We start from the raw sequence: 57,671 nt of genomic DNA on the forward strand, positions 1-57,671 counted from the left end.
ATTCACCTGCGGGCGTACGGCGGTACGGATCCGCTCCGCGAGTACCAGTTCGAGGGCTACGAGATGTTCCAGGAGATGATCCAGAACATCCAGGAGGAAGTCGCTACGTACATCATGAAAGCCCACGTAGAGACGAACCTCGTACGGGAAGCGGTCGTCGACGAGAACGAGATGGCGACCAACGGCGAACCGGCTGTGAACCGTCCGGCTCAGGCGAGCGAAGTCATCGGCCGCAACGGATCCGTGCCCTTGCGGCAGCGGCAAGAAGTACAAGGCGTGCCACGGCATTCTGAAGGCATAACGAACGTCAAGCGGCCTGGGGAGAGACCGGGCCGCAAGAAGCGGGAGGTCGGGGCGAGGCCCCGGTCTCCTTTTTCACTGAACAGGCATAAGGTAATCATAAAACTTTATAATGAGGTGCTGACCATGTTGGAAGCGGATGTAAAACGGGATATGCAAGAAACGGCCAAGCGATTGGCTGAGCTTAGGGGGTCTCTTTGACTTAGATCTGAAGCTGGAACAGATCGCAGATTACGAAGAGAAGATGTCGGCTCCGGACTTCTGGGACGACAATGAAAAGGCGCAGAAGCTCATTGCGGAGATGAACGCGATCAAGGGCAGCATCGACCAGCTGCAGGCGCTGACGGCGGAATATGAAGACCTTGAGCTCATGATGGAGCTCGTGCAGGAAGAGAACGATGAGAGCCTGGCATCCGAGCTCACTTCGGGGATCACCGCGCTGGTGAAGAAGCTGGAAGGCTTCGAGCTGCAGCTGCTGCTCAGTCAGCCGTACGACAAGCTGAACGCGATCCTGGAGCTGCATCCGGGGGCGGGCGGTACGGAGTCGCAGGACTGGGCGGAGATGCTGCTGCGGATGTACCGCCGCTGGGCGGAGAAGCGCGGTTTCAAGGTCGAGGTGCTTGACTACCTGCCGGGCGACGAGGCCGGGGTGAAGAGCGTTACGCTGCTCATCCAGGGCTATAACGCTTACGGCTATCTCAAGGCGGAGAAGGGCGTGCACCGGCTGGTACGGATCTCGCCGTTCGATTCCTCGGGCCGACGTCATACCTCGTTCGTATCGTGCGACATCATGCCGGAGATCGACGACGACGTAGAGATCGAGATCCGGACCGAGGATCTCAAGGTCGACACGTACCGCGCCTCCGGTGCCGGCGGACAGCACATCAACACAACCGATTCGGCCGTACGGATTACGCACATGCCTACGGGGGTGGTCGTCTCCTGCCAGACCGAGCGGTCGCAGATCAAGAACCGTGACCGTGCGATGAAGATGCTGCGTTCCAAGCTCTACGAGAAGAAGATCGAAGAGCAGCAGAAGCAGCTCGCGGAGATTCGCGGCGAAGTGGCCGATATTGCCTGGGGCAGCCAGATTCGCTCGTACGTCTTCCACCCGTACAGCATGGTGAAGGACCACCGGACCGGAGAAGAGACGGGCAACGTGGGAGCGGTCATGGACGGGGATCTCGATCCGTTCATCGACGCGTATCTCCGCGGCCGGATTAACAAGAAGGATCGGGAAGAGTAAGTTTTCCTGCCTCATGGACTGGAAGAAGCCGGTGATTGATAAAATAGGGTTGGCAAGCTCATCCTACATGGAAAAGGCGGCCGGCTTGGGGTGTGCAGTGCCGGGATATTCCGGAGGCGCTTCCGGCTGCTGCCGCACATGTGGGATTTTTTGTGAAATGAGGCGGGGGAACGTATGGCGGATCGGAGAAAAAAAACAGTGAGGAAGGCAGCGCCGAGGAAGGTCGGCGGCCGGCTGTCCCTGGAGGCGGCTCAGGATAAACGGGGAGACGGAGCGTCCCCGGCAAAGGTCGTTCACGAGGCGGGGTTGCGAGAGCGCACAGACGCCCACGCACCGGATGCCCGGTCAGGGGAATCGCCTCCGGCCTCCCAGGGGCTGGGTCCCCGCGGCGGCGTGCGTCCGGCCGAGGGCAGCCGCATGAACAAGCGCTCACGCAAGGGAGGGGGCGGCCGGCCGGGCTGGATGCAGCATATCCGGGAATACCTGCTGCTCCTTCTCGGGTCGCTGGTGGTGGCTGTCTCCTTCAACACCTTCCTCGGACCGAATCAGGTAGCGTCGGGCGGTGTAACGGGCATCAGCGTCATTGTGGAGAAGCTCTTCGGCATCGAGCCGGCCTTCACCCAGTGGGCGCTCAACATCCCGCTGTTCCTGCTCGGTACGCTGCTGCTCGGCCGGCAGTTCGGCGCGAAGACGCTCGTCGGCTCGATCGTGCTGCCGCTGTTCGTCCTGCTGACGAAGGACCTGCCGTCCATGACCGACAACGTGCTGCTCGCCTCCATCTACGGAGGCATCGGGATCGGGGCGGGCCTCGGACTTGTGTTCCGGGGACGGGCCTCCACGGGAGGGATGGATCTGGCTGCCCAGATGCTGCACCGGTATACCGGGATCTCGCTCGGTCTGTGCGTCGCGCTGCTCGACGGCCTGATCATTCTGACCGCGGGTGTCTTCCTCTCGCCTGAGAAGGCCATGTATGCGCTGATCGGTCTCTTCGTCACGACAAAGACGATCAACATTGTGCAGCTCGGCCTCAGCTACTCCAAGGTTGCGTTCATCATCTCGGAGGCCGAGGAAGAGATCCGGGAGGGCATCCTCTACGAGCTCGACCGGGGACTGACCAAGCTGCAGGCGACCGGAGGCTATACCGGCGAATCCAAGCGGGTGCTGATGGTGGTCGTCAGCCAGACCGAGGTCAGCCGGCTGAAGGAGCTCGTCCGGCGGATCGACCCGGGAGCCTTCGTCATCCTGAGCGACACCAACGAGGTGCTGGGCGAGGGCTTCAAGCTGACAGGCAGCAGTCTGAGTCCGTAATCAGCGGACGGTCGGTCAAGCCCGGGCGGACCCGGCCGTGGGCTGCACCCGTTCCGGATGCGAATACACGTTGAAGCTGCTTCCGCGGATGAAGCCGATCACCGTGATGCCCAGGTCGTCCGCCAGGTTCAGCGCCAAATCGGTCGGGGCCGACTTCGAGAGCAGGAGGCCGATGCCCATCTTGGCGGCTTTCAGAAGCACTTCCGACGAGACGCGTCCGCTGAAGGCGAGCAGCTTGTCGTGCAGCGGCAGCCCCTGCCGGAGGCTGTGTCCGAACAGCTTGTCGAGGGCGTTGTGCCGCCCGATATCGCTGCGGCGGACCAGCAGCGCGTCGGTGGAGCACAGTGCCGCATTGTGGACACCGCCCGTACTGCGGAAGACGTCGGAGCCCTCCTGCAGCAGCGCCATGAGCGCCAGGCATTGGTCCGGCGTCACCGTATGGCGGGAGAGGACGGTCCGGGCCGTCCGGGCATCGCTCTGGAAGTAGAACTGCCGGCTCTTGCCGCAGCAGGAGCCGATAAACCGTTTGGACTGATCCCGCTGCCGCGCCGGCAGCGGGTTTTGCAGTTCCACATAAGCAAAGCCCTTCCACGGATCGAGCTGAAGGGAGGTGATCTCGGAATGAAGCCGGAGTACACCTTCTGAGGCCAGGAAGCCGACGACGAAGTCCTCCAGGTCGCCGGGCGAGCAGACGACCGTGGCGAATTCTTCCCCGTTCACACGGACCGTCAGAGGCGTCTCCCGCACAATGGTGTCGCGGAGGGGCCGGAGGGCGCCCCCGTCGTATCTCCATATGGTTCTTGGTGTTACCGCCTCATCGTGCATCCCCGCTCACTCGCTCTCCAGTTCCAATTCTTCGATTCTCCGCTCCACGTACTTCGTATCCTTCATCGCATGATAAGTTTCCGCTTTCTCCACAATCACCGAGGTATTATATTCCGGTATTCCCGCATGAGGTTCGTATACACCGGTCGGCAGCAGCACATTGCCCTCCGGCCAGTGCACTTCGATATTGCCGGGCTTGACCGGCTCCCACTTGGCTCTTCCGTGCATGGCACCATACCGGTTATAGACGACGATGGCGTCATCTTCGCGAAGACCGAGCTTCCGGCCGTCCTCCGGATGCATCAGCACATGGTACCGGTCCGCCCCGTTGAAGGGGTCCGTCTCGCTGTAGATCATGGAATTGAACTGCTTGCCCCGCCTGGTGGTCACGAAGAAGTGTCCTTCAGGTTTCCGGAGCTCCGGAAGCTCGATCGGCAGCAGCCGCCCCCGGCCATCCGGGGTCGGGCAGATACCGCCTTCGCACAGCCAGGCGCCGCCCCACTGGAATACGTCGCCCCGCGACTTCAGGTGCTGGATGCCGTCGTAGTTCGGCGCCGCCTCGGCAATCTCCCGGCGGATGTCCGCTGCGGATTGGAGGCCCAGGCGCTTCGCCTCCTGCGGCTTCACCCTGGCGGCCAGCTCAGCGTAGATCTGCCATTCGGCCCGGGCTTCCGGCATGCGGGGGCCTTCGATCTCCGGTGAGAAGTAGACCATCCGCTCCGTGGAGGTTGACGTGCCGCCGCCAGGCTGCTCATAGCGGGTCATCGCCGGCAGCACGATCACCGTTTCCGCCGCGTCGACGAGGGTGGAGGTGTTCAGGATGATATCCTGATGTACCCGCAGCTCCACCCGCTCAAGGCACTGTCGGATAAATTCAGGATCCGGCATCGTCTCGAGGAAGTTGCCGCCCGAGGTATAGAACACCCGGAGCCGGCGCTCATGGTCCTCGGGGAGCATCGCGTTCTCGAGGGAGACCCCGACGATGTCCCCCTGCCAGTCGGGCAGCGGGAAGCCCCACAGCGCTTCAATGCGACGGCGGGCGGCTGCATCGCCGATCTCCCCGCCGGGCAGCGAGAATGGGTCTGCACCCATCTCGCCCGAGCCCTGCACCCCGCTGTGCCCGCGGATCGGCATCAGGCCGCAGTGCTCCCGGCCGAGGAAGCCGCGCAGCAGCGCCAGGTTGGCGACCTGCGAGATGTTGTCGGTACCGAAGCGGTGCTGGGTCAGGCCCATGCTCCAGACGAAGACGCCCGATTTGGCTTCGGCGAGCAGCACGGCAAATTCCTTCATTCGCTCACGGGAGAGGCCGGAAGACTGCTCCAGCAGCTCCCAGGGCTGCGCTTCCACGTGGGCACGCAGCTCCTCCAGCCCGTTCGTGTGGGCGGCCAGGAAGGCATGGTCGAGAGCAGAGCCGGGCTGTGCGCGCTCCATCTCGAACCAGACCTTCATGACGCCGTTCATGAAGGCGATGTCCCCTCCGATGTTCACCTGGTAGAAGTCGTCGGTGAGCTTCGTGCCGAACAGCGCCGACTCCGGCACGGATGGAATCCAGTACTGGTCCATCGACGGCTCATGGTATGGATTGATCACGATGATCCGGGTCCCCCGGCGCTTCGCCGCATACATATACTTGGTCGACACAGGCTGGTTGTTCGCCGCTACGCTGCCCCAGAAGACGAGGACATCTGTGCCGATCCAGTCCTTGTAGCTGCAGGAGGAGGCGCCGATGCCGACCGACCGCTTCAGGGCGGTCTTCGAGGGCGAATGGCAGATGCGGGACGCGTTGTCGATGTGGTTCGTCCCGAGGAACCGGGCTACCTTGGCAGCCGCGTAATACGACTCGTTCGTAATCCCGCGGGCCGTGAGGTAGAAGGCCAGCTGCTTGGGGTTGACAGCCGAGATTTTGGCGGCGATTGTGTCCAGCGCTTCGTCCCACGAGAGGCGGGTGAACCGGCGTTGGCCCTTCCGCCGGATCAGCGGATACGGCAGGCGGCCCAGCCCGCGCAGCGCGGTGCTGTCCATGCGGCGCAGTTCGTCGATATCGGCGTGCAGCACATCCCTGGGGATCGCAGGCATCGTATTCAGCCGCAGGACGTTCAGCCGGGTGGTGCACAGATGGGGGCCGGTCAGGGTTTGATCCTGCAGCCCCGCCACGCCCAGCGCGCAGCCGTCGCACACCCCTTGGGTCAGAATGCGGTAAGCATAGGGCAGCTGGTCGCGATTGTCCCATACGGCCTTGAACGTGTCGCGGATATGCCGGGGTTTGATCCGGTTCAGCCCGAACGGGACGCGGCTGGCCCAGAGGGACGGGTCGGGGAGGGAGGGCAGGGGGATTTGCCCGGAATGTTTGGTTTGGCCCATAGAGGAACGCTCCTTCAGTTTGGGAATAGGATAGGGAGGTGCACAAAAAACCGCAGCAGGCCCAGAGCCCGGGACGTACAGGAATAAAGCCTGCTCCGATGGGGGCTGAGTCTGCTGCGGCGGTTAGTCTTGAGCAGGATCGCTGCCAAGTGCCAACGGCACCTATGTAGTTAGGATAGGCGGGTTCACCGGTGAAGGCGGTCCGGAGGGTATCCGGCATGCCTGTCATGGCGAAGGGCCCGAAGAATCAGCGGCAAAGTCAGCCGGTCTTGTGCGGGATGTCCCGGTCAAAGACGAAGATGCTCATGCCGATGTCCTGGTCAAGATCAATGTCGACGAACAAGTCTACGAAGCGGGCGCCGAGCAGCTCTTCCATCTCGACGGGGCGGTGGGTCCGGTACATCTCCTTGACCATCTCGGTCCGGGCGGTACGCAGCGCCTGCTTGCCGTCGGTCGCCGTAGCGATGAACTTCTCGACGGGAGAGAGATGGCCTTCCATCTCGCAGATCGCCCAGTTCCTGCAGAACGTGGTGCGGATCTCCCGGGGGCCTTTGCCCATATGCTTCTTGCGAAACGCTTTCACCAAATTGCTGAATTCGGCTTCCAACTTTGTCATATCTACCATTCCCCGATTCATTACGCATAAAGGGCAACTCAAATTTTACCATGCGGGATACCCCAGTTCAAGAACATTCCCGATTCGTCAATGGAGCCGGATTGCCCCTCCGGCGGCTGGAACGGTGCGGGCCCCAGGGTGGAAACGGTGGATAAAAGGGACGGGCGATGGGGCGGATGGGATCGCCTTTCGGCTGGAAGAGAAAGGTTGCAGAGCCGGAAAAGCTGGGGTACGATGAGGAAGGTGGAAAAGGCCATCTGCCTCCATGGCAGCAAGGCGCCTGTTGAATACGGCCGGAGTTACCGGATCGAGGGATAAGGCAGAGGTTTCCATAGATATCATCAGTGCTGTTCATGAAAAAATGCGTTGAATTATTATACTTGCGAATGTATAATAATACATAGTTTGCATGTGGAGGGAACGGATTATGTCTCAAGTAAGAGCGGCCATTGTCGGAGCGACAGGATACGGCGGGGCGGAAACGATCCGGCTGCTGCTGGCTCATCCCCATGTGGCGATCACATCGGTGGTATCGTCCTCGAACGCCGGGGCTTCCATCGCGGAAGGCTTCCCGCACCTGAACGGAATTCTGACCGACAAGCTGGATGCGGTTGATGTGGACCTCTTGAAGGAGAAGGCGGATGTCGTCTTTCTGGCCACCCCGCACGGCATCAGCAGCGAGCTGTCGCCGAAGCTTCTGGATGCTGGACTCAAGGTGATCGATATCTCGGGCGACTTCCGGCTGAAGAACGGGGAAGATTACGAACAGTGGTACAAACATAAGCCGGCTGATCCGGCCTACATAGATAAAGCGGTATACGGACTTTCCGAAGTGTTCGGGGACGACGTCAAGGGAACGGATTTCGTCTCGAATCCGGGCTGCTACCCGACGGCTACGGCACTGGGGCTTGCTCCGCTGGCGGCTCACCGGTGGATCGATCCGAAGTCGATCATCGTCGATGCCAAGTCCGGCGTATCCGGTGCAGGGCGCGGTCTCAGCCTGACGGTGCACTACTCGGAGATGAACGAGAATTTCCTGGCCTACAAGGTCAACAAGCACCAGCATACGCCTGAGATCGAACAGACGATATCCCGTCTTGCAGGAGAAGAAGCCGTGATCACGTTCACGACGCATCTGGTGCCGATGACGCGGGGGATTCTGTCGACGATCTACGTGAATCTGAAAGAAGCCCGCAGCGAGGACGAGATCTTCGCCTTGTTCCGTTCTTATTATGAAGGACGGCGGTTCGTCCGGATCCTCGAGAAGGGCAAGTTTCCGGCGACCAAGCAGGTGCTCGGCTCCAATTACTGCGACATCGGCTTGTCCCTGGACTCCCGTACCGGCCGTCTTACGGTGATCTCGGTCATCGATAACGTGGTCAAAGGTGCGGCGGGACAGGCAATTCAGAACTTGAACCTCATGATGGGCTGGGACGAAGGCACCGGGCTGGCATTCAGTCCTGTGTACCCTTAAGTGGCCTTTCCATAACTGGGCAGAACGGGAGAGAAGAGCGATGACGGTAGGCAAAGCAGCGTTCGTGGTGGTGCCGGAGGGCTCCGTAACGACGCCGGCAGGATTCCGCGCAGGGGGACTGCACTGCGGACTGAAGAAGACGGAACGCCATGACCTTGGCGTGATTGTATGCGAGGTGCCGGCACAGGCGGCGGGTGTATATACGCTCAACCAGTTTCAGGCTGCGCCGCTCGGCGTGACGAAGGAGAGCATCGCCGAGGGCGGTACGCTGCAGGTGATGCTCGTGAATTCGGGCAACGCCAATGCGTGCACGGGCCAGCAGGGCGTGGACGATGCCCGCGCGATGCGTGCGGCCGGCGCCAAGGCGTTCGGTGTGGCCGAACACCTCGTCGGCGTAACCTCTACCGGCGTGATCGGGGAGCTGCTGCCGATGGGCAAGGTGCTCCCCGGCATCGAACGGCTGCCGGCAGGTGTGAGCGCGGACGGCGGAGACGACTTCTGCCAGGCGATCCTGACCACGGATCTCGTCAAGAAGGAGATCTGCGTGTCGCTGACGGTCGGGGGCACCACGGTGCATATCGCTGGGGCGGCTAAAGGCTCCGGCATGATTCACCCGAACATGGCCACGATGCTCGGCTTCATCACGACCGATGCCAACGTTGCAAGCGCCGACCTGCAGAAGCTGCTGAACGAGGTGACGGATTCCACGTTCAACATGATCACCGTAGACGGCGACACGAGCACGAACGACATGGTGGTCGTCATGGCCAGCGGTCTGGCCGGCGGCGAAGCGCTGACTCCGCAGCATGCGGATTGGGAGGCCTTCAAAGCCGCGTTCGCTTTCGTGGGCGAGCATCTCGCCAAGGCGATTGCGCGGGACGGTGAAGGGGCGACGAAGCTCGTAGAGGTGACCATTACCGGAGCGGACTCGAAGGAAGCGGCGCGCGCCATCGCCAAGACGGTCATCGGTTCTTCGCTCGTGAAGACGGCGGTCTACGGCGCTGACGCGAACTGGGGCCGGATTATTGCGGCCGTCGGCCGGGCCGGGTATAAGGTCGAGACGGAGAAGGTCGATGTGCGGCTCGGCGATATTACCGTACTGGAGCAGTCCCGTCCGGTGAAGTTCGACGAAGAGCGGGCTGCGGAGTACCTTAAGGGCGACTTCGTTCTCATCCATGTCGATCTGCATATGGGGGATGTATCGGCAACCGCCTGGGGCTGCGACCTCACATACGACTATGTGCGGATCAATGCCGCCTACCGAACGTAACGGGATGTCCCACGGCAAGGGTTGATGGGGCTAAGGATAAGGCCGCTTTCCGGAGGAGACGGGCTGCGGTCTGCAAGGGATATAGAGCAGAAGGGGATACGCGCGGATGAAAGACTGTTTTGTGATGAAATGCGGGGGCAGCACACTTGCGGCCCTGCCGGACGCTTTCTTTGAAGACCTCCGTATTCTGCAGGAGCAGGGGCTCATTCCGGTGATCGTTCACGGCGGCGGGCCGGCGATCTCGGATACGCTCGGCAAGCTCGGGATCGAGACCGAGTTCGTCAACGGTCTAAGGCGGACGGATGAGAGGGTGCTCGACGTGGTCGAGATGGTCCTCGCGGGCCAGATCAACAAAGAGATCGTGCGCAAGATCCAGTGCTCCGGAGCGAAGGCGATCGGCCTCTCCGGGGTCGACGGCCATCTGATCCAGGCGGAGCCGGTGAAGAACGCGCATGAAGTGGGGCTTGTCGGTGACGTGACGAACGTCAACGGGGAGCTGGTGCAGGGCATCGTGGCCATGGGCTATATGCCGGTCATCGCCCCTGTCGGCATCGGTGCCGACGGCGGCCAGCGCTATAACATCAATGCGGATACGGCGGCCGGCGCAGTCGCTTCACATATCGGCGTCGAGCGGATGATTGTGGTCACCGACGTTCCGGGCATCCTGAAGACGGTGGACGGGGAGAAGCGGGTGCTTCCTTCCGTTACGGTTCGGGAGATCGACGAGATGATCGAAAGCGGCGAAATTTATGGCGGCATGATTCCGAAAGTGCGGGCAGCCGTGCAGTGTATTCAGGGCAAGGTGCGGGAAGTCGTCATCGTGAACGGCTCCGAACCGGCCGTGCTCAGCCGGGTGCTCCGCGAAGGCGGCATCGGTACGCGCATCGTACGGAACTGAAGAACGGAATCCTACTTCGATTATATAAAGGAGTGAACGACATGGGAGAAGCTCAAAGCGCTTTGTTTCCGAACTACGCACGGTATCCTTTTGCATTTGTGAAGGGCGAAGGCAGCAGGCTGTGGGATGAGAACGGCAAGGAGTATCTGGACCTGATGTGCGGGATTGCGGTTACGAATCTGGGTCATGCGCCGAAGCGTGTGGGCGATCGGCTCAAGGAGCAGATCGATACGCTGTGGCATACAAGCAACCTGTACCGCATCCCGAACCAGGAGAAGCTGGCGGGACTGCTCGTACAGCACTCCTGCGCCGATGCGGTTTTCTTCAGCAACAGCGGCGCGGAAGCGAACGAGGCGGCTATCAAGCTCGCCCGCCGGTACTTCCAGAAGGTGCTGGGCCAGCCGGAGCGCTGCGAGATTATCACCTTCCACATGTCGTTCCACGGCCGCACGCTGGCTACGTTAACCGCAACAGGGCAGGATAAGGTCAAGGAAGGCTTTGCACCGCTGCCTCAAGGCTTCGTTTATGCGCCATTTAATGACGCCGAAGCCCTTGAGAAGCTTGTATCCTCCCGGACTTGTGCGATCATGCTGGAGATGGTGCAGGGCGAGGGAGGCGTGAACGCAGCGGACCCGTCCTTCGTTAAGCGTATCGTCGAGCTGTGCGAAGAACACGGACTGCTGCTCATCGTCGATGAGATCCAGACGGGCATGGGCCGTACAGGCAAGCTGTTCGCCTACGAGCACTACGGCATCGAGCCGGATATCTTCACACTGGCCAAAGGGCTTGGCAGCGGGATGCCGATCGGCGCCATGCTCGGCAAGGAAAAGCTCCGTGAAGCCTTCTCCGCCGGCAGCCACGGCTCGACCTTCGGCGGCAACTACCTTGCCACAGCGGCAGGGCTGGCGACCTTGGAAGTCATGCTGGAAGAGAAGCTGCCTGAGCGTGCAGCGGAACTGGGTGCTTATGCCGTCGGTGAACTGAAGAAACAGCTGGCCGGCAATCCGCTGGTGACGGAAGTGCGCGGGCTTGGCCTTCTGCTGGGCATCGGGTTGACCGTGCCGGCGGGCGAGATCATCGGCTCCCTGCTCGACCAAGGGGTTCTCGTGATTTCGGCGGGACCTAACGTGATCCGGCTGGCACCGAGCCTGCTGATCAGCAAGGAAGATCTGGACCGCGGCCTTGCGGCCATTACAGCGGAACTGGCGAAGAAAGCAGCCGCAGCAGCGGTTTAATATACAATGCGGCAGCGGCTTCCAGCCGGAGCGCTCCGGTTACGATCCGAGAGAAGGGCCTTGGGGCCGCTGCAAGAAAGAAGGGAGATGCATTCATGGCGGGAACGACAGAGCAGGATATCGAGATCAGCCTGAAAGGGCGCGATTTTATCGGTCTGGTGGATTATGCGCCGGAAGAGATTCAATATTTGATCGACCTGGCAATCAATCTCAAGAAGAAGAACCAGGCCGGGGAAGTGTTTCAACCGCTGAAGGGCAAGACCCTCGGCATGATTTTTGAAAAATCATCCACGCGTACGCGTGTTTCCTTTGAAGTAGGGATGTACCAGCTCGGCGGGCATGCGCTGTTCCTCAGCAAGAACGATCTGCAGCTCGGCCGCGGGGAGACCATTCATGATACCGCCCAGACGATGTCGCGCTATCTTGACGGCATCATGATTCGCACCTATGCGCACCGGACGGTGATCGAACTGGCCCGCGGGGCAACGGTACCGGTCATTAACGGTCTGACGGATCTGTCGCACCCGTGCCAGGCGCTGGCGGACTACCAGACGATCCAGGAGAAGAAGGGCCGTCTGCAGGGGCTTAAGATGGCTTACATCGGCGACGGCAACAACATGGTGCATTCGCTGATGATGGGCGCGGCGAAGCTCGGCATGAACTTTGCGGTGGCGACGCCGCAGGGCTACGAGCCGGACAGCGAAGTGCTCGAGCTGTCGAGAGAAGCGGCTTCCAAGGCCGGCAGCTCCATCTGGGTCGGCACCGATCCGGTGGAAGCCATCGCCGATGCGGATGTCGTCTATACGGACGTCTGGGCGAGCATGGGCTTCGAAGCGGAGCAGAAGGAGCGGGAGCTCGCGTTCAAGAATTTCCAGGTGAACGAAGCGCTTGTGAAGTACGCGAAGAAGGACTACCTCTTCATGCACTGTCTGCCTGCACACCGCGGCGAAGAAGTGTCCGAAGGGGTAATCGACGGGGCCAACTCCGTGATCTTCGATCAGGCGGAGAATCGTCTGCACGCGCAGAAAGCCGTTATGGCCGCCATTATGTAGAACGGACGAATGAACGGCAGTGCAGAGGCTTGGGATGGGGACCGCTTCCGGGCGGAGATGACGGGAACGGTCCCGGCCGGCCGCACGGCCGCAATGATAGAGCGAACACAAAGGAGAGCGGGAGAAGCATGGCAAAGCAGAAAATCGTACTGGCCTATTCGGGCGGATTGGATACATCCATCATTTTGAAATGGCTGAAGGAAACCTATGACGCCGAGATCATCGCGTTCACAGCGGATATCGGCCAGAAGGAAGAGCTCGACGGCCTGGAAGAAAAGGCGCTGAGCACCGGCGCTTCCAAGGTGTACATCGACGACCTGCGCGAAGAATTCGCGAAGGATTTCATCTATCCGATGTTCCAGGCGGGCGCCCTGTATGAGGGGCAGTATCTGCTCGGCACGAGCATTGCCCGTCCGCTGATCGCCAAGCGCATGGTTGAAATCGCGCTGGCAGAAGGCGCAACGGCGATCGCCCACGGCGCAACCGGCAAAGGCAACGACCAGGTTCGCTTCGAGCTTACGGCTGCCGCATTGACACCGGACATCGAAGTGATCGCGCCATGGCGTCTCGAGTCGTTCCGTGAGCAGTTCCCCGGCCGCGCCGAGATGATCGCTTACGCGGAGAAGCACGGCATTCCGGTCACGGCATCGGCGTCCAAGCCGTACTCCATGGACCGCAACCTGCTGCACATCTCCTACGAGAGCGGCGTGCTCGAAGATCCTTGGTTCGACGCCAGCGCTCCGGAGAACAAAGAGATGTTCCTGCTCTCCGCTGACCCGGAAGATGCGCCGGATCAAGCGGAATACATCGAGCTCGAGTTCGAGCAGGGCAACTGCGTAGCCATTAACGGCGAGCGGATGATCCCGCTGCACATCATGGAGAAGCTTAACGAGCTCGGCGGCAAGCACGGCGTAGGCCGCGTCGATATGGTCGAGAACCGCTTCGTCGGCATGAAGAGCCGCGGCGTATACGAGACACCGGGCGGCGCGATCCTCTTCACGGCTCACCGCAAGATCGAGTCGCTCACGATGGACCGCGAAGTAATGCACCTGCGCGACTCCCTCATCTCGAAGTACGCTTCGCTCGTCTACAACGGCTTCTGGTTCGCTCCCGAGCGTCTGGCCGTACAGGCCCTCGTCACCGAGAGCCAGAAGAACGTCAGCGGCACGGTCCGCCTAAAGCTCTACAAGGGCAACGTGATTGCAGCGGGTGTGAAGAGCCCGGTATCGCTCTACAACCCGAACATCGCCACGATGGAAGCCGATCCGACCAAGGCATACGATCAGGGCGATGCGACAGGCTTCATCCGCCTGAACGCGCTGCGTCTTCGCGTGGCCGCAGGGGTGAAGAAGAACGCCGATCAAGCGTAAGAAACCAAGCGCAGTGGTTTGTACTCCCTAGGGTTTCTCTCTTACGCGGCATCAGCCGCTGGGGGAGGGCCCTAGGCCTGTGTTATGTCGGTTTCTGCGCACCCGCACGTGGTGGCGAAGATCAGCTTGTTTTTTGGATAGATGATGATGGATGAACCGGAGAGGGGAGCAACCTAACGTGTCTAAGCTTTGGGGTGGACGGTTTACGAAGAAGACGGATCAGCTCGTGGAGGAATATACGGCCTCGATCCTGTTCGATAAGGAACTGGCGGAAGAAGATATTCAAGGGAGTCTCGCGCACGTGACGATGCTCGGCAAGTGCGGCATTCTTCCGCTGGACGATGTGGAGAAGATCAAGGACGGGCTGCACAAGGTCCAGAATATGATCCGCCGCGGCGAAATGGAATTCACGGTAAGCGACGAAGACATTCACATGAATATCGAGAAGGCGCTGATCGATGAAGTCGGCCCGGTAGGCGGCAAGCTCCATACCGGCCGCAGCCGCAACGACCAGGTGGCTACGGATATGCACCTGTGGCTCCGCAAACGGGTGGTGGAGTTCGTCGGCCTCCTGAACAAAATCCAGGAAGCGCTGATCGGTCAGGCAAAAGCGAACCTGGACACGATCGTTCCGGGGTATACGCATTTGCAGCGGGCGCAGCCGATCCTGTTCGCCCATCATCTGATGGCGTATGTCTCGATGTTCCAGCGGGACATTGAGCGTCTGCAGGACAGCTACAAGCGGATCAACGTGCTGCCTCTGGGCGCCGGTGCACTGGCGGGTACGACGTTCCCGATCGACCGTCACTTCGTGGCCCAGCAGCTCGGCTTCGATCGCGTATACGAGAACTCCCTGGACGCCGTATCTGATCGGGATTTCATCGTCGAATTCCTTGCCAATGCCTCGCTGATCATGACCCACCTCTCGCGTCTAAGCGAAGAGTTCGTGATGTGGTCGAGCACCGAGTTCCGCTTCATCGAGCTTGACGATGCGTTTTGTACGGGCAGCTCGATCATGCCGCAGAAGAAGAATCCGGACGTTCCCGAGCTCGTGCGCGGCAAGACCGGCCGGGTGTACGGCAACCTGATCGGCCTGCTGACGGTGCTCAAGTCGCTCCCGCTGGCCTATAACAAGGATATGCAGGAAGACAAGGAAGGCATGTTCGACACCGTCCGTACCCTGCAGGGTGCGCTGCAGCTCTATGCCCCGATGATTGCAACGATGAAGGTCAACAAGGACCGGATGCGTCAAGCGGTCAACCAGGACTTCTCCAACGCGACGGACATTGCCGATTATCTCGTGAACAAGGGCATGCCGTTCCGTCAGGCACATGAAGTCATCGGCAAAACGGTGCTGTATTGCATCCAGAACGGCAAATACCTGCTCGATCTGAAGCTCGAAGAATATCACCAGTTCTCCAAGCTGTTCGATCAGGATATCTTTCAGGTGCTTCAGCCGGAGAGCGTCGTGAATGCCCGCAACGTCTATGGCGGTACGGCCTCCGTACAGGTTAGCGGGGCGATCGAACGGGCCGAAGCGGTGCATGCCGCAGCTGCAGCCTGGTTCGACGAGTACTTCGCCAAGAGCCGGTAAGTTACGATATAGGCCCCGGCTGTAGGATAGTTTCCCTTGCCGGCCGCAAAAACATAACCCCCGCAAGCCTGCTAACCGTTCCCTGGATTACTCCCGGGGAAGGCGCCGGCTGCGGGGGTTCTTTGTGCTTGCCTGAAGGGGAGCGGGGCTATCGGGCCGAGCGGTAATTCGGTCCCTTGACGCCGTCTTCGATCATCGGTTCCCGGGGAGAAGCGCCGGGTGACGGCGAAGTGTGGTCCCGGGAAGCGGCGGATCCGTTCGAAGAGGCGATGACCGTAGGCTGGGCGCTGTACGTGTCGCGGGAGATTTTCTCCTCGGCCATCACCACCCCGTTCTTCAGCTTCCTGCGGTAAGTTTCGACGATATAACCGGGCTTGCCCTTGATCAGTGTTTCCTGCCTGCCTTTGCGCAGCGTCGGATTGTGCACGTATTTAACCGGCGCCGGGAGGGTCTCGACGGTTTTGGAAACAATATCGTAAGACCACTCCGGCGGCGTCTGTCCGAACAGCTTCACGGTCATGCTGCGGTCGGTGGCCGAGGTGCGGATAAGCAGGTAATGTCCGGTGCTGTTGCGGAACTTGAAGCCGATATGCCCGGAGGCAAACGTGGCATCCTGACCGAGCGGGACATAGCTTACCGGCAGGGAATGGTTGCGCCGCTCCACGATGGTCAGGCCGGCACGGAGCACGGCATTGTACAGCGTGGAGGATACCTGGCAGATGCCGCCGCCCACGCCCGGAACGAGCTTCCCATTGACGATGACGGGGGCTTCGCGGAAGCCGAAGCGCTTCTCGGTTTCGGCGATGTAAGGTGCATAGTCGAAGACCTCGCCGGGCTTCAGCAGCACGTCATGGATCACGGCCGCCGTCGAGCGGACGTTATGAACCCGGCCCTCCGGAGAAGCACTGCCGGGCGGGTAGCTGGTTGTGTACTCGATCAGCTTGCGCGAGATGCCCTGAGCCTGCAGCGCCTGCACGGTAACCCCCGGGGCTGCCGTCCTCATCGGCAGCTCCACATCCAGCGGAGGCGGAGCTGCCCCGCTCTCCGGCGCATCTTTGGAGAGGGGCGCGCCCGCCAGGGAGCCCCACGAAGGAAGCTTCGCGAGCAGCGCCTCGTGCAGCTTCGCTTCATCGATCAGCGACACGGCCTGCTCCGGCACGTAGCGGATCGTGTCGTCGGCTTCGATGATGCGCAGCGCGTCGGCGGGCTTGCGCGCGTAGACCTCGGCGAACGTAGCGGACAGCGCAGCGCGAAGCTTCTCTTCCGGCAGCTGCACGGCCAGCTGCCATGAGACGCCGCGCAGTCTCCAGCGAGCGAGGGCACGCTCCCACGGCGAGCCCTGCCGCAGCGGCTGCAGCTGGGCCTGCAGCTCCTCGCGGCGCAGCTCCAGGCCCAGTTCGCCGAGCGTGACGCTCTTGGTCAGCCGGGCTTCGCCCTCCTTGACGGCGAGCCGTACGGGCAGGGACAGCAGGGCCGCCTCTTTGGCCGCAAGCTGCTCCTCAAGCTCCGCCGGCGTGAGCCCCGCGATGGACCAGTCGCCGATCCGAGCTTCGGCCGGCAGGTGCGGGTGCAGCCCGTAGGCGGCCGTACCGAGCGATGAGGCCAGCAGCAGAAGGAGGCCGGCGGCCAGTCCGTAATGGAGTCGCTTGCTTGTAGTGATCGATGTCATAGGGCCTGCTCCTTTATTTGCGGTAAAATCGGATGGGGACCGTACAAGAGCTGCACACTTCATTGGTATGCGGACACGCCCCAAAACTTGCCTGCGAACCCGCGGATGCCCCTGCAGCTGCTGCGGATTTGGCGAAGCTTGACAGCATTAGGGGAGGCATGGCAGAGATCCGGGCGGCGGATGCTGCCTTCTGTGACAATGTGTAGAAAATCACTTGGCCATAAAGGAATTTAGAGCTTTATGTCGAAATTATAAAAGCTGGCACCGGTCTGGCTTTTTTTGGCTGTTGCGGCTGTGTTGTTTCGTTATCAAGCCGGGGGCTGTGCCTTGCGCGTTCTGCCCATCCCGGTATTCTTGCGATTCGACCGAAGGATAGTTTCATGCGGCTTCAGGTGAGCCTGCTGCACCTATAGAGAACCACCAAACTCGCAGATCTCAGGATGTGATACAGTGATTGAAATGCACGACGTGTGGAAAACGTACCCAAACGGCGGTCATGCCCTTAACGGCATCAGCGTGAAAGTGGATCAGAGCGAATTCGTCTACGTCGTGGGTCCGTCCGGGGCCGGTAAATCGACATTCATGAAATTGATCTATAGAGAAGAGCGTCCGACCAAGGGGACCATTTTCGTCAACGGATTCAACCTCGAGAAGCTGAAGCAGCGCAAGATTCCGTTCGTCCGCCCAACATCGGCGTGATCTTTCAGGACTTCCGTCTGCTCCCGAAGCTGACGGTGTTCGAGAACGTGGCGTTTGCCATGGAGGTCATCGAGGCTCCGAAGAAAATCATCAAGAAGCGCACGATGGAAGTACTCGAGCTTGTCAACCTGAAGGACAAGATCCAATCGCTTCCGACCCAGCTCTCCGGAGGGGAACAGCAGCGCGTGGCGATTGCCCGTGCCATTGTGAACAATCCGTCCGTCATTATCGCCGATGAACCTACAGGCAACCTCGATCCCGAGACCTCTTGGGGGATCATGAAGCTGATGGAAGAGATCAACTTCCGGGGTACGACCATCGTCATGGCGACCCACAACCGGGAGATTGTGAACTCGATGCGCAAGCGGGTGCTTGCCATTGAAGGCGGCAGGATCGTGCGCGACCAGCTGAGAGGAGATTACGGCTATGAGGATTAGCACGGTAGCCAGACATCTTCGGGAAGGCACCAAGAATGTGGCGCGCAACGGCTGGATGTCCTTTGCTTCCATCGCTTCCATCGCGATCTCCCTCCTGATTCTCGGCGTTTTTCTGCTGCTGACGCTCAATGTGAACTATTTGGCCCAGCAGATCGAGCGGCAGGTCGAGATCCGGGTGTACCTCGAGGTGAATACATCGCAGGAGAAGATCGATGAAGTGGCCGCGAAGATCAAGGAGATTCCGCAGGTGAAGACGGTGACGTTCGTCTCCAAGGAACAGGGGCTTGCCGATCTGCGGGAACGTCTTGGTGAGAACGGCAGGCAGCTGCTGGAGGGGCTGGAGGGCGAAGATGACAATCCCCTCAATGACTCGTTCACGGTGGAAGTAACGGAGCCGCGGGATGTGGCATCGGTTGCGGCCGCGATTGAGAAGCTGAACGCTCCGGAAGATCCGGTGAAGACGATTCATCGTGTGAACTACGGCAAGGGGACGGTCGAGACGATGTTTAAGGTCACCTCGGTGGTCCGCAACATCGGTCTGGTCATCGTAGCGGGACTGGCCCTGACGGCGATGTTCCTCATCGCCAATACGATCAAGCTGACGATTATCGCGCGGCGCCGGGAGATCTCGATTATGAAGCTTGTCGGCGCGACGAATGCGTTTATCCGGTGGCCTTTCTTCATTGAGGGGGCGCTGCTGGGACTGATCGGATCTCTGATTCCGATTGTGCTGCTGCTCTACGGGTATTGGCAGCTGATGCGGTGGGTGTCGCTCGATCTTAATCTGATGCTGATCCAGCTGCTGCCTTTCGAACAAGTGGGACCGAAGACCGGCGCGCTGCTGCTTGGCATCGGCGTGATTATCGGCGTGTGGGGAAGCACGATTTCGGTCCGCAAGTTTATGCGCGTTTGACCGGCAGGTTCCGGTCAGGGGAAAGACGCGTTTGGTATTTTGTCGTTACGCTGAATTTCGGCACGATATAGATTATGGTAACAGGGGAGGAACACGTGTTGTCGAACAAGCCTTTTGTGCCTTTTGTCGTCGCAGCCGGACTGGTGGGGATGCTGATCGCACCGCAGTCCGGAATCGCAGCATCGGAAACCCAGCGGATCCAAAATGAGCTGAACCAGCTCAGACAGCAGAAGAATGCTTACCAGAAGAAACAGGCGGAGACGGACAAGCAGATCGCTCAAGTCCAGAACGAGAAGGCGCGAACGGAGAGCGATCTCGATGCTCTGATGGGGCAGATCGACTCGACCAACACGAAGCTCAACCAGTTGAACGAACAGATTTATACTGTGAAAACCTCCCTCGAACAAAATGCCGTAGAGCTTGACGAAGCGGAAGTGCGGATTGAGACGCGCGACCAGCTGCTGAAGTCCAGACTCCGGCTGATGTATATGAACGGCGCGGTTTCTTACGCGGATGTGCTGTTGAGCTCCACAAGCTTCAGCGATTTCCTGGACCGTCTGCAGGCGCTGCAGTCCATCGTCTCGCAGGATAAGGATATCCTCGAGGCGAACAAGCGCGACCACAAGGTCATTGCCGACAAGCGGGTCGTGATTGAACAGAAGCTCGCGGAGGTAAAGACTTTATACGGACAGGTCTCGGAGATCAAGGCCGATCTTGTGGAGAAAGAAAAAGAGAAGGAAGTCCGGATTGCCAGCCTGAGCCAGCAGGAAGAGCAGCTCGAGCATATCAACGAGGAAATCGAACAGCAGGTGATGGCTGCTGCTGCGGCGGAGTCGAAGAAGCAGCAGGCCCTGTTCAAAGAACAGCAGCGGGTGGCTAGAGAAGCGGAAGCGGCAAGAAAGAAGAACAATACGTCGAACAAAGGCGTGATTGCCCCTCCTCAGGCTTATGCGGCTCCCGGGGGGAAGTTCGGTTATCCGCTTCGCAGCTATGTCAGCAAATCCTCCGATTTTGGCTCGCGCCGTGACCCGATCACAGGCCGTACCGCATCTCACAGCGGGGTTGACCTTCCGGCTCCAAACGGAACCGACATTCTCGCGGCGGAAGACGGCGTGGTGATCATGGCCCAATCGTGGAGCGGTTACGGCAATACGGTTATGATCGACCATGGAGGCGGAATTTGGACGCTGTACGGGCATATCCGCAACGGCGGGATTGCAGTGGAGAAGGGTGAGACGGTCAAGAAAGGCCAGAAGATCGCGGAAGTCGGTTCGACCGGTCGCTCCACCGGCAATCACCTTCACTTCGAGGTGCGGATCAACGGGAACCCGGTGAATCCGAACGGCTACATCGGCCAAAAATAAGCGGCATCTTTCATAATTAGGAAAGGCTTGTCATACACTACAGAGACAAGCGGCGTAAGTTCGTGGGAAGAGCAAAGGCGGTGTGGAGAGAGAAATGACGTTCAAGGGACGTACGGTGATCGCGTTTGTGCTGCTCGGCATGTTCGCCAGCAGTATCATGACGCTCACGATTGTGAATCCGTCTATCTTCGCAGCTGTCGGAAGGCCGGGGGCTGAAGGGGCGGAGGTCAAGTCGGGGCTGACGCAAAAAGATTATAACAAGATAGCAACGACGTATGGACTCATCGAGAACAAGTTCCTCACCGAAGTGGACCGCGAGAAAATCGTCAACGGGGCAATCAACGGCATGCTGGCAACGCTGGACGATCCGTTCACGGTCTATATGGACCAGAAGGAAGCCCAGCAGTTCGACGAGAACATCTCCTCCTCGTTCCAGGGTATCGGAGCGGAAGTGACGTCGGAGGACGGACGGATTATGATCGTGGCGCCAATCAAGGGATCTCCCGCGGAGAAGGCCGGTCTTCATGCCAATGACGTGATCCTGTCGGTGAACGGCGAATCCCTGGAAGGGCAGACGCTGAACCAGGCGATCATGAAGATCCGCGGGCCGAAAGGCACGCAGGCCAAGATCGAGATCGCGCGGCCCGGCTCGCCCGAGCCGATCCAGATTATCGTCGTCCGCGACGACATTGATGTGGAGACGGTGTACGCCGAGATGCTCGAAGGTCAGATCGGCAAGATCGAGATCCGTCAGTTCGCCAGCAATACGTCGAAGCGCTTCAAGGAAGAGTTGAAGCTCCTGGAGGATCAGGGCATGAAGGGACTCATCATCGATGTGCGCAACGATCCGGGCGGACTCCTGACGGCTGTGGTCGAGATTGTCGAACCGTTCATTCCGAAGGACAAAGCGATCGTGCAGATCGAGAACCGCAAGGGAGAGAAGGAAGTCACGCCTTCCAAAGGCAGCGGCAAGCCGTATCCGGTCTCGGTTCTGATCAACAAGGGCAGTGCCAGCGCTTCGGAGATTCTGGCCGGTGCGCTCCATGATTCGGTAGGCAGCAAGCTCATAGGGGAAACCACTTTCGGCAAGGGGACCGTGCAGGTAACCTTCGAAGAAGAGATGGGCGACGGAAGCAATATCAAGATGACCGTCTACAAGTGGCTCACGCCGAACGGCACCTGGATCCACAAGAAGGGCATTGCTCCGGACCTGGCGGTTGAGCAGCCGGCCTTCTTCAAAGCGGCTCCGCTCTCGAAGAAGGAGACGCTGAAGCCGGATACGAACAGCGAGGACGTCAAGAATCTCCAGATCATGCTGCAGGGGCTTGCCCTGAACCCGGACCGTACGGACGGCTACTACAGCCAGCAGACGGCTACGGCGGTGAAGGCGTTCCAGCGGTTGAACGATCTGCCGGTAACCGGGGAAGTGGACACGGAGACGGCGAACAAGCTGGAGAAAGCAGTGCTGGCGGCGATCCGTGAGCCGAAGAACGATCTGCAGCTCAAAGCGGCTCTGCAGTACATGCAGCAGACGGTCAAACCGTAACACATGACCCATAACCAGATGGCCGGTGCCTGTGATTTTCTGTGAAAGCAGGAAATGGGGCCCCTGCGTCGAACTCATGTAAGAAGGCAGTTCCCGAGCCCTTGGGAGCTGACCTTCTTCTTCTTTTTTATACAGCCCTTTTAATAAAATCATTTGCTATTTACAACACGTAAGGGAGTCAGCCATGGGGGGACTAATCGATTGGGGATTCCGGGGGCTGAAGGCCCTGACGGAACTGCTTTTGAATCCGTTTTACTATGTGGGTATTCTGTTCATCGTGCTTCAATACCGCCGGCAGATTCTGCTGGAACGCAAGCTCTTCTCCGTCAAGCTCCATTCCTTGATCTCCGAAACCTGGAGAACGGTGCTGTGGGGCTGGATCGGTGGTCTTGCCGCTTCGGCCGTGATGGCGGGCATCGGAGCGGTAGTGCAGCCGGAGGCGGTGGTACTGCTGTGGATCGTATCCCTGCTGCTGATCTGGGCTCGGGTACGCTTCTTGTGCTGGGCCTATGCGATCGGTGTGCTGGGTATACTCCAGGCGGTGTTGGTGAACTTCCCGGCGCTGCAGGAAGCCCTGTCCTGGCGCTGGGCTGTGGACTCGGTTCTGGCCCTGCATATGCCGTCGCTGTTCGCCCTTGTGGCGGTGCTTCATCTAATTGAGGCGCTGCTGGTAAGGCGGCAGGGCACACGCTTCGGTACGCCGGTCTTCGTGGAGAGCAAGCGGGGCAAGATCGTCGGCGGCTACCAGCTGCAGGGATTCTGGCCGGTGGCCCTCTTCCTGACCGTGCCGGTGCAGGGCGGGGCACCGCTGCCATGGACGCCCCTGCTCGGCGGAGACCTCTATGCCGGAGGCTGGGCCGTGCTGGCCCTGCCCGTCATGATCGGCTTCACCGATATGACGACTTCGCGGCTGCCGCGGGAGAAAGTGCAGCTGAGCTCCGGCCTGCTCGTGCTCTATGCCGCGCTGCTTCTGCTGCTCACGGCGCTTTCCGCCTGGTGGGCACCGTCGCTCTTGGCCGTATCGCTGCTGTGCATCCTGCTGCACGAAGCGATTGTATTCTACAGCCGCTGGGATGAATCAAGGCGCAGTCCGGTCTTCGTCCACGGGAACCGGGGGCTGAAGATCCTGGGCATCCTGCCGGGCAGCCCGGCTGCGGAGCTTGGTCTGCAGGTCGGCGAATCGCTGTACAAGGTGAACGGCATGATCGTCCGGACCCGGCAGGAGCTCCACCATGCCCTGTCCCAGAATGCGGCCTTCTGCCGGCTGGAGATCTTGAATCTGGCGGGCGAAAGCAAATTCGTCAAGCGGGCCATCTTCTCGGGGGAGCATCATCTGCTTGGCATTATCTTGGCCCCCGATGAGGATGTGCTCTACTATACCAAGGAGCGGCCTCTGCCCTTCTGGGCGTATCTGGGCCGCCGGGTCAGGGGGCTGTCGGACAACCGTCCGCGTCCTAAATCCATGTAAGCCGGGGATGGGGTGCCTGGCCGCCCGGCCAACCGAATCCTCGGCCGACAACAAAGAGCCGCCTGTGCTGCATGCACAAGCGGCTTTTTGGAGATAATGGCATCCAAGAATAGGAAATTTCAGCTTGCCGGCTCTTCCCACAGGACGACGATCTCCACCCGGCGGTTCTTGGCCCGGTTCTCCGCGGACGTATTCTCTGCGACCGGCCGGGTATGAGCATATGAGGCGGAGACGAATTTCTGCGGATCGAGCTGCGTATCGTAGAGGAAGTAGCGGAGCACGGAGAGCGAGCGTGCTCCCGACAGTCCCCAGTTGTCGACGTAGATGGAACCGGTGGCCAAGGGCAGATCGTCCGTGTGCCCTTCGATGCTGATCGTGGCGTCGATCTCGGCGAACAGGCTGGACAGCTTCTCAAGCACCGGCTTGGCCTCGGGCTTAAGCTCGGCCTTGCCGAGGTCGAACAGGAACAGATCGTTCATCGTGAAGGTCACGCCGCGGGTGGTGGTAGCCGCGTTCACCTGAGCCTGCAGGTTGTTCGCTTCAATGTAAGCCTGCATCTGGCCGACCATCTGCTGGAACTGGCGCTCCCGGTACAGCCGCTTTTCGCGCTCAAGCTGGAGCCTGGCATCGTCGGCCCCGAGCGGCGGATTGACGCCGCCGGTGATACCGTCCCCCCCATCGAGCACGGAATGGGAGCGGTTGAACTCGGAGCGGAGCGCATCGGAGATCTCATCATATTTATCGAGATCCACCTTGCTCATAGAGTACATCACCACGAAGAAAATCAGGAGCAGCGTGATCAGATCGGCGTAGGTGATCAGCCAGCGGTCATGGCCTCCGCCCGGAGCGTTTTCGCGCTTACGCCGGCGTGCCATCGTCTTCGACCTCCTCCGTGCGTCCGCTTTGGTCCTTGACCAGGAACGTCATCATCTTTTTCTTGATCAGATACGGATTCTCTCCTGCTTGAAGGGCCAGGATGCCTTCGAGCAGAAGCTCTTTTTCGGCGATGACTTCCTGCCCTCTTACTTTGATCTTATTTGCCAAGGGAAGATAGATGAGGTTCGCTGTGGCCACACCGTATAAGGTGGCCGTAAAAGCAACGGCGATGGCCGGCGCGAGATTGCCGGGTTCCGAGAGATTGCCTAGAACATGAATGAGTCCCATGACGGTGCCGATAATGCCCATGGTCGGGGCGTAGCCCCCGGCCGATTCCAGGACGCGTGCGCGGCTTTCATACTGCTGCTCGAGCGCGTCCATCTCCAGCTCCAGGATCTGTTTGGTGAGGGATGGATCGGTGCCGTCCACGACGAGGGTCAGTCCCTCGCGCAGGAACGGGTCGGGGTGCTGCTGCGCCCGCTGTTCCAGAGACAGCACGCCTTCGCGCCGGGCTACCGACGCCATCTCCATCATCTCGTCGATATGCCTTCGCGGATCGGCCAGGGGGATGCGGAAGGCCATCCGCAGCGCGCCCAGTGTACCTTTCAGATGGGACCAGGGGAACGATACGGCAACGGCCCCCAAGGTGCCTCCGATCACGATAAGAAGCGCGCTTGGCACGAAGAGGGACGACAGATCGCCCCCATCCCAGAGATATCCCCCGACCAGGGCGGCCAGGCCGGCCAGAATGCCAATAATTGTCGTCAAGTCCACGCTCTATTCACCTCTGATTTTGCTGTATTCAGCGCAGTTGCGCCTGTACTCCAAGTCGGCCCCAATCGCTGCTATCCGTTCTTCGCATATGCAAGGTAGTTTGTGTCATAAAGCCGGCTCCCATCCTTCAACCCCTGTGAAAAGTGGGTAAGTAAGGAGACGGTACGGTTTGCATGGGGGGGAGAAAACAAGTATAATGGATGGGAACAAATATTCCTATCCAAGGAATCGACCGGACCGCTTCCAAGCCGCATTCCGTTAAGGTATACTTCAACTAAAGTATGTTATCGGAAACGCAGCCGGAAAAGTTTAGCAAAACCTACCACTCTTTATAATGAACGGGTGATGAGATGACCATGCATAACGAAGTCGTCGTAAGCGACAAGAAATTTCAGCTTGTCTCTGACTTTACGCCCCAAGGCGACCAGCCTGCGGCGATCGAGAAGCTTGTTGAAGGATTTGAAGCCGGCGAGCGGTATCAGACGCTGCTCGGCGCTACGGGGACAGGGAAGACCTTCACCGCCGCCCATGTCATCGCCAAGCTGAACCGGCCGACGCTGCTCATGGCGCACAACAAGACGCTTGCTGCGCAGCTGTGCAGCGAGCTTAAGGAGTTTTTTCCGCACAATGCGGTCGAGTATTTCGTCAGCTACTACGATTACTACCAGCCGGAGGCGTACATTCCGTCGTCCGATACCTTCATAGAGAAAGACTCTTCCATCAACGACGAGATCGACAAGCTGCGCCACTCGGCGACCAGCGCCCTGTTCGAGCGGCGCGACGTCATCATTGTGGCGAGCGTATCGTGCATCTACGGCCTCGGTTCGCCGATGGAATACCGCAACATGGTCATGTCCCTGCGGGTGGGGATGGAACGCTCGCGCAATGACATTCTGCACCGGCTGATCGACATCCAGTACCAGCGCAACGACATGAACTTCGTGCGCGGAACGTTCCGCGTCCGCGGGGATGTCGTCGAGATTTTCCCTGCTTCGCACGGAGAGCATGCCGTCCGTGTCGAGCTTTTCGGCGATGAGATCGAACGGATCACCGAGATCGACGTCCTCACAGGCGAGATTCTCGGCGAACGCGACCATATCGCGATCTTCCCGGCGTCCCACTTCGTGACGGGGGAAGAGACGATGAAGCGGGCGCTGGTCAACATCGAGCGGGAGCTGGAGGAGCGCCTCGAGGAGCTGCGCGGACAGGGCAAGCTGCTTGAGGCCCAGCGTCTCGAGCAGCGCACGCGCTACGATATCGAGATGATGCAGGAGATGGGCTTCTGCTCCGGCATCGAGAACTATTCGGGGCCGCTGACGTTCCGGGAGCGCGGGGCGACGCCTTACACGCTGCTCGACTACTTCCCGGATGACTTCATCTGTATGATCGACGAATCGCACGTCACCCTGCCGCAGGTGCGCGCGATGTACAACGGGGACCGTGCGCGCAAGGAAGTGCTCGTGGATCACGGCTTCCGTCTGCCGTCGGCGATGGATAACCGGCCGCTGCGGTTCGAGGAGTTCGAGAAGAAGGTCGGCCAGCAGCTGTATATCTCGGCGACACCGGGGCCGTATGAGCTGGAGAAATGCCCGGAGATGGTGCAGCAGATCATCCGGCCTACCGGGCTGCTTGATCCGATCATCGAGGTGCGGCCGACGAAGGGCCAGATCGATGATCTTCTGGGCGAGATCAATGACCGCATCCGGAAAGACGAGCGCGTGCTGGTCACGACGCTGACCAAGAAGATGGCCGAAGACCTCACGGATTATCTCAAGGAGATCGGCATTAAGGTCCGCTACCTGCACTCCGACATCAAGACGCTCGAGCGGATGCAGATTCTCCGGGAGCTGCGGCTCGGCGTGTTTCATGTGCTCGTCGGCATCAACCTCCTGCGGGAGGGCCTCGACCTGCCGGAAGTATCGCTGGTTGCGATTCTCGACGCGGATAAGGAGGGCTTCCTCCGCGCGGAGCGCTCGCTGATTCAGACCATCGGCCGTGCCGCGCGGAATGCCGAAGGACGCGTCATCATGTACGGCGATAAGATCACCGACTCCATGGATAAGGCGATCAAGGAGACGGAACGCCGCCGCACCATCCAGATGGCCTATAACGAGAAGCACGGCATTACGCCGCAGACGATACAGAAGAAAGTGCGCGATGTGATCGAAGCGACGAAGGTAGCGGAGCAGAAGACCGAATACCTGGCGGACGTGAAGACGAAGATGTCGAAGAAAGACCGGATGAGCCTCATCGAACGGATGGAGCAGGAAATGAAGGAAGCAGCGAAGAACCTGCAGTTCGAGCGTGCCGCGGAGCTTCGCGATGCGGTGCTGGAGCTGAAGGCGGAGCTGTAGCGAAGGGAAGGTTGGATGGCTCGTGGCCAGAGACAACATTATCATTAAAGGCGCTAGGGCGCACAATTTGAAGAATATCGACGTGACGATCCCGCGGGATAAATTTGTCGTGCTGACGGGGCTCAGCGGATCCGGCAAATCGTCGCTGGCGTTCGATACGATCTATGCCGAAGGGCAGCGCAGGTATGTCGAGTCCCTGTCCGCGTACGCGCGGCAGTTCCTCGGCCAGATGGACAAGCCGGATGTGGATTCGATCGAAGGGTTGTCTCCGGCCATCTCCATCGACCAGAAGACGACGAGCCGCAACCCGCGTTCCACGGTAGGTACGGTTACGGAGATCTATGACTATCTCCGTCTCCTCTTCGCACGGATCGGGCGTCCGCACTGTCCGATCCACAAGATTGAGATCACGTCGCAGACCGTCGAGCAGATGGTCGACCGCATCATGGAATATCCGGAGCGTACCCGGTTGCAGATTCTGGCGCCGCTGATCTCCGGGCGCAAGGGCGAGCATTCCAAGCTGCTGGCGGATATCCAGAAGCAGGGGTTCGTCCGGGTACGGGTGAACGGAGAGATCCGTGAACTGTCGGAGAACATCGAGCTCGAGAAGAACAAGAAGCACAGCATCGAAGTGGTCGTCGACCGGATCGTCGTCAAGGAAGACGTGCAGACCCGTCTGGCCGATTCCCTCGAGACGGCGCTGAAGCTGGCCGATGGCCGGGTCATCGTCGACGTGATGGAGAAGGAAGAGCTTCTCTTCAGCCAGAACCTGGCCTGTCCGGAATGCGGCTTCAGCATCGAGGAGCTGGCCCCGCGGATGTTCTCGTTCAACTCGCCTTCGGGGCTTGCCCGGATTGCGACGGGCTCGGGCAGAAGATGATCGTGGATCCGGAGCTTCTTGTGCCGAACCCGAAGCTCTCCATCGAAGAGGGCGCCTTCGAGGCCTGGGCCGGCAGCACCTCCAACTACTATCCGCAGTTCCTGGCAGCTGTGTGCGCGCACTACGGCATTCCGATGGATAAGCCGGTCGCTGAGCTCACCAAGGAGCAGATGCAGAAGCTGCTTAACGGAACCGGCGGAGAGAAGGTGCGCTTCCGCTACGAGAACGACTTTGGACACAAGAAAGAAGCCATGGTTGCGTTCGAAGGCATTGTCCATAACCTGGAGCGGCGTTACCGGGATACGTTCTCGGAGGGCATTCGTGAGCATATCGAGACGTATATGAGTGCCAAGCCCTGCGGGAAGTGCAAGGGCGACCGGCTGAAGCCCGAATCCCTGGCGGTAACCATCAATGACCGCAACGTGGCGCACGTGACTTCCTTGTCGATCGGGGAGGCGCAGAACTGGTTCGATTCGCTTCACCTGACCGACCGGGAGATGCAGATCGCCCACCTGATACTCAAGGAGATTCGTTCACGGCTCGGCTTCCTTGTCAACGTGGGTCTCGACTATTTGACGCTGCATCGTGCTGCCGGTACGCTGTCCGGCGGGGAGGCGCAGCGGATCCGGCTTGCAACCCAGATCGGCTCATCCCTGATGGGCGTGCTGTACATCCTTGACGAGCCCAGCATCGGGCTGCACCAGCGGGACAATGACCGGCTGATCCAGACGCTGGAGCACATGCGCAATCTCGGCAATACGCTGATTGTCGTCGAGCATGACGAAGACACGATGATGGCCGCCGACTATATTATCGATATCGGGCCCGGTGCCGGAATTCACGGCGGGCGGTGGTGGCGCAGGGGACACCGAAGGAGATCATGGAGGATAAGAACTCCCTGACCGGTCAGTACCTCAGCGGGCGGAAGTTCATCCCTGTTGCCGCCGAACGTCGCAAGCCGAACGGCAAGTGGATTGAGATTCGCGGAGCGAAGGAGAACAATCTTCGCGGCGTCAACGTGAAGTTCCCGCTTGGGGTGTTCGCCTGCGTGACCGGGGTCTCCGGCTCCGGCAAAAGTACGCTCATTAACGAGATTCTGTACAAGAATCTCGCCAGGGAGCTCAACGGGGCGAAGGTACGCCCGGGTGATCACAAGGAGTTCCGCGGTTTGGAGCATCTCGACAAGGTCATTGACATCGACCAATCGCCGATCGGCCGGACACCGCGGTCCAACCCGGCAACCTATACGGGCGTCTTCGACGACATTCGTGACGTCTACTCCACCACCACGGAGGCGAAGGTGCGCGGCTACAAGAAAGGCCGGTTCTCCTTCAACGTGAAGGGCGGCCGCTGCGAAGCCTGCCGGGGCGACGGGATCATCAAGATCGAGATGCACTTCCTTCCGGACGTCTACGTGCCATGCGAAGTCTGCAAGGGCAAGCGATACAACCGGGAGACACTTGAGATTAAGTACAAGGGCAAGAGCATTGCCGAAGTGCTGGAGATGACGATTGAGGATGCCTGCGAGTTCTTCAAGAACATCCCGCGGATCCACCGCAAGCTGCAGACGCTCCTCGACGTGGGCTTGGGTTATATGAACCTGGGCCAGCCGGCTACCACGCTCTCCGGCGGGGAAGCCCAGCGGGTGAAGCTGGCTGCGGAGCTGTACCGGCGCAGCACGGGCAAGACGATCTACATTCTCGATGAACCGACGACCGGTCTGCACATTGACGATATCGATCGTCTGCTGAAGGTGCTGCACCGCCTGGTCGAGAATGGAGAAACGGTGCTGGTCATCGAGCATAACCTCGATGTGATCAAGACCGCGGATTACATTATCGACCTCGGGCCGGAAGGCGGCAGCCGGGGCGGAACGATCGTGGCGACGGGTACGCCGGAGGATGTCGTGAAGGTCGAAGGTTCGTACACCGGCCGATACCTCAAGCCGATCCTGGAACGCGACCGGGCCCGTTCGGAGGATTACCGCCAGCGGCTGAAGGAGATGGAGGATGCCGTGGTTTCGTAGAACCTGTGCATCGGCTTCTCCCTTCAAAAAGAAAGCTCTGTGAGTCTTAACCGACTCCAGAGTTTTTTTTGTGTGTTATAAGCTGAAGCGGGGAGGCGGGTAAGCAGGAGCAGGAAGCATAACTTTCGAGGGGAGATTAACGGGGATTGAGGAGGAATTTTCTAACCGCCCAAGGGTTGGAGTAAGGTGGTCTGGAACGGAGGTCAGGCACGGATACCGTTCCAGAAGATGCTCCAAGCCAGGCGCAGCCGGTGTTCGGCTTCGTGCGGAGGATAATAGAAGCGCTGGACGAAGCAGCCGTCAACCAGGCAGTAGTACGAAGCGAGGAGCTCGTCCGCAGGGATGGGACGTATCGCTCCCAGGTCAGCCGCTTCACGGAAGATGCGGCAGAGGGGTTCGGAGAGCAGGCGCTCCGATGCGAGGAAGCGAGCCTTAATTTCCTGCTCCAGGGCTGGAGGAGGGAACAGGGTCAGGCGTTTGAGGAAGAGCAGCTTCTCTTCACTAACGTCTTCCCCGTGGCAGAAGAGAACGAGAATCCGGAAGAGCATCTCATCAGGCGTGGATGCTTCGAGCTGACGGATAAGCCGGCAGACGGTTTCCACGCGTTCTTGAAGCACATCATCAAAGAGGTGGAGGAGCAGGCTTTCTTTGCTGCGGAAGTGGGCGTAGAACGAGGGCGTCTTGATCCCCACTTCTTTGGCTATATCGGACAATGGTGTGCCCTCATAGCCTTTATAGGCAAACTCGTGCAGGGCGGCAGCCCGGATCCGGTTGCGCGTCAAAGGTGACACCCGCTTTCGGGTAGAGTAGATGGTCATTAGGCCAAGCTGCGGGACAGAGGCCGCTGCCTGCGAAGCTGCCGCCGCAGCTGGGTCATCAGGCGGGAGAGACGGGGCAGACGATACGAGCGTGTCCGCAAGGAAGTTTGGGCAGCGGTGCGGTCGTTGGACAAGACAAAGCAGGGGGCCGACGATACCGGATACATGAAGCTTGCACCTCCTAAGATTCAACTTTCTTCAAGTATATGTTATATATAATGACATGTAAACTGCGTATTTTAATAGCAACCGCTTTCTTACACAGTTTTTTATCATTTGCGTAATTATAACTTACATTGATGAGTGGCAGAATCAAGTTCACAAAATCATACTCCGGCTTTTCGGGGCATAATCTGTCCCGTTGTGGGAGGGATGACGGATGTCTACAGCTGACCGGGATCGGTGAAGAGAAGACGCAGCGATAACTCATGAGATTCAGCTGCTTGGCACTCTTGCAAACTATGACATGTGTTGACGGGGTTACCGGCTATGATAAAGGGGAGAAAAGGAAGAGAAAGGATGGATACTCCCATGCTGCCATTACAAGGCAAAGTAGCTGTTGTTGCAGGAGCCACAAGAGGAGCCGGAAGGGCGATCGCCGTATCCTTAGGGGAAGCAGGTGCCATCGTCTATTGTACCGGGCGAAGTGTCAGGGGCCGCCTCTCGCCCATCGGACGGCAGGAGACGATCGATGAGACGGCAGAGCTGGTCACGGCCCGGGGAGGGCGGGGAATCCCTGTAAGGGTCGATCATACCGTAGAAGATGAGGTCCGGGGATTGTTCGCGCGGGTTCAGGAGGAGCAGGACGGTCGGCTCGATATCCAGGTCAACGATATTTGGGGCGGTGAGCACCTGACCGCCTGGGGCAAGCCGTTCTGGGAATCCTCATTGGAGGATGGGCTGCTGATGCAGAGACAGGCCGTACATTCCCATATGATCACTTCTTATTATGGAGCGCCGCTCATGACCGCGCGGGGGCAGGGACTCATTATCGAGGTGACGGACGGATTCGATTACCGGTACCGCGGGAATCTGTACTATTCCCTTGCCAAAATTTCGGCTATCCACCTTGCGGAAGCGATGGCCGCCGAGCTGAAGTCCACCGGCGTTACCGCGTTATCCGTAACGCCGGGCTTCCTGCGGTCCGAGCAGATGCTCGACCACTTCGGGGTGAGCGAAGAGAATTGGCGGGATGCGATCGCGCAGGAGCCGCACTATGCCGAATCGGAAACCCCTTACCTGCTCGGACGGGGCATCGCAGCACTGGCTGCCGATCCGAAGGTGGCGGACAAAGCGGGCCGCATTCTTACCTCCTGGGACCTGTCGGAGGAATACGGATATTCGGATATCGACGGCCGACGGCCGCACTGGGGCCGGTATGCGGCGAAGCACAGGCTGTACGATAATCCTCTCACTCCTTAAGAATAATTGAGCGCCAAAAAAGCCGGCTGGCGGGTGATCCCGTACGGCCGGCTTGTGCTTTGCAGATGAAGAAATACGTCCTTGGAAGGATAGTAAGATCCGAGACCTGCTTCCCTGTTCCTCTGTGCTGTCCGCGGTTATAAATACTCGAAGAAATGGATAATTTATAGGAGCGGCAAAGTGTAGAAAACAGGGGTAAATCTATTCTTATCGTAACACTTTTGCGAAAATCCGACAATCCTTTTGGCTTCTCTAGGCTGAAAACAAGGCTTATCCTGGTCAAAAGTTGACAAAGTTGTTACACTTGGGACATGCGGCTTGCACTCCCGTTCGTCTCAGGATAAGATAAGAGTTAAGCATTTTTGTATACTGAAGGAGGTCTCTCCATGTTTATGGCTGCTGAAGCAGGAGCGGCAACGGCCAGCTCGTTTACCGGGTTCGACCCGTTCGTGATCCTGTTCACGTTGGTTATTGCCATCGGCGTGATTCGCTTAATCGGCGCGAAGAAGAAGAATCCGTTTGCCATCGGCTTTGGGCTTGTGAGTTTGGCCGTATTCGGATTAATGACCGTAGTAATGGTAATGGGCTGGATGGGCCAGCTGTAACCGTTACCGGTGAATAGCATGTACTAATCCCGACAAAAACCTCGGACCCCGGCCAAGCCCGGTCTGGGGTTTTTTTAGTTTCAACAGAAAGGGCGGATGGACTTCTAACGGTATCGAAGTCGGTTGGCGATGGGCTGCAACAACCCGAATCCCTTCTTCGTCAGTAGCGGTATATGGGGGGGGGGAATGGGATGATCAGGAGATTTGGGCTTGGACTTTTTGCCGGACTGACGGCTGCCGTCCTGCTGCTTCCTTCGGCGGCGGACGCGGGAGTGGTGCCGGCCACCGTGTTCACGATCATCGGGGAGACGGAAGTGTATACGAAGGAAGGGGGAGGCGGGAGGCCGATGGGCCGGATCGCCCCTTACCAGAGTGTGACGCTGGCACCGGACGGTCCGTTCGACTGGTATGATGAGCGTCCGCAGGACCCCTGGCTCAAGGTCTCTACCTGGCTGGGCAGTCAATGGATCCGGGATGATGACCGCGTGCTGTACGGTGAGTTCAAAGAGCAGACACAGACGCTGACGCTAATAGGGACGACACGGCTGTTCTCACGTCCGGACTACGGCGCGGCGACTGGAGAATCGCTGGCTCCCCAGCAGGTGGTATCGACTGCTTCGATCGGCTACGCACCCAAGTATATCACCAACACTCTAAGTGCAATGGCGCAAAGCGGAACTTGGTACCGGATTGAAACCTCCTGGCGGGGGCCGGTGTGGATTGCGAATCCTGCGCTGATGGAAGAGGTGAAGGCGGAGGTCGTAGACTATGATGTGCTGCTGACCGGACAGGAATCCGCGTACCCCCTTCCTTATGCCGAAGGGGAAGGAGATAAATTGGAGGCGGGGATCGTCCGGGCATCTGCTCGTTGGGAGGACCGGGCGATCCCATTCGCCGCCAAACTCTGGTACAAGGTCAAGCTGCCGCAGGGAGAGCGCTGGATTCAGCCGGAGCATGAATCACTGGAGAACTATCGCGGAGAACAAAAACCTATAGAACTGAAGACGAAGACCAGGTATTTTGAAGAGCCCAACCTGACCTACGACCGGACCCGCTGGCTCGAGCCGGGCACCTATCCTGTCGTGGAGTCGTTTGGAGATTGGATGCGGATCGAAACACCGGATGGGGCCAAATGGATTTATCCCAAGCGGGTCCTGATGGAACGTCCGGAAGGCATCCTTCCGGTGCAGGAGACCATCCGTATAAGCGGCCGTACCCAGACGTATTATTTTCCTCACAATGCGGAGCCCTGCCATACGGAGGGGTTCTTTGCACCCCAAGAGGTTCAGGCGTTCGAGAAATGGACCTCTCCCGAAGGTGTGGTATGGTACCATATCACCACGTTCAGCGGCGAGGAATGGGTCCCGGAAGAGCCTCTGGGCCAAACCGGATAGAAAGAAGTTCTACGACAAAAAGGAGTGCCTTCCACAGCGGAAAGCACTCCTTCTTTTGAAATATCAGAAAGGAATCAGCGTATTACACCCACCACATTTCGCCGAGCGGCTCCTTGATCAGCACCTGCTGCAGGTTCTGAACGGCCTTCGTGAAGCCTTCCTCGACGGACATCAGGCCGTCTTCGTGCTCGATGGACACGACGTAGTCATAGCCGACCAGGCGCAGGGCGGAGATGATGTCGGCCCATACCTTGATGTCATGGCCGTAGCCTACGGTGCGGAACTGCCATGCGCGGTCCAGCATGTTGCTGTACGACTGCATGTCCGTCAGGCCATAGCGGTTGACGTTGATCGGGTCAATCGAAGTGTCCTTGGCGTGGAAGTGATGGATGGCGCCGGCGCGGCCGAGAATCTGGATCGCCTGCACCGGATCGATGCCCTGCCACCACATGTGGCTTGGGTCGAGGTTCGCGCCGATAACGTCACCGGCAGCCTCACGCAGACGCAGAAGCGTAGCCGGCGTATGCACGGAGAAACCGCCGTGGAGCTCCAGACCGAACTTCACGCTGCGGTCGGAAGCATATTTGCCGGTTTCGGTCCAGTAAGGGATGACCTTGTTCGCCCACTGCCAATCCAGGATCTCCTGGAAGTCCGGCGGCCATGGGGCAACCGGCCAGTTTGGGTACTTCGCATCGTCGGAATCGCCCGGGCAGCCGGAGAACGTATTGACGACAGGCACTTCGAGCTTCTGGGCCAGGTCCACCGTCTTGATGATCGTATCATGCGCTTCCTGCGCGATGGCCTTCTGCGGGTGCAGCGGATTGGCGTGGCAGCTCAGGGCGGAGATGGTCAGGCCGCGGGACTCCACGGCGTGCTTGAATGCTTTCAGCTTGCTCTCATCAGCGAGCAGTACGTCCGGGTTGCAATGGGCATTGCCCGGGTATGCGCCGGTGCCGATCTCGACAGCCTGCAGGCCCTGCGCCGCGATATAATCGAGCGCTTCCTCCAGGGGCTTCTGCTGGAACAATACCGTAAATACGCCTAATTTCATAAGGACACCTCCGAAGGTATGTATAAAATGAACGCGTGTACACTAAACAGCTCAATCAAAATTATACCATTCTCCGTGCCAGTTCTCAAAGTGTGATTTTCCGACAAATCCCGTCAGCCCTTCTGTCCATATTCCGCCAAGAATAGGGGGAACTTTCGCTTTATCCTCGACACCATTCACGATACTTTGCAAGCAAGTTACCTTATGATAGTTGTGTCTTTCCCAGGCTTTCCAAATTATTTAGAGAGGGCGGATCGAATACATGAGAAAAGACACTCAAATCGTTGAAACAGCTGTTGGCACCTGGCTGCGGTTTCCCGGCAGCTTTAAGAAGCACCAATGTCTCGTTGAGCTGTCCGATCAGCTTTCGCTCGACATCAATTTGAAGTCAGGTCTTGTGCATGTGCATCAGAAGGATGGCAACGACGTGTTTCAGCATGTAGGCGACCTGTGCCTGGCTCCTGTGGGAGGCCAGCTGCAGCTCTCCTTCGTATCCACTCAGCCTCAGGATCCCCGTAAGGAGCTGCCTCTGGCACAGCCGGATGCAAGCTGATACACAGCGTAGCGCACTAGCACGGCAGGGAGGACGGCCGCAGCAGACAGCAAGGGAATACCAGCAGGCGGATCATGGCTTTAAGGGTTTGGAAAGCGGGGTTATGTTGCGGAACGGCTGGCAGCGGTGATGCCTAGCTGTCCCGGCGGTCCTGGTAAGGCGAGCTTCGGATGGGGCCGCCGGATCGCAAAAAAAGCAGCGTCCGTCTGACGGATCGCTGCTTCTTTTTCGTGTGCCTATGCCTAGGCAGGGGTCGAGGTTACCAAGGGAGGTTGAGCAGGCCGCGGTAGATGCGCAGCACCGCCTCTTCGTTCGGGCTGTAAACGATGATCGCCAGCGTGACGATCAGCTGGGTCAGCGCACAGCGGGCATAGAAGTGGGTCTTCGACACCTTCCGCTTGTTGACCGTCGTGCGGCCCAGAAGATTCTCCAGAGCGATGAAGAGGCCGTGATAAATCCCCCACAGCAGATACAGCCAGGAGAAACCGTGCCAGAGTCCAATGAGCACCATGATCAGCACGGACAAGCCGGCGGCGGTCCACTTGGTAGGTGTCTGCCTCGAGAAGAAGATGAAGATATGGTCGCGGAACCAGTCGCCGAGCGTGGCGTGCCAGTTGCGCCAATACTGCGTCAAGGTCGGTGAGGAGAACGGCTTCTTGAAGTTCTCCGGCACGTTGTAGCCCATCAGGCGTCCGAATCCGACGGCGATGTCCGAATAGCCGGAGAAATCGAAGTAGATCCAGGCATAGAAGACGATCATCAGGAAGAGAGACTCATGCGTCTGCAGTTCTCCCTCCGATACATAGTCGAACAGGGTGCTGGCCCAGGTGACGAGTACGACCCTTTTGAACAGGCCGAGAATGATGCGCTTGATATTCACTTCGGCCTGGGCCGCATCGACCTGATAGGGCTGCTTGGCATCCGCCATGAAGTCACGGAACTTCAGGATCGGTCCGGACGTGAAGGTCGGCAGGAACAGAATATAGTTGAAATAGTCGAGCACGTGCGCTTTGGCGTCCTGCTTGAAGAAGTAGGCGAAATACAGGGCGTCGATCACCTTGAGCACATTATAGATGAGACCGATGACCAGGGCGGCGTCATACCAGGTGCCGGTGAAGATCTTCATGTCGAAGAGCCTCAAGGAGGACACCAGGCCGATATTCAGGGCGATCAGCCCGATGAACCAGGCCAGGCGAGCCCGGGTGACGACGCTCAGGAAGCGGAAGGCGAGGTAATTCAGCGCCGTATAGCCGAGATAGAAGAAGAACAGCTTGGAGCTGAATACGACCAGAAAGCTGAGGTTGAACGCGAGCAGCAGCAGGCGTTTGTTCCCCCGCCACTTCCGCGTCAGCGCCAGGACGATCACCATGCCCAGCATCGCCAGCACGGCGTTCATATTGAGATAAAACATCGGGATTCCTCCAGGACATCCAGCGGGCATACCATCATGCCGGGCACGGCTTCACCGCCGTACCCCTAGCGGGAACTCCGGCCGGGCCGGGCTCCTAGAAGTCTTCGTAGATAAAGACCCCTTCGCCGGTAAAATAAACGATAACCAGAATCAGCATAGCCAGATACACGATCACTTCGAGGATTTTGCGAGCGATGCCAGCCATGCATCCACCTCCTTCGTGAATACGGGCGCCCCTTCCTGGCGGCTCAGGTGTACGAGGTCATGGAACAGCCGGGGGTCATACCCCTGAAGCTTGTCGAGGACCGGAACACCGGCCGCCTGCAGCCGGGCGTTCACCGCCTGTTGAAGCCCCGGCATATAGCGCGGGAGCTCATAGCCGCGGTTCCACGGCATCCACACGACGCGCAGGGGCAGCGAACGCTCCTTCGCATAGGCGAGAAGCCAGTCAAGCGCCGCCAGGTTCTCACGGTAATCGGGCTCCCCCATCCAGCCGAAGCGCTTGTCGTAGTCGGCCCACTTTTTGCGGAGCTCCTCCTCGGTCTTGTGCCCGAAGTACAGTTCCTTGTCGATCCAGCGGGGCTGGTAAGCGAGCAGCTTGGTCGGGTCGAGCTCCACTGCTCCCATGTACAGCTGGCGGACGAACTCGGTGCCGGAATCCCGGAAATAATCGCGGTAAGCATACAGGTAAGGCTGATAAGGCTTCTTGAACCACTGGTAGGTCGGGTCGGTCTCCAGGCTGTCGATCATGGTGTGGACATCGATTCCGATGACAAGCTGCTCTTCTACCTGAAACCGCTCCTGTTCGAGAATCGCCTTCAGATCCGTCAGCTTGCCGTAGGACAGCCCCATCTCGATCAGAGGAGACTTCTTCGCGTCGGGTTCGATATAAGCGCCGGTGACCGCCGAGTTGCCGTAGAAGACCGGACCGTGCGCGGTCCAATCATGGTGATAGAGCGTCTTGGTAAAGTCGTTCTTATAGAAGCGCCGCGAGGTGACCATCGGGTCCCACAAGCTGACGGCCACATCCGTAAGGACGAAGGCAGCCAGCAGCAGCAGCACAAAACTGTTCTTTCGAAGAATAGCCATCATCGCTTTGGAACCACACTTTATCAAAAAGTTGCCGGCCGAGGGGGGCCGGTAAAGCCGTTTGTCTCCAATAGAAATGGCGGAACCCGGTGCCTGATACGCTTGGGGTTCCGCCGGCTTTGGATCACAGCAGGGCAGGCGCAGGGGCGCTGTGACTTCGCTGCCCTTCGTTTACGGGATTCGGTTTATCGCGTCGACGAGGCGTCACGAGCTACAGGGCTTTGGCCTGCCAAGCGTGGTACTGCTCGCGGAAGGCGGCAGGCCACTGGGCCTCATCCAGGCCGTATTGGGCAAGGAAGGCGAATGCCCAGCGCTCGATGCCGAAGCCGACGCAGCCGGTCACAGCCGGACGCTTGCCGACCTTGATGTTGAACGCATTGCCGAACGTGTTGCTGTGGAAGTTGACGGACGAGCAGGCGATCGACTTGCCTACGCTTGGGATCGTCAGCCGCAGCTCGTATTTCATCTCCTGATTGCGCTGGAAGGAGGCTTTCACCTGGAAGTCATTGGTGAAGAACGGATCGTTCGCGATCTCGAGCAGGCTGTCGACGTTCCATTCCACGGCGAGCTCCTTCAGGTATTCGATGGCCTGCAGCCGGTGTTCCTTCACGAATTCCGGCTTGCCGACGAAGATGATCTCGCGCATCGAGAAGTCGAGCAGGCGGCCGAAGTCCGTGTGGTTGCGCGACTCGAAGCGGTGGCACTTCGAGATGGCCGTCACGATCAGCCCGTCGCTCTCCAGCGTCTCGTTCTGCAGCCCTTCATAGCAGTGATAGCAGGTCGAAGGGTTCATCGTGAACTTAGGCAGCGGCATGTTGGCGTTCAGATCCAGCTCCATGTCTTCCTTCCAGCCGCCTGCCTCACGGATGGACTGGGAGAAGGCCTCGATAATGTCGAGATCCTCGCGCAGGTGCGTCAGGAAGTGGATATGCTCCGGGAAGGAGGTGAAGTGGTTCGTTTTGTTCAGCGTCGTGCTGTGGATGACGGCCGGATACTGCTCCTCCGTCACACCGGTGAAACGGCCGGCAATCTTCGAGACGAAGCTGTAATCGAAGAAGCGCATGAGGCTGGAGAACGGTTCCCGGAAAATGAACAGGCCCGGCTCCAGCACCTTGATGATCTTGCGCTCGGTCAGCTCGGCGATGATGTCGCCTTCGTACGGAGTGGCGACTTGATGCTCGAAGAGAATATTCTCCTTGAAGCCGAAGTCGCCTTGGGAGAACCGGTCGATGAGCTTGCGCACCCGTTCTTCGATCCCCTCGTTGCCCTTGGGGGAGTTGTGGACGATATGAATGCTGCCGCCCTCGAGGCGAATGTCCGAGATCGTCTCGTCGATGAAGGCGGAGGCGTATTTGAGCTGTCCGTGCTGGCTGGAGGCAAGGCCTTCCAGGGATACGACGCATTCCATGATGATGTTAAGCCCCCTTCTTGGTGTGGATGAACGTCGCAATCTCGCGGACGGTGTTCATCGGGTACAGCATCAGATCCTGGTTCGTCACCGCGATGCCGTAGGTCTTCTCGATGTGGGCGATCAGGGCAGTCGCTCCGATGGAGTCAATGTAGCCGTAGTCGAAGAGATGCACGTCAACCGTGAAGTCGTCATCGTCCTCTTCGATTTCGTAACGGGTACGGATATGGGATTCGAGTTCTTGAAGCAGGTCCTGCATGGGAAAGCCTCCTTGAAGTGGATATGTACCTATAAAATGGAGCGGGACGGAGCAGGGGAAAAGCTCAAGAGCCTTCCGCTTGCGTGCCGTCCGCCCCGGGATCTTCCGTTTACTTGGGGGAGCGGATCGTGACGGTCCCGGCCTCCCCGAAGTGAGTGATGGTGTAGATGCCGCGCGCCTCGTCGCCCTCGATCCGCAGATCGGTGCCTTCGAACACCGGCTTCACCGGACTGTACAGCTGCACCTGCTGCATACCGTCCGCACCGAAGCGCAGGATCCGGGATTCATCCCGGGTCTCCAGCGTATAAGGCACGTTCACGCGGAGCAGGTGGAAGGCGGCGGTATCCTCCGCTGCGGTTGTCCCCGGCGGGGCGAAGCGGATCTCCGCCTGGTCGGGGACGCCGAGGTACAGCTTACCGCCGCGCGTATCGCGCACTTCGGCATCCGTGACGGCGTCCCGTGCGGCATAGGCCTGTCCGCGCTCCACGGCAAGCCCGAGCGTACCGCGGTATTCGGCGGCCTGCTGCGGGACGGCGGAAGCGTCGGCGCGGACCCGGAAGCGGGGCTCGGTTTCCTGCCCGAGCAGCCGTCTGGCCCGGTCCAGCAGCACTTCGCGCCAAGGCCGGTAGAGCTCGACCTCGGTGGTCATCGCATTCAGGAACGAGCGCGCCATCTGCGTTTCGGTCATGAAGTTATAACCGTATAGATTGCGCAGTCCGTCCAGGTACGTGACGAACTCGGTTAATTCGCCGACGCGAAGCGGGAAATGATATTCGATATGTTCGAAATAATCGACCGGCAGGTCTAGCGCCGCATAGGCGTCGAACAGGTCGGTCGTCGCGTAAGCTCCTTTGCGGAGGACCGGCGCCGGGGTATACAGCATCATCGGCTTCGTAAGCAGCGGCTCTCCGGACGGGTCGCTCATCAGGAACGGCAGCCCCCAGCTGTACTCGGGCCCAAGCCTCGGGTCATGCTCGGCATAAGACGGCTTGAAGCCGAAGTTGAACCAGATGCCGGCATCCCGCTCGTTATCGAGCGTCTGGACCCGGTCCGGGTTGTTTATGCGCCAGGTATGCTGGTTCGTGCCGGTGTGCTCCCATGGAATGCCGAGCTTCGCGAACGCCTGACGGTGAAGCTCGATCTCCTGGCGCTCCTGCTCGTCGCTGGTATAGTTATGCACGTATATGTGCGGGTACAGCTCGAGGGCGTTCGCGCGGCTGTAGTCGATGAATTCCTTGAGCTGCCCGGCATACGGGAAGCCCGGATCGTCGATCGGCTTCGGCATCCCGAACTCGAGCTGCCCGGCAATGAGGTCGTCGAGCCCGTCGCCGTTCAGGTCGGCCCAGAGCGGCACCGCGTTATGCCCGCCGACGAGCTCCCGGCCGCCGACCTGATTCAGGGTCGCCGCCTCGATGGCGCCGTTCTCCGCCCAGGCGGGGTCGGCATTGGAGGAGCCGGTCTGCAGATACACGCGCAGGTCGCCTTCCAGGCCGCCGACCACCAGATCGAGCCGGCCATCCCCGTTCATGTCGTGCAGCGACGGGGCGGCGAACGGCTGGCCGGTGCGGACCGCCGGCTCGCCGCGGCCAAAGCTTAGCGCGCCTGTGCCCGCCGGCTGCCGCTCGCCGCGGTACAGCGTCACGGCGCCGGCGCCATCCCCGACCAGCAGGTCGGGGACGGCGTCGCCGGTGACGTCGCCCACCGCGGCCGCCAGCGGGGCGGCGCCGCGCAGCACCGCTCCGCCCGCCGTAAGCGCGGCGGGCGCGGTGAACGTGCCGCCGGCTTCGCCGTAGGCGGCCGCGAGCGTGCCGTCCGGCCGGCCGATCACAAGATCCGCCCGACCGTCGGCGTTCAGATCGTACGCCGCAGCGCTGGCGTACTCGCCCACCGCGAGCGGCTCTCCGCCGGCGAGTCGCAGAGGCATGCGCGCCCCGAACCGCGGGGGCGCTGCGAGCCCTGCCGGCAGCTGCTGCCCGGCATAGGCCGCGTCGTCCGCGCCCAGGTTCGGGTACGCGCTCAGCGTGCCGTCGGCCGAGCCGACGATGAGGTCGGCCCGGCCGTCGCCGGTCACATCCGCCAGCGCGGGCGCCGCGCGGTACGGCAGGGTGATCGGATCCCCGAGCGACGGGGATCCCGGGTAGTAGGCGCCGCGGACGGCGCCGTCCGCGCCGATAAGGCGGGTGCCGCTCGAATAGAACGAGTTCGGCGTTTCGCCGGCGAAGGCGGGCTTGTCGTTCGTGCCCGTGTTCAGGTGCACGACCACGCTCTCCTGCCAACGCTGCCAGGTGAACGCGGAGCGGACAAGCGAGAAGGACGGAATCTGGTTGTACTTCTTGAGCAGCTCCGTCCACTGGATGCCTTCCCCGTCACGGATCGCTTCCAGCGCCTCGAAGTGGTTCTGGTGGGCCATGGCGGGCCGGCCGTACGGGCCGTACGTCTTCTCGACGCTGTACCCGAGCTTCTCCTTCGAGACGAAGGCGGCGTACTCGCTGCGCAGCAGCGCGCTGCCCGCCGCGAAGGAGAAGTTGAACGAGGGCTCCGTCTTCAGCGCCAGCCGGTTGAAGTACTTGGCTCCCGTCACCGGCTGCAGCGAGGCGTTGCGCTCCGCTGCGAGGCGGTCGAAGCCGAGCGTGCCGTCCATCCCGCTGACGAGATCGTAGCCGGTCGGATAATACCGGCTGGGCAGCAGGGCCCCGCAGAAGAAGACGGTGCCTTCCCCGTAGCGGTTCAGTGTGAAGAGGGCGGTGCCATCCAGCGTCACCAGCGGCTGAGCCGTGCCCGGGACGATCCCCTGGCCCCAGGAGAAGCCGCTGAGCGTGCCGGCGGTGTCATGGCGCAGATACGTCTCGGTGAAGAGGCGCAGCAGCTGCTGGATGCCCTGCTCGTTCAGGCCGACGGCGGGATAAGCGAGAAGCCCCGTATCCTTGTCCGGCGGGGACAGCGCGGCGGCCTGCAGCTTTTCTTTGGGAGGCGCTTTGACGGGCGTCAGGGCCGCGGCGCCGAGCACCTCCAGCGGAAAGTCATCCGCGAATGCATTTTCAAGGAACAAATGCCCTCCCCCGGCGGCATAGTCCGCAAGCAGCTTCCGCTGCTCCCCGGTCAGGTGCCCGTCGAGGTTCGGGTCGAGAACAATCGTGTCGTAGGACCGCAGCTGCCGGGCGCCGAGCCCTTCCAGGCTGCGTCGTTCCAGCTTCAGGCCCGCTGCCGGCGATTGGCGCAGCTGGCTGTAGGCGGCGGTGTCGTAACGGTCGCCTTGCGTGGCGTACAGCATCCGGACCGTGAGTTCCTTCTCGGCGGTCCAGAGCAGAGCCGTCAGACCCGCGGCCACCAGAAGCAGAACGGCTGCCAGTGCTTTGCGGTGTCGTAGTAGGCTCAATTCTAATCCCCCATACCAGGCTGGGCTTAATTCCTCTGACATTATAGCACGGATGGGCCTTTTTGGTGAAATGATACAGGGGGAAACCGCCGCCTCGTTAGGGACATCCCCAGGTGGGTCAAACCGGCCGTTCCCTGTCCCTCCTCTTCGGTCCCCGGGTCGCTGGAACAGGGGTCCATGGTTTATAGTAGGCATTTCTGGTACACTATGAGAAAAGGGTTCTAAACTTTCCGGAGGTAATGATTACATCATGCGTGACATTCGCAAAAGCGATATCGAGCTGCTGGCTCCTGCAGGGGATTGGGATTGTTTGCGGGCGGCCGTGGCGAACGGGGCGGACGCGGTCTTTTTCGGCGTGGAGAAGTTCAACGCCAGGGCGCGCGCCCATAATTTTCATACGGACGAGCTGCCGGATATCATATCGTTCCTGCACCGCTATGGGGTGAAGGGGTTTTTGACGTTTAACATATTGGTCTTTGAAGAAGAACTGGAGAGCGCCAAAGAGCTCATCGAAGCCTGTATTGACGCCGGCGTGGATGCAGTCATCGTGCAGGACCTCGGTCTGGTCAAGATGATCCGCGAGCTCTCGCCGGATTTCCCGATTCACGGCTCGACCCAGATGACGATCACCTCGCCGGAGGCCGTCGAGTTCACGAAGCCGTTCGATATCGAGCGGGTCGTGCTTGGCCGCGAGAACAATCTGAAGCAGATCAAGACGATCGGCGACCAGGCGAAGCTTCCGATGGAGGTGTTCGTGCACGGCGCGCTCTGCGTGTCCTATTCCGGACAGTGCCTGACCTCCGAGATGTGGGGAGGCCGTTCGGCGAACCGCGGGGAGTGCGCACAGGCATGCCGTCTGCCGTATGACCTCATGGTCGACGGCGAGCACAAGCCGATGGGCGACATCGCCTATCTCCTGTCGCCGAAGGACCTGGCGGCGCTTGAGCTCGTTCCGGAGCTGATCGAAGCGGGCGTGACCTCGTTCAAGATCGAAGGGCGTCTGAAGAGCCCCGAGTATGTGGCGAACGTGGTAAGCAAGTACCGCAAGGCGATCGACCGGTATTTCGACGGGGAGAACCCGAGGCCGACGAAGGAAGAGCTGCGCGAGCTCGAGCAGAGCTTCTCGCGCGGATTTACGCACGGCTTCCTCGAGGGCACGAACAACAAGCAGCTCGTGGAGGGCACCTATCCGAAGAGCCGCGGCGTGTATCTCGGCCGCGTGAAGCAGATCCTGCGCGACGGCGTCGTCTGCGAGCTGGAAGCGCCGCTGAAGCGGGGCGACGGCATCGTGTTCGACGCGGGCGACCCGACGAAGAAGGAAGAGGGCGGCCGCGTGTACGACCTGCGCCGCAAGGGCGTCAAGTTCGAAGGCGAAGCGCCGGGCGGGGAGATCGAGATCATCCCGGGCCGCAATGACGTGGCGCTCGCGCGCCTGCACGTCGGCGACCGGATCTGGAAGACGAACGATCCGCATCTCGACAAGCGCCTGCGCCAGACGTTCGAGACGGACAAGCCTTACCGTACGTTCCCTGTGCATGTACGCGTGACGGGAGCGGCCGGCCAGCCGCTGAAGAGCGTCTGGACGGATACGATTCTCGGGAACACGGTCACCGTAGAGTCCGAGCTGCCGCTGGCTGTGGCCGAGAAGCGCCCGATGACCGCGGAGCTGTTCGAGGAGCAGTTCGGCCGGCTCGGCGGCACGGTGTTCGAGCTCGCCGGCGTCGATGTCCAGCTGGCCGGCGATCTGATCGTGCCGATGCGCGAGCTGAACTCGATGCGCCGGGAAGCGGCGGAGCGGCTGCTGGAGCTGCGCGAGAAGCCGCCGGCGTACATCAAGCGCTCCGTCGGTGCCTACGATGACGCACCGCTGACACCTCCTGTGTCCGCTCTGCCGTCAGGAGGGAAAGCGCAGGCCCGTTTGACCGTGCTCTGCCGGTCGCTCGAGCAGGTGGTCGAAGCCTGCCGGTCGGACATCGACATGGTGTATGCGGACTTTGAATTCATCAAGCAGTTCCCGGCCGCGGTGGAAGCCGCCCATGCCGCAGGCAAGCGCATCGCGCTGGCCACGCCGCGGATTCATATGCCGGGGGAGACGGGCTACTTCAAGAACATCCTGAATCTGGGCCCGGATGCGGTGCTCGTGCGCAATACGGGAGCGGTCTACTGGTTCCTGCGCTACTTCGCCGAGCATCCGTCCGAGAAGCGTCCGATGCTCATCGGCGACTTCTCGCTGAACGTGGCCAACCACAAGGCCGTATCCTTGTTCCGGGAAGCCGGACTCGACCGGGTCACGCCGTCCTACGATCTCAACGTCCAGCAGATGGTGGACCTGCTCCGGCGGAGCGACACTTCGACATTAGAAGTGGTCATTCATCAGCATCTGCCAATGTTCCACACGGAACATTGCGTGTACTGCACGTTCATGAGCCCGGGCACGAACTATACGAACTGCGGGCGTCCGTGCGAAGAGCAGCGGGCCTCGCTGAGAGACCGTGTCGGCTTCTCCCACCCGGTACGGGTGGACGAAGGCTGCCGCAACACGGTGTACAATGCCATCGACCAGTCGGGGGCGGAGTATCTCAAGGACTTCATGGAGCTCGGGGTGTCCACCTTCCGCGTGGAATTCCTGGAGGAGTCCGCAGAGAAAGTGCGTGAGGTCCTGGGTCTGTACGGGCGGGCGCTGCGCGGCGAGATCAGCGGCACCCAGGTGTGGAAGACGCTGAAGTCCACGAACCAGCTCGGCGTCACCCGCGGGCAGCTTGTAAAATAAGGTAAGCGCCGTTTTCGGAAAGCAGGAGCTTTCGGAAGGCGGCGTTTTTTTTCGTCTGCCCTCTTTCCCGATCCTCCCCTAAAGAAAATATTAGGTAGAAGAGGGCTCCCGGCAGCCGCAATCCCGTATCCAAAACCAATGGTTCCCTGTAAGATATAGGCAGGGGTTATTTTCCAAAATCGTACGGAAAGGGCAGCGTTGGGCAAGAGCTTGCAGCCGGGAGCTGGAGAGGACGGGACATAAGATGAAGAGAGCATCAAGAAGCATGTTGGTCTTCGGCGTATATCTGCTTGTACTGGGTCTGCTGCTGTTTCTGCTGCCCGGTCCGCTGAGGGAACTGCTGGGGATTGAAGAGGTGCCCAAGGTATGGCTTCGTTTTATCGGCGAACTGCTGGCCTTCCTCGGAGGCTATTATGTGCTCGCAGCGCGCAAAGGATGGTATGAGTTCTTCCGGCTTTCGGTTTGGCTGCGGGCGCTGGTCTTCATCTCCGTAACCGGTTTTGTGCTGGGGAAGGCGATGCCCGTCGTGTTTGTCCCTTTGGGTCTCATCGATCTGGCCGGAGCCGCTTGGACGGGATGGGCCATGAAACGGGAGCCCCGGGAACAGAAGCATTGAGCGGATGAAGCGATTCCCTGAAGTGAATAGATAACAGGAAGGACACCGGTTCCCCTCGGGAATGCGGTGTTTTTGGCATGCCCTTTGCTGACCTCGACACACTTTTGTCACAATTTAGACACAAATTTTTAATCTCTTTTTCAGGTGAAGTTAAGGTTGCCTTAGGATTGCACTTGTATAGTGGCTTTGGTTAAGGCGGGCCTAAGTTGGATATGGCTTGATAGTGAAGGAATTTGTGGGACGAATGGAGGTTTTGACCGTGCTTGAGGTCAAAGGAGTCAGCAAATTATACGAGAACCAGAGAGGGGTCCGGAACATCGATTTTTCGATGAACCGCGGGGAGATTGTCGGGTTTCTCGGTCCGAACGGGGCTGGCAAAACAACGACGATGCGGATGATCACCGGCTATTTGAACCCGACGCACGGCAGCATCACGATCGACGGCCTGTCGATGGCCGAGCATTCGAAGAAGGCCCGGCAGAAGATCGGCTATCTGCCGGAGACACCACCGCTCTATCCCGAGATGACGGTGTCCGCCTATCTCCAGTTTATTGCGGACCTGAGGGACATTCCTGCCAGAGACCAGAAGCGGCGGATCGGGGAAGTGATCGAGCGGCTCGGGCTGCAGGGACGGGAGCGGCAGATCATCCGGAGCCTCTCCAAGGGCTATAAGCAGCGGATCGGCCTGGCGCAGGCGATTCTGCACAATCCGGACCTGCTCGTGCTCGACGAGCCGACGTCCGGTCTCGATCCGAAACAGATCATCGAGATCCGCCAGCTGATCCGTGAGCTGGGGGAGAACCATACCGTGCTGCTCTCCACGCACATCCTGCCGGAGATCAATACGCTGTGCAACCGCGTGCTGATCATTAACGGCGGGCAGATCGTGCTGGACGGCCAGCCGGATCAGCTCGCCAATTCCATGGGCGAGACGTTTGAGGTGTCGCTGGAGGTCCGCGGTCCGCGCGAAGCCGTGCTGGCCGAGCTCGCTTCGGTGCCGGGGGTGGGCAGCGTGCGGGAGCTGGGCGCCGAGGGAGCGCAGACGGCGTCCGCAGCACTGCCTGAGGTCGAAGCGGCGGAGCTCCCGGCTGCAGACCTGGCAGGTCAGCCTGCGGACGCTGCCGCCGCCCCAGCCAGCGTGAAGGTGATCGTCACCTCCAGCGACCGTGAGGATATCCGGGAAGCGCTGTTCTACCGGCTGGCGGAGAAGCGCTATCCGATCCTTACCATGAAGCGGGAGAGCCTCAGTCTCGAGGAGATCTTCCTGAAGCTGACGACAAGCGAATCGCTGGAGAGCGCGGCTGCGGCCGAGACGAACGAGGGGGAGGTGAAGGAGCATGCGTAGAATGATGGCCATGACGAAGAAGGAGCTTCAGCATTATTTCTACTCGCCGATCGCTTATGCGGCGTTCGCGTTCTTTTTCCTCATTGCGGGCTACTTCTTCAGTGCGAACTTCCTGTATCCGCCTTATTATGTGGACGTGCGCCCGATCTTCGGCTCGACGACGTTCGTATTCCTCTTCATCATCCCGCTGTTGACGATGCGGCTGGTTTCCGACGAGCTGCGCCAGGGCACCGATGAGCTTCTGCTGACTTCACCCGTATCGCTGACGGAGATTGTGCTCGGCAAGTACCTCGCCGCCGTCGTCGTGCAGCTGCTGCTCGTCGTGGGCAGCCTCATCTATCCGCTGATTCTCAGCGCCTTCGGGGAGCTGGACCAGCCGGTGCTGTGGATGTCGTACCTCGCGATGTTCCTGATGGGAGCGGCGATGATGGCCGTCGGCCTGTTCGCTTCCTCGCTGTCGGCGCACCAGATGGTATCGGGCATTATCGGGTTTGCGATTCTGCTCGTGTTCTGGACGATTGAGTGGCTTGGCGATACTGTGGGCGGCAGGATCAAGGACTATCTGGGCCTGTTCTCGATTGTGGGGCGCACGAGCGACCTGCAGAAGGGCGTGCTCGACTTCGCGGACGTCCTGTTCTATGTGACGCTGATCGCGGTGTTCCTGCTGCTGAGCATCCAGGTGCTCGAACGCAAACGCTGGAGATAAAGGGGGAAGAGGCAAGTGAACAAGTGGATCCGCGGAACGAACGCGACCGTGCTGTCGCTGGCGGTGATCGGCATCTTCATCGTGCTGACGATTTTTCTGAACTCGGTGAAGAACCTCCAGGTCGACTTTACGAAGGATAACAAATTTACGCTGGCCGATCAGACGCTCCAGACGCTGAAGGCGCTGGACCAGGACGTGCGCATTATTGCGTTCACGAGCGACCAGACCGAGCCGATCATCTCGCGGCAGGTATCGGATCTCGTGCAGGAATACAAGCGGCAGAACGGCAAAATCACCTTCGACGAGTACGATCTCGTCAAGAATCCGGCTGTCGCGAAGAATTACGAGGTGGACCCGGCCGGCACGCTGGTCGTGGAGAGCGGCACCCAGAAGAAAACGCTCTACTATTACGACATGTTCATTCCGGGGCAGCAGCAGGGCGAGGTGTACAAGTTCAGCGGGGAAGAGAAGCTGACGCAGGCCCTGGCGAACCTGAACTCCAAGGAGAAGCGTAAGGTATACTTCCTCTCAGGCCACAATGAGATGCCTCTCAGCCAAATGAATCTGTGGCGCAGCGGGCTCGAGGGCGAGAACTATGAAGTGAACGAGCTTAACCTGCTGCGGGAAGGCAAAATCCCGGATGATGCCGAAGTGCTCTTCATCATCGGTCCGGAGAACGATCTCTCCGACAAGGAAGCGGAGCTTGTGAAGACCTACCTGAGCGGCAAGGGCAAGCTGTATCTGGCGCTCGGCTTCAATAAGGACATGGCGTCCGGCTGGAAAAGCCTCGACTCGATCATGGCCCAATACGGGATCAAGGATCAGCATGCGGTGGCCATCGAGCCGAAGCAGAGCATGCTGTACGATCCGCTGACGATCATTCCGGAATACGGCAGCCATGAGATTACGAGCAAGCTTCAGCAGTACAATCTGCTGACGATGATGACGCTGGCGGTCAGCCTGGGCTCCGATCAGCCGGTGGCCGACTTCCCGGCCACGCCGATCCTGAAGACGACGGACAAGGCGTACGGCGAGACGGATCTGCAGACCTTGGCGAACTCCAGCCGCAGCGCCAATGACGCCAATGACGTGAAGGGGCCGCTGAACCTGGGCTATGTCGTCGAGGACAAGGACAAGAAGCCGAAGGCGGTGGTGCTCGGCGGATCGACATTCTTCCAGGACAGCATTATCCAGCAGCAGGGCAACCGGGACTTCGCCCTGAACAGCGTCGGCTGGCTGCAGGAGCAGAAGGATCAGGTGACGATCCGGCCGCGGGAAGGCGACGCGCCGCAGACGGCCGCACTGACCCAGAGCCAGGGCAGCACGATTTTCTATGGCACGGTGCTTCTGTACCCGCTGTTCTTCCTCATCATCGGCGGATTGATCTGGTGGAGGAGGAGACTGGGATGAAGCGGCTGATACCGACCCTCGTTCTTGTCCTTCTCTGCATCGGCGGATTCTGGTACGCCTCCAGCAAGGATTTCTTCAAGGAAAAGCCGCCGGAGACCCCGGCGCTCGTGACGGTGAGCAAGCAGGATGTGACGGGATATACGATCAAGAACGGCGACACGGTCGTCGAGATGGCACAGAAGGACGGCAAGTGGACGATGACGAAGCCGTCTGCACTGCCTCTGAATGACTACGAGCCGGGGGCTTGGGTGGACAGCTTCACGAATGCGAAGAAGGAGAAAACGGTGGATGCCAATCCGTCGGATCTGGCGCAGTTCGGGCTGGCCCAGCCGAACCAGGAGTTCACGGTGACGCTGAAGGACGGCACGAAGCATACGCTGTCCGTAGGCGATCCGGTGGCCGTGCAGGGCTTCTACTACGCCAAGTTCGGCTCATCGCCGGAGGTATTCCAGCTTGCGGAGATGCATGTCACGTCGCTGGCCAAGCAGCCGCTCGACTTCATGGAGAAGAGTCCGGTGAAGCTGAACTATGAAGCGGTCCGTTCCATCGCGGTAGACTATAAGGGCGGGAAGTGGACCCTGACCAAGGCCGAGACGGACAAAAAGTCGTACGAAGCGAATTGGAAGCTCGGCGATCAGGAAGTGAAGGGGGCCGACGCCTCGGCTTACCTGGACAAGGTGTCCTTCCTGACGACCGACCAGCCGGCCAAGGCTTCCGCCGAGGTGAAAGGGCTGGACCAGCCGGATCTGCGGCTGGAGGTCAAGGAAGCCGATGCCGAAGGCAAGGAAACGGCTGCCCTTTATACCGGCAAGCTGGACGGTGCGAATGTATGGATCGCGAAGCAGGGCGACGCGTGGGCCTTCTCCGTGCCGGCCGCAAGCGTCCAGGAGCTGGCCGACCTGCCGAAGACGAAGGCGGCCGAAGGAGCGGCGGCGGGAGACGCTGCCGCCCCGGCCCCTGCGGCACCGCAAGACGCGGCCAAGGAGCAGAAGTAGCGCCTAAGGCCAAGAGCTTTCATAAAGGCTTGCCTGAAGGGAGGAATCCCGGAAGGCGGCCTCTTTTTTTGGCAGATAAGGATATCCTAAGGGCCGCATGGTCTTGGGGCTGCCCCGGGCCGTCTTCTTAAGAAGGCGCGGCCGGTCCCATGGCCGGATGAAGACTGTGTTCCCCGATGGGCCCGCTGGGCTGGGTCCGCAAGGGCCTCTCAAGGTCTCTCCAGGGATTCACCTGTCAGGACGGCGTCGTTAAATATACCGCCTGTTGGGGTATAATGGCTGTAGAAGGAAAGGAGAGGTACCTACCATGAAGGAGGCCGTGATTGGATTCGTATTGGCCCACCCGGATGACGAAACCTTCGGCAGCGCCGTCTTGGCGCGGGAACTGGCCGATGCGGGCCACCGGGTGGTTCTGCTGTCGGCTACCAAAGGGGATGCGGGACAGAGCGGGCCGCTCGGCCCCATGAGCCGTGGAGAGCTCGCCGAGGTGCGGGTGAAGGAGCTTGCGGAAGCGGCGGAGATTCTCGGGATCCGGGAAGTGGAGCATCTGGGTTACCCGGACGGGAAGCTGGGGGACGTGCCTGCAGAGGAGCTGTCCGCCAGGATCACGGATTTTCTGAACCGGCACGGGGTGGAGATCGTCGTAACGTTCCCCGAGGACGGCGGCAACCGGCACCCGGATCATATCGCGATCTCCCGAGGAGCGCGCGATGCGGTGTTCGGCGGGGGCAGCACGTCCGTGCGCAAGCTGTATTACTTCCTCTTCGGTCCGGCGGCTGAGGGGCGGCGCATTACGTTCCGGCTCGACTCCAGGGCCGGGTGGGACGTGAAGCGGAGGGCGCTGCTTGCCCACCGGTCGCAGCGGACCGTCATCGAGAAATATTTCGGTGATCTGGAGACGACATTCCCCGAAGAGTTGAAATACGAGTCCTTTGCCCTGGCATGGACGAAGGAAGGGGATCCGGCGCGGGAGGAAGCGTCCCTGGCCGATTTCCTTGCAGGGGGATAACCAGCAGAAGTGTGCCAAAAGAGCTCTTGCATCCGGGCGGATCCGAACCGGGCAGGGGCTTTTTTTGTACTTTGTATGTAAAACAGGAAGAAAAAGGGTTGACCCTTCCTGCCCGCCGGGAGATGATGGAGACAGGACATTCGAGGGAAAGGGATGGCGGGACAGATATGAAGAAAACCGTGATATTCGATTTTGACGGGACCCTGGTGGCCTCACGCGACCTGGCGGTCCGCCTGTTCAACGAGCTGTCGGGCACCTACGGCTACCGCAGGATTCAGGAAGAGGAGATCCCCGCCTTGGCGGCTCTGTCGGTTCCCGACCGGCTTCGTGCCATCGGATGCCCGATGTACAAGCTGCCTTCCCTGCTCTTCGAGATCAAGCGGCGTTACAAGCAGGCCGTGACGGAGCTGGAGCCGGTGGACGGCATGCCCGAAGTGATGAGGGAGCTCCGCAGCCGGGGCATCCGCACCGGCATCCTCTCCTCGAACCGGCCGGACAATATCCGTGCGTTTCTGGGCCGGGGCGGGTGGGACGAGCCGGATTTCCTCTTCACGGCTACGAACCTCTTCGGCAAAGACCGGGCGATTCGCAGCCTGCTGCGGGCGGAGCGGCTGCAGCCGGAGGAGGCGCTCTATGTCGGCGATGAGCTTCGGGACATCGAAGCCTGCCGCCGGGTGAGCCTCCCCGTTGCAGCGGTTACCTGGGGCTACGACGCCGAAGATCTGCTTCGCGGGGCAGCGCCCGACCATGTGCTGGGCCGGCCGCGGGAGCTGTTGGAGCTGGTCTGAGAGGCTCGGTGCCCCGCCGGAAGGGCGCTTAGCAGGGCGCCGGGGGAGGGGCGGCTTACGGCAGTTCCTCGTATGCCCGGATGGCGTGCGTGCTGTGGGCGAGGGCCGCTCCCGCCTTCACTGCTCCGGCTACCACGGCCGCTTCCATCACTTCCTCCACGGTACCGCCAAGCGCCTTGAACTTGCTTACATGCACATCGATGCAGTAAGGGCAGCCGGTGATATGGGCGGCGGCTATCGCGATCAATTCTTTGGTGCGCGAGGGGACAGCCCCTTCGGCGAAAGCCTCCTTCTCGAACCGGAAGTAGGCGCCGGCCGCGGCGGGAACAAGTTTCTGAACGTCGGGAATCCGCTTCAGATTGGAACGGCGGTACATTACGTCATCTGTCATGTGGCGCTAGCCTCCTTGAATTTAGTTAGATATCTAATAGTTAGATATCTAATAGTTAGATAACTAACTAAATCATAGGCCGCCGGGGTGCGTTTGTCAATATGTCCCAGACATACAGCCGGAAGGACACCTGCCTGATCCCTGGCGTTTGCTGGAAAGGGGATGGGTTCAGAGCTTTTGCAGGCATTTTGAAACTGGCCCGCTCCTTCGGACATGGGGGAGGAGCGGTGCCCTCCATTGTAAACATGGATGTCCGCAGGACAGGTCAACTATTTCAGGTTGTCGCTCATCTGCTTCATCTGTCCGAGAAGCTGCTCTTTCTCGGCGGCGGTCAGATGCTCCGTCAGCCGGCGTTCGCCTTCAGCTGTAATGCGCAGGCAGGCTTCCTGCAGCTCTCTGGAAGCATCGGTCGGATAGACGCGGTTGACCCGGGTGTCCCGCTCATCGGCCTGACGCCGGATCAGCCCTTTGGCTTCCAGGCCTTTCATGAGATGGGACAGGGAGGCGGCCCGGATTCCCAATCCCTCCTGGAGGTCTTTTTGGGTCAGTCCCTCTTTCTCCCACAGCAGGAGCAGTACCCCGAGCTGGGCATTGGTGATGCCGAAGGGAGCGAGCTGTTCATCGAGATAATTGCAGATGTGGCGGTACGTGATCTTCAGCCAATACCCGAGCAGGTTGTTCATCGAAGGCTCCATGGGGACAGCTCCTTTCCTCTATCACTATACCAGATCCCATGGGGGACGGCACGGGAGGAGAGCTTGCTCGGCCGGGCTCTGCACCTTTTGCTTGGCGTCAGCGATCCATTCCGAATTCATTGTGAAAAAAAGTTTTCCATCACCCACATAATTTTCCATATCCGTGGGCAATCTACCCTTGTCGATCAGGAAAGGAGGACCTTCCATGTATAACCAACAACAGCAGCAGCAGACGCTAAGCGGCAATACGGTCACGGCCAAGGAACTCGCCTACATCTCCGACTCGCTCTCGAACGAAGAACTTCTCGCCAAGCTGGCCGTTCAGGGTGTGATGGAGAGCCAGACGCCGCAGCTGAAGCAAAAACTGGCGCAGATTGCCCAGGAGCGCCTGCAGAATACGGATCTGCTGCTCCGCACCCTGCAGCAGCATACACAGATGACCCATTAAGCATACATAGGAGGTGCCCAGGCCATGTACCAAACGAATTATAACGCCCCGCAGGGACAGCAGGCTTCCGAGCAGCGCCACCTACATCTCGACGAGCAGGACGTGGCGAAGCTGGTCCTGTCCGAGCTCAAGCGCACGGCCCGCGAATATACGACGGCGGCCCTCGAAGCCACGCATCCGGCGATCCGCCAGACGTTCATGTCGCTGACGCAGAAGACGCTTCAGGATCAGGCGGAGCTGTTTACCGTGCTGTCTCAGATTAACGGATACGGTAATATCCGCATGGCGTCCCAGCAGGATGTGCAGCAGGAGCTTCAGAACCAGTTCCGCAGAGCCGAACAGCTGCAGAGCACGGTTCAGGGAGCCGTTCAGAATGCATACTCGAGCAGTGCGGGCCTGTATCAACAGCAGAGCCAGCAGCAGGCCCAGATGCAGTCGTACCAGCAGCAGAATCAGGCGTTCCAACAACAGCAGCAGCCGTCCCCGCAGGCATACCAGACAAGTTATAATGTGGGCGGCGCCAATATTATAGCTCCTTCGTCCCAAGGCGGACAGAGCTCGTATGGAACGGGCTCGCAGGGTTCGTCCTACAGCCAGCCGTCCTCTCCGGCCCAGAGTCCGAGTCCGGGACAAGGCTACAGCTCCTCGTACAACCAGCCGCTGCTTCAGGGACAGAGCTATGCTTCGAGCTACAGCCCAAGCTTCGGCTCGGCTCAGCAGGAGAACGAATACAGCCTGAAATCCTCTGTAGCCGGCACGGACGCCGGAGAATATTACACCGCCAAGCATGCCGTGCAGGAGTACAACAGCGGCCGGTATGGCAGCAGTGCTTCCGAATCCTACGGCAGCAGCTCCCAAGCCGGGGAAACGGGCTCCAGCCAAGGGTATACGTCTTCGGGTCAGGGCTCTTCGGCTTCCCGCCAGATCGGCGGATACAGCATGAGCGGCGCTTCCGCTTCCGAATCATCCGGCAGCGCCGGAAAGATGGGTTCCTCCTCGGCAGCGGCGTCCAGACATCAGCAGAGCGGCGGCCAAGGCTCGCATCAAGGCACCAAGTACATGATGTGATGTAACAGGCCCTGGAGGTGCACCTGCTTTTCGACAAAGCGGGATGCACCTGCATGTCCTCGGGACTGCACCGGCAAGCAGGCGCACACGGATCGTCTGCGGCTGCTTGCCGTACCAGGAGACCGCTTTTTACCCCGGACGGCAGCTTCTGCGTTCCGGGGTTTTGCTTTTGATTATCTGCCTTACCGGACTACAGGATCACCGTTTACCCCTCACATGCTGGGATTTCCGCACGCGGGGGAGGGCGGTAGGGGGCTGTTTGCGGATCCACCGGAGGAATCCGGCCACGGTCTCGTTTGCGCGCAGAGACTCCAGCGTATTCAGGCCGGCGGCCAGCTCTTCATTGGTGAAGAGGGCGTGAATCTGTTTGTGGCAGGGGATGCAGAGGTCGGCCGTACCGAGAAACGTGCCTCCCCTTTCCTTGGGGGTGAGATGGTGCTCCGTTGTTTCGACGTCTTCCCGGAGGCAGAGCTCGCAGCGGCCAAGCGTCGGTTTCGGGTTCTTCTTTTTACTCATGGAATTCCCTCCTGATCGCAGGTCAGCCGGCAATCGAATCTATAAGTAATTTACCTCAGCGGGACGATCTCTATCGGGAGGCAGCGGTTTTCTTCCGAAGAAGCGGGGGAGGCGCCGCTGAGCCTAAGGAATAGTTTTTCGGATTCTACCCATAATACGAGAAAACCGCCAAACGCAGGAGGGGTACTCCGATGAAACGATTGCTGATGCTGGGCATGCTGGCCGCCCTGGTGGCCGGCTGCCAGACGACCGGAGACGGCAGCAACGACGCCAATATGAAGACCTTGCAGAAGACCGTAGGCCGGGAGCGCCTGCTTCAGACCTTCTCTCAGGTGACGCCGCCGCCTACGGGCAAGGAGGTCCTGTCGGGAACGGACGAGCAGGTCATTACATGGATCCGCCAGGTGGATGATTGGACGCACAAAGTACTGTCCTCGCCGGTCACCGGGGAGATGGACGAATATGCGATGCGGGAGATGCGCAAGCATTTGACCCAGGTTTACACGCCGCAGATGTCGCAGCAGCTCATCGATTATTTTTACCGGCACGACCCGACGGTAGGCACGTACCAGGCCAACAGCACCAAAGCCATGCTGGAACTGCGCAGCGAATGGGACCGGTATGAGCTGCGCAAGGAGCAGCCGGCAAAGAACCAGTACAAGCTCACCTTAACCGGCAGACGGCGCGGAGACGGAGCGGAATCGGTGATGAACCACTCGTCCGCCTACCAAATTCAGGGCGATCGTCTGGTCATCACCGACTTCCGGACGGAGTCCGGCAGCCCCCGTTGAACGCGGACGGCCGAAGACGGTTCATCATAGAGGCAGTGAGGGCAGGAAAGACGCGCCCCGCTGCCTTTTTTGATATGACGTGCATCCTTCAAAATCGACGAACATACATTCTTCCTTTATGATATAATAGGCGGGGGGCGGCAGGGTACTCCGGGGAAAGTTGTCTTTCATTGACACACCCC

General features: G+C 59.9%; 46 protein-coding genes and 3 pseudogenes (1 of these 49 cut by a window edge). 32 read left to right on the forward strand and 17 right to left on the reverse strand.

Annotation, left to right across the window (positions count from 1 at the left end):
• From secA to PM3016_RS00555, 3 genes and pseudogenes are all read left to right on the forward strand, one after another.
• A pseudogene (secA, locus tag PM3016_RS00545) lies at positions 1-301 on the forward strand (preprotein translocase subunit SecA) (it extends 2,211 nt beyond the left edge of the window).
• A gap of 125 nt (positions 302-426) precedes the next feature.
• A protein-coding gene (prfB, locus tag PM3016_RS00550) for a peptide chain release factor 2 (RefSeq protein ID WP_128758881.1) occupies positions 427-1,546 on the forward strand; the annotation gives its coding sequence in 2 pieces (ribosomal slippage) (positions 427-498 and positions 500-1,546; 1,119 coding nt in all).
• Between the two features lie 174 nt (positions 1,547-1,720).
• Positions 1,721-2,854: a YitT family protein gene (locus PM3016_RS00555; RefSeq protein ID WP_014368108.1), complete on the forward strand. Its 1,134-nt coding sequence runs from the start codon at positions 1,721-1,723 to the stop codon at positions 2,852-2,854.
• Positions 2,855-2,869: 15 nt separating this feature from the next.
• Here the strand turns inward: PM3016_RS00555 and fdhD are convergent, their stop codons facing one another.
• From fdhD to PM3016_RS00570, 3 genes are all read right to left on the reverse strand, one after another.
• Positions 2,870-3,679: a formate dehydrogenase accessory sulfurtransferase FdhD gene (fdhD, locus tag PM3016_RS00560; protein ID WP_014368109.1), complete on the reverse strand. Its 810-nt coding sequence runs from the start codon at positions 3,677-3,679 to the stop codon at positions 2,870-2,872.
• Between the two features lie 6 nt (positions 3,680-3,685).
• A complete protein-coding gene (locus PM3016_RS00565) occupies positions 3,686-6,040 on the reverse strand; it encodes an FdhF/YdeP family oxidoreductase (RefSeq protein WP_014368110.1) in 2,355 nt (784 codons plus the stop codon).
• A 259-nt stretch (positions 6,041-6,299) separates the two neighbouring features.
• Positions 6,300-6,656, reverse strand: coding sequence for a Na-translocating system protein MpsC family protein (locus PM3016_RS00570; RefSeq protein WP_014368111.1), 357 nt, complete (start codon positions 6,654-6,656; stop codon positions 6,300-6,302).
• A 424-nt stretch (positions 6,657-7,080) separates the two neighbouring features.
• Between PM3016_RS00570 and argC the strand changes: the two genes are divergently transcribed.
• From argC to argH, 7 genes are all read left to right on the forward strand, one after another.
• Positions 7,081-8,130, forward strand: coding sequence for an N-acetyl-gamma-glutamyl-phosphate reductase (gene argC / locus PM3016_RS00575; RefSeq protein ID WP_041619362.1), 1,050 nt, complete (start codon positions 7,081-7,083; stop codon positions 8,128-8,130).
• A 40-nt stretch (positions 8,131-8,170) separates the two neighbouring features.
• Positions 8,171-9,400: a bifunctional glutamate N-acetyltransferase/amino-acid acetyltransferase ArgJ gene (gene argJ / locus PM3016_RS00580; protein ID WP_014368113.1), complete on the forward strand. Its 1,230-nt coding sequence runs from the start codon at positions 8,171-8,173 to the stop codon at positions 9,398-9,400.
• Between the two features lie 106 nt (positions 9,401-9,506).
• The gene (argB, locus tag PM3016_RS00585; protein ID WP_014368114.1) at positions 9,507-10,298 is read left to right on the forward strand and encodes an acetylglutamate kinase; all 792 of its coding nucleotides are present in this window, start codon (positions 9,507-9,509) and stop codon (positions 10,296-10,298) included.
• Between the two features lie 41 nt (positions 10,299-10,339).
• Positions 10,340-11,533, forward strand: a complete 1,194-nt coding sequence (locus PM3016_RS00590; protein WP_014368115.1) for an acetylornithine transaminase — start codon at positions 10,340-10,342, stop codon at positions 11,531-11,533.
• A 95-nt stretch (positions 11,534-11,628) separates the two neighbouring features.
• Positions 11,629-12,585 carry an ornithine carbamoyltransferase gene (gene argF / locus PM3016_RS00595; protein ID WP_013913946.1) on the forward strand — a complete coding sequence of 319 codons (957 nt, stop codon included), beginning with the start codon at positions 11,629-11,631 and terminating at the stop codon, positions 12,583-12,585.
• Between the two features lie 128 nt (positions 12,586-12,713).
• Positions 12,714-13,955 carry an argininosuccinate synthase gene (locus PM3016_RS00600; RefSeq protein WP_013913947.1) on the forward strand — a complete coding sequence of 414 codons (1,242 nt, stop codon included), beginning with the start codon at positions 12,714-12,716 and terminating at the stop codon, positions 13,953-13,955.
• A 178-nt stretch (positions 13,956-14,133) separates the two neighbouring features.
• Positions 14,134-15,549, forward strand: a complete 1,416-nt coding sequence (gene argH, locus PM3016_RS00605; protein ID WP_013913948.1) for an argininosuccinate lyase — start codon at positions 14,134-14,136, stop codon at positions 15,547-15,549.
• 148 nt (positions 15,550-15,697) lie between these two features.
• Here argH and PM3016_RS00610 read toward each other — a convergent pair whose 3' ends face one another.
• Complete coding sequence (locus PM3016_RS00610) at positions 15,698-17,218, reverse strand: VanW family protein (RefSeq protein WP_014368116.1); 1,521 nt, start codon at positions 17,216-17,218, stop codon at positions 15,698-15,700.
• Positions 17,219-17,668: 450 nt separating this feature from the next.
• Between PM3016_RS00610 and ftsE the strand changes: the two are divergent.
• The 5 genes and pseudogenes from ftsE (at position 17,669) to PM3016_RS00635 (ending at position 23,645) form a co-directional block, all read left to right on the forward strand.
• A pseudogene (gene ftsE / locus PM3016_RS00615) lies at positions 17,669-18,354 on the forward strand (cell division ATP-binding protein FtsE).
• Complete coding sequence (gene ftsX / locus PM3016_RS00620) at positions 18,344-19,267, forward strand: permease-like cell division protein FtsX (protein ID WP_014368117.1); 924 nt, start codon at positions 18,344-18,346, stop codon at positions 19,265-19,267. The pseudogene ftsE and the gene ftsX overlap by 11 nt, the downstream one beginning before the upstream one ends.
• A 98-nt stretch (positions 19,268-19,365) precedes the next feature.
• On the forward strand, positions 19,366-20,631 hold the full coding sequence (locus PM3016_RS00625; RefSeq protein ID WP_014368118.1) for a murein hydrolase activator EnvC family protein: 1,266 nt from the start codon (positions 19,366-19,368) through the stop codon (positions 20,629-20,631).
• A gap of 94 nt (positions 20,632-20,725) precedes the next feature.
• Positions 20,726-22,177, forward strand: coding sequence for a S41 family peptidase (locus PM3016_RS00630; RefSeq protein WP_013913953.1), 1,452 nt, complete (start codon positions 20,726-20,728; stop codon positions 22,175-22,177).
• 184 nt (positions 22,178-22,361) lie between these two features.
• Positions 22,362-23,645 (forward strand): PDZ domain-containing protein, encoded by a 1,284-nt coding sequence (locus PM3016_RS00635; protein WP_013913954.1) that lies wholly within the window; start codon positions 22,362-22,364, stop codon positions 23,643-23,645.
• Positions 23,646-23,764: 119 nt separating this feature from the next.
• Here the strand turns inward: PM3016_RS00635 and PM3016_RS00640 are convergent, their stop codons facing one another.
• Both PM3016_RS00640 and PM3016_RS00645 read right to left on the reverse strand, forming a co-directional pair.
• Positions 23,765-24,520, reverse strand: a complete 756-nt coding sequence (locus PM3016_RS00640) for a flagellar motor protein MotB (protein WP_013913955.1) — start codon at positions 24,518-24,520, stop codon at positions 23,765-23,767.
• Positions 24,504-25,295: a flagellar motor protein gene (locus PM3016_RS00645; protein ID WP_014368119.1), complete on the reverse strand. Its 792-nt coding sequence runs from the start codon at positions 25,293-25,295 to the stop codon at positions 24,504-24,506. The genes PM3016_RS00640 and PM3016_RS00645 overlap by 17 nt, the downstream gene beginning before the upstream one ends.
• 356 nt (positions 25,296-25,651) lie before the next feature.
• Here PM3016_RS00645 and uvrB point away from each other — a divergent pair, with 356 nt between their 5' ends.
• Positions 25,652-27,649 carry an excinuclease ABC subunit UvrB gene (gene uvrB, locus PM3016_RS00650; RefSeq protein WP_013913957.1) on the forward strand — a complete coding sequence of 666 codons (1,998 nt, stop codon included), beginning with the start codon at positions 25,652-25,654 and terminating at the stop codon, positions 27,647-27,649.
• A gap of 22 nt (positions 27,650-27,671) precedes the next feature.
• Positions 27,672-30,555 (forward strand): annotated as a pseudogene (gene uvrA, locus PM3016_RS00655) (excinuclease ABC subunit UvrA).
• A 203-nt stretch (positions 30,556-30,758) separates the two neighbouring features.
• Here the strand turns inward: uvrA and PM3016_RS00660 are convergent.
• Entirely contained in the window at positions 30,759-31,346 is a 588-nt protein-coding gene (locus tag PM3016_RS00660; protein WP_420798964.1) for a TetR/AcrR family transcriptional regulator, read from the reverse strand.
• A 26-nt stretch (positions 31,347-31,372) separates the two neighbouring features.
• Positions 31,373-31,540, reverse strand: coding sequence for a hypothetical protein (locus tag PM3016_RS38345; RefSeq protein ID WP_013913960.1), 168 nt, complete (start codon positions 31,538-31,540; stop codon positions 31,373-31,375).
• Between the two features lie 364 nt (positions 31,541-31,904).
• Between PM3016_RS38345 and PM3016_RS00665 the strand changes: the two genes are divergently transcribed.
• From PM3016_RS00665 to PM3016_RS00675, 3 genes are all read left to right on the forward strand, one after another.
• Positions 31,905-32,795, forward strand: coding sequence for an SDR family oxidoreductase (locus PM3016_RS00665; RefSeq protein ID WP_013913962.1), 891 nt, complete (start codon positions 31,905-31,907; stop codon positions 32,793-32,795).
• Positions 32,796-33,181: 386 nt separating this feature from the next.
• Positions 33,182-33,400: a DUF2759 family protein gene (locus PM3016_RS00670; RefSeq protein ID WP_013913963.1), complete on the forward strand. Its 219-nt coding sequence runs from the start codon at positions 33,182-33,184 to the stop codon at positions 33,398-33,400.
• Positions 33,401-33,591: 191 nt separating this feature from the next.
• Positions 33,592-34,794, forward strand: a complete 1,203-nt coding sequence (locus tag PM3016_RS00675; RefSeq protein WP_014368122.1) for a hypothetical protein — start codon at positions 33,592-33,594, stop codon at positions 34,792-34,794.
• 82 nt (positions 34,795-34,876) lie between these two features.
• On the opposite strand, the gene PM3016_RS00680 is transcribed toward PM3016_RS00675, so the two are convergent.
• Entirely contained in the window at positions 34,877-35,845 is a 969-nt protein-coding gene (locus tag PM3016_RS00680) for a sugar phosphate isomerase/epimerase family protein (RefSeq protein ID WP_013913965.1), read from the reverse strand.
• A 262-nt stretch (positions 35,846-36,107) separates the two neighbouring features.
• On the opposite strand from PM3016_RS00680, the gene PM3016_RS00685 reads away from it, so the two are divergent.
• Entirely contained in the window at positions 36,108-36,398 is a 291-nt protein-coding gene (locus PM3016_RS00685) for a hypothetical protein (RefSeq protein ID WP_013913967.1), read from the forward strand.
• 259 nt (positions 36,399-36,657) lie between these two features.
• Here the strand turns inward: PM3016_RS00685 and PM3016_RS00690 are convergent, their stop codons facing one another.
• The 5 genes from PM3016_RS00690 to PM3016_RS00710 form a co-directional block, all read right to left on the reverse strand.
• Positions 36,658-37,809, reverse strand: a complete 1,152-nt coding sequence (locus PM3016_RS00690; protein ID WP_013913968.1) for an MBOAT family O-acyltransferase — start codon at positions 37,807-37,809, stop codon at positions 36,658-36,660.
• 171 nt (positions 37,810-37,980) lie between these two features.
• The gene (locus PM3016_RS00695; RefSeq protein ID WP_014368124.1) at positions 37,981-38,901 is read right to left on the reverse strand and encodes a hypothetical protein; all 921 of its coding nucleotides are present in this window, start codon (positions 38,899-38,901) and stop codon (positions 37,981-37,983) included.
• Between the two features lie 208 nt (positions 38,902-39,109).
• On the reverse strand, positions 39,110-40,306 hold the full coding sequence (locus tag PM3016_RS00700; RefSeq protein WP_014368125.1) for a class-II aminoacyl-tRNA synthetase family protein: 1,197 nt from the start codon (positions 40,304-40,306) through the stop codon (positions 39,110-39,112).
• A gap of 7 nt (positions 40,307-40,313) precedes the next feature.
• Positions 40,314-40,565 (reverse strand): acyl carrier protein, encoded by a 252-nt coding sequence (locus PM3016_RS00705; RefSeq protein WP_013913971.1) that lies wholly within the window; start codon positions 40,563-40,565, stop codon positions 40,314-40,316.
• 109 nt (positions 40,566-40,674) lie between these two features.
• Complete coding sequence (locus PM3016_RS00710; RefSeq protein ID WP_041619007.1) at positions 40,675-43,941, reverse strand: FG-GAP-like repeat-containing protein; 3,267 nt, start codon at positions 43,939-43,941, stop codon at positions 40,675-40,677.
• 250 nt (positions 43,942-44,191) lie between these two features.
• Here PM3016_RS00710 and PM3016_RS00715 point away from each other — a divergent pair, with 250 nt between their 5' ends.
• The 8 genes from PM3016_RS00715 to PM3016_RS00750 all read left to right on the forward strand — a co-directional run bounded on the left by PM3016_RS00715 (position 44,192) and on the right by PM3016_RS00750 (position 53,580).
• Positions 44,192-46,711: a U32 family peptidase gene (locus PM3016_RS00715; RefSeq protein WP_014368127.1), complete on the forward strand. Its 2,520-nt coding sequence runs from the start codon at positions 44,192-44,194 to the stop codon at positions 46,709-46,711.
• A 244-nt stretch (positions 46,712-46,955) separates the two neighbouring features.
• Complete coding sequence (locus tag PM3016_RS00720) at positions 46,956-47,327, forward strand: hypothetical protein (protein ID WP_238540409.1); 372 nt, start codon at positions 46,956-46,958, stop codon at positions 47,325-47,327.
• Positions 47,328-47,571: 244 nt separating this feature from the next.
• On the forward strand, positions 47,572-48,672 hold the full coding sequence (locus tag PM3016_RS00725) for an ABC transporter ATP-binding protein (protein ID WP_187297993.1): 1,101 nt from the start codon (positions 47,572-47,574) through the stop codon (positions 48,670-48,672).
• Positions 48,665-49,378, forward strand: a complete 714-nt coding sequence (locus PM3016_RS00730) for an ABC transporter permease subunit (protein WP_041616437.1) — start codon at positions 48,665-48,667, stop codon at positions 49,376-49,378. The genes PM3016_RS00725 and PM3016_RS00730 overlap by 8 nt, the downstream gene beginning before the upstream one ends.
• A 15-nt stretch (positions 49,379-49,393) precedes the next feature.
• Positions 49,394-50,788, forward strand: coding sequence for a GldG family protein (locus PM3016_RS00735; protein WP_014368130.1), 1,395 nt, complete (start codon positions 49,394-49,396; stop codon positions 50,786-50,788).
• Positions 50,785-51,783, forward strand: coding sequence for a DUF4340 domain-containing protein (locus tag PM3016_RS00740; protein WP_014368131.1), 999 nt, complete (start codon positions 50,785-50,787; stop codon positions 51,781-51,783). Before PM3016_RS00735 ends, PM3016_RS00740 begins: the two co-directional genes overlap by 4 nt.
• Positions 51,784-52,090: 307 nt before the next feature.
• Positions 52,091-52,792: a PIG-L deacetylase family protein gene (locus tag PM3016_RS00745; RefSeq protein ID WP_014368132.1), complete on the forward strand. Its 702-nt coding sequence runs from the start codon at positions 52,091-52,093 to the stop codon at positions 52,790-52,792.
• Between the two features lie 167 nt (positions 52,793-52,959).
• On the forward strand, positions 52,960-53,580 hold the full coding sequence (locus PM3016_RS00750; protein ID WP_014368133.1) for an HAD-IA family hydrolase: 621 nt from the start codon (positions 52,960-52,962) through the stop codon (positions 53,578-53,580).
• A gap of 55 nt (positions 53,581-53,635) precedes the next feature.
• Here PM3016_RS00750 and PM3016_RS00755 read toward each other — a convergent pair whose 3' ends face one another.
• Positions 53,636-53,971, reverse strand: coding sequence for a carboxymuconolactone decarboxylase family protein (locus PM3016_RS00755; protein WP_013913984.1), 336 nt, complete (start codon positions 53,969-53,971; stop codon positions 53,636-53,638).
• A gap of 269 nt (positions 53,972-54,240) precedes the next feature.
• The gene (locus tag PM3016_RS00760) at positions 54,241-54,666 is read right to left on the reverse strand and encodes a MarR family winged helix-turn-helix transcriptional regulator (protein ID WP_014368134.1); all 426 of its coding nucleotides are present in this window, start codon (positions 54,664-54,666) and stop codon (positions 54,241-54,243) included.
• A gap of 205 nt (positions 54,667-54,871) precedes the next feature.
• Here PM3016_RS00760 and PM3016_RS00765 point away from each other — a divergent pair, with 205 nt between their 5' ends.
• Together PM3016_RS00765 and PM3016_RS00770 are read left to right on the forward strand one after the other, a co-directional pair.
• Positions 54,872-55,114 (forward strand): hypothetical protein, encoded by a 243-nt coding sequence (locus PM3016_RS00765; protein WP_013913986.1) that lies wholly within the window; start codon positions 54,872-54,874, stop codon positions 55,112-55,114.
• A gap of 24 nt (positions 55,115-55,138) precedes the next feature.
• Complete coding sequence (locus PM3016_RS00770; protein WP_014368135.1) at positions 55,139-56,182, forward strand: spore coat protein; 1,044 nt, start codon at positions 55,139-55,141, stop codon at positions 56,180-56,182.
• A 198-nt stretch (positions 56,183-56,380) separates the two neighbouring features.
• On the opposite strand, the gene PM3016_RS00775 is transcribed toward PM3016_RS00770, so the two are convergent.
• Positions 56,381-56,698 carry a hypothetical protein gene (locus tag PM3016_RS00775; RefSeq protein ID WP_013913988.1) on the reverse strand — a complete coding sequence of 106 codons (318 nt, stop codon included), beginning with the start codon at positions 56,696-56,698 and terminating at the stop codon, positions 56,381-56,383.
• A gap of 191 nt (positions 56,699-56,889) precedes the next feature.
• On the opposite strand from PM3016_RS00775, the gene PM3016_RS00780 reads away from it, so the two are divergent.
• Positions 56,890-57,489 (forward strand): hypothetical protein, encoded by a 600-nt coding sequence (locus tag PM3016_RS00780; RefSeq protein WP_014368136.1) that lies wholly within the window; start codon positions 56,890-56,892, stop codon positions 57,487-57,489.
• Positions 57,490-57,671: the final 182 nt, after the last annotated feature.

The sequence above is a fragment of the Paenibacillus mucilaginosus 3016 genome (assembly GCF_000250655.1).
In the GTDB taxonomy this organism is placed as follows: Bacteria; Bacillota; Bacilli; order Paenibacillales; family NBRC-103111; genus Paenibacillus_G; species Paenibacillus_G mucilaginosus.

Coding starts and splice junctions, on each gene's coding strand:
- PM3016_RS00555 (WP_014368108.1), top strand. CDS start 1,721: ATGGCGGATCGGAGAAAAAAAACAGTGAGGAAGGCAGCGCCGAGGAAG.
- fdhD (WP_014368109.1), bottom strand. CDS start 3,679: ATGCACGATGAGGCGGTAACACCAAGAACCATATGGAGATACGACGGG.
- PM3016_RS00565 (WP_014368110.1), bottom strand. CDS start 6,040: ATGGGCCAAACCAAACATTCCGGGCAAATCCCCCTGCCCTCCCTCCCC.
- PM3016_RS00570 (WP_014368111.1), bottom strand. CDS start 6,656: ATGACAAAGTTGGAAGCCGAATTCAGCAATTTGGTGAAAGCGTTTCGC.
- argJ (WP_014368113.1), top strand. CDS start 8,171: ATGACGGTAGGCAAAGCAGCGTTCGTGGTGGTGCCGGAGGGCTCCGTA.
- argB (WP_014368114.1), top strand. CDS start 9,507: ATGAAAGACTGTTTTGTGATGAAATGCGGGGGCAGCACACTTGCGGCC.
- PM3016_RS00590 (WP_014368115.1), top strand. CDS start 10,340: ATGGGAGAAGCTCAAAGCGCTTTGTTTCCGAACTACGCACGGTATCCT.
- argF (WP_013913946.1), top strand. CDS start 11,629: ATGGCGGGAACGACAGAGCAGGATATCGAGATCAGCCTGAAAGGGCGC.
- PM3016_RS00600 (WP_013913947.1), top strand. CDS start 12,714: ATGGCAAAGCAGAAAATCGTACTGGCCTATTCGGGCGGATTGGATACA.
- PM3016_RS00610 (WP_014368116.1), bottom strand. CDS start 17,218: ATGACATCGATCACTACAAGCAAGCGACTCCATTACGGACTGGCCGCC.
- ftsX (WP_014368117.1), top strand. CDS start 18,344: ATGAGGATTAGCACGGTAGCCAGACATCTTCGGGAAGGCACCAAGAAT.
- PM3016_RS00630 (WP_013913953.1), top strand. CDS start 20,726: ATGACGTTCAAGGGACGTACGGTGATCGCGTTTGTGCTGCTCGGCATG.
- PM3016_RS00635 (WP_013913954.1), top strand. CDS start 22,362: ATGGGGGGACTAATCGATTGGGGATTCCGGGGGCTGAAGGCCCTGACG.
- PM3016_RS00640 (WP_013913955.1), bottom strand. CDS start 24,520: ATGGCACGCCGGCGTAAGCGCGAAAACGCTCCGGGCGGAGGCCATGAC.
- uvrB (WP_013913957.1), top strand. CDS start 25,652: ATGCATAACGAAGTCGTCGTAAGCGACAAGAAATTTCAGCTTGTCTCT.
- PM3016_RS38345 (WP_013913960.1), bottom strand. CDS start 31,540: ATGTATCCGGTATCGTCGGCCCCCTGCTTTGTCTTGTCCAACGACCGC.
- PM3016_RS00665 (WP_013913962.1), top strand. CDS start 31,905: ATGCTGCCATTACAAGGCAAAGTAGCTGTTGTTGCAGGAGCCACAAGA.
- PM3016_RS00670 (WP_013913963.1), top strand. CDS start 33,182: ATGTTTATGGCTGCTGAAGCAGGAGCGGCAACGGCCAGCTCGTTTACC.
- PM3016_RS00675 (WP_014368122.1), top strand. CDS start 33,592: ATGATCAGGAGATTTGGGCTTGGACTTTTTGCCGGACTGACGGCTGCC.
- PM3016_RS00680 (WP_013913965.1), bottom strand. CDS start 35,845: ATGAAATTAGGCGTATTTACGGTATTGTTCCAGCAGAAGCCCCTGGAG.
- PM3016_RS00685 (WP_013913967.1), top strand. CDS start 36,108: ATGAGAAAAGACACTCAAATCGTTGAAACAGCTGTTGGCACCTGGCTG.
- PM3016_RS00690 (WP_013913968.1), bottom strand. CDS start 37,809: ATGTTTTATCTCAATATGAACGCCGTGCTGGCGATGCTGGGCATGGTG.
- PM3016_RS00695 (WP_014368124.1), bottom strand. CDS start 38,901: ATGATGGCTATTCTTCGAAAGAACAGTTTTGTGCTGCTGCTGCTGGCT.
- PM3016_RS00700 (WP_014368125.1), bottom strand. CDS start 40,306: ATGGAATGCGTCGTATCCCTGGAAGGCCTTGCCTCCAGCCAGCACGGA.
- PM3016_RS00705 (WP_013913971.1), bottom strand. CDS start 40,565: ATGCAGGACCTGCTTCAAGAACTCGAATCCCATATCCGTACCCGTTAC.
- PM3016_RS00715 (WP_014368127.1), top strand. CDS start 44,192: ATGCGTGACATTCGCAAAAGCGATATCGAGCTGCTGGCTCCTGCAGGG.
- PM3016_RS00720 (WP_238540409.1), top strand. CDS start 46,956: ATGAAGAGAGCATCAAGAAGCATGTTGGTCTTCGGCGTATATCTGCTT.
- PM3016_RS00725 (WP_187297993.1), top strand. CDS start 47,572: ATGGAGGTTTTGACCGTGCTTGAGGTCAAAGGAGTCAGCAAATTATAC.
- PM3016_RS00730 (WP_041616437.1), top strand. CDS start 48,665: ATGCGTAGAATGATGGCCATGACGAAGAAGGAGCTTCAGCATTATTTC.
- PM3016_RS00740 (WP_014368131.1), top strand. CDS start 50,785: ATGAAGCGGCTGATACCGACCCTCGTTCTTGTCCTTCTCTGCATCGGC.
- PM3016_RS00745 (WP_014368132.1), top strand. CDS start 52,091: ATGAAGGAGGCCGTGATTGGATTCGTATTGGCCCACCCGGATGACGAA.
- PM3016_RS00750 (WP_014368133.1), top strand. CDS start 52,960: ATGAAGAAAACCGTGATATTCGATTTTGACGGGACCCTGGTGGCCTCA.
- PM3016_RS00755 (WP_013913984.1), bottom strand. CDS start 53,971: ATGACAGATGACGTAATGTACCGCCGTTCCAATCTGAAGCGGATTCCC.
- PM3016_RS00760 (WP_014368134.1), bottom strand. CDS start 54,666: ATGGAGCCTTCGATGAACAACCTGCTCGGGTATTGGCTGAAGATCACG.
- PM3016_RS00765 (WP_013913986.1), top strand. CDS start 54,872: ATGTATAACCAACAACAGCAGCAGCAGACGCTAAGCGGCAATACGGTC.
- PM3016_RS00770 (WP_014368135.1), top strand. CDS start 55,139: ATGTACCAAACGAATTATAACGCCCCGCAGGGACAGCAGGCTTCCGAG.
- PM3016_RS00775 (WP_013913988.1), bottom strand. CDS start 56,698: ATGAGTAAAAAGAAGAACCCGAAACCGACGCTTGGCCGCTGCGAGCTC.
- PM3016_RS00780 (WP_014368136.1), top strand. CDS start 56,890: ATGAAACGATTGCTGATGCTGGGCATGCTGGCCGCCCTGGTGGCCGGC.